30 protein-coding genes, 4 tRNA genes and 2 pseudogenes are annotated in these 47,568 nt (G+C 41.3%); 18 read left to right on the top strand and 18 right to left on the bottom strand.

Translation table 11 applies throughout. The features are described 5' to 3' along the window. Nucleotides 1-100: 100 nt before the first annotated feature. The 3 genes from AACW45_RS30575 (at nt 101) to AACW45_RS30565 (ending at nt 5,029) form a co-directional block, all read left to right on the top strand. The gene (locus tag AACW45_RS30575) at nt 101-424 is read left to right on the top strand and encodes a YnfA family protein (RefSeq protein ID WP_190636922.1); all 324 of its coding nucleotides are present in this window, start codon (nt 101-103) and stop codon (nt 422-424) included. A 512-nt stretch (nt 425-936) separates the two neighbouring features. After that, nucleotides 937-2,295, top strand: coding sequence for an ammonium transporter (locus AACW45_RS30570; protein WP_199331274.1), 1,359 nt, complete (start codon nt 937-939; stop codon nt 2,293-2,295). A 610-nt stretch (nt 2,296-2,905) separates the two neighbouring features. Then, nucleotides 2,906-5,029: a hybrid sensor histidine kinase/response regulator gene (locus AACW45_RS30565; protein WP_190636919.1), complete on the top strand. Its 2,124-nt coding sequence runs from the start codon at nt 2,906-2,908 to the stop codon at nt 5,027-5,029. A gap of 57 nt (nt 5,030-5,086) precedes the next feature. Here AACW45_RS30565 and AACW45_RS30560 read toward each other — a convergent pair whose 3' ends face one another. Together AACW45_RS30560 and AACW45_RS30555 are read right to left on the bottom strand one after the other, a co-directional pair. Next, nucleotides 5,087-5,548, bottom strand: a complete 462-nt coding sequence (locus AACW45_RS30560; protein ID WP_190636917.1) for a response regulator — start codon at nt 5,546-5,548, stop codon at nt 5,087-5,089. Between the two features lie 578 nt (nt 5,549-6,126). Further along, nucleotides 6,127-6,963, bottom strand: a pseudogene (locus AACW45_RS30555) (TROVE domain-containing protein); the annotation flags it as partial. A gap of 207 nt (nt 6,964-7,170) precedes the next feature. On the opposite strand from AACW45_RS30555, the gene AACW45_RS30550 reads away from it, so the two are divergent. Further along, complete coding sequence (locus AACW45_RS30550) at nt 7,171-7,767, top strand: hypothetical protein (RefSeq protein WP_190636915.1); 597 nt, start codon at nt 7,171-7,173, stop codon at nt 7,765-7,767. Nucleotides 7,768-7,826: 59 nt separating this feature from the next. On the opposite strand, the pseudogene AACW45_RS30545 reads toward AACW45_RS30550, so the two are convergent. From AACW45_RS30545 to AACW45_RS30530, 4 genes and pseudogenes are all read right to left on the bottom strand, one after another. Continuing rightward, a pseudogene (locus tag AACW45_RS30545) lies at nt 7,827-8,576 on the bottom strand (TROVE domain-containing protein); the annotation flags it as partial. A 36-nt stretch (nt 8,577-8,612) separates the two neighbouring features. Further along, a tRNA-OTHER gene (locus tag AACW45_RS30540) sits at nt 8,613-8,736 on the bottom strand. A 261-nt stretch (nt 8,737-8,997) separates the two neighbouring features. Then, nucleotides 8,998-9,138 (bottom strand) — tRNA-OTHER (locus tag AACW45_RS30535). 27 nt (nt 9,139-9,165) lie between these two features. Next, nucleotides 9,166-9,285 (bottom strand) — tRNA-OTHER (locus AACW45_RS30530). Between the two features lie 794 nt (nt 9,286-10,079). Between AACW45_RS30530 and AACW45_RS30525 the strand changes: the two genes are divergently transcribed. Continuing rightward, nucleotides 10,080-10,853, top strand: coding sequence for a hypothetical protein (locus AACW45_RS30525; protein WP_190636913.1), 774 nt, complete (start codon nt 10,080-10,082; stop codon nt 10,851-10,853). A 317-nt stretch (nt 10,854-11,170) separates the two neighbouring features. Here the strand turns inward: AACW45_RS30525 and AACW45_RS30520 are convergent, their stop codons facing one another. Continuing rightward, a complete protein-coding gene (locus AACW45_RS30520; RefSeq protein WP_190636926.1) occupies nt 11,171-12,313 on the bottom strand; it encodes a quinone-dependent dihydroorotate dehydrogenase in 1,143 nt (380 codons plus the stop codon). A gap of 181 nt (nt 12,314-12,494) precedes the next feature. On the opposite strand from AACW45_RS30520, the gene AACW45_RS30515 reads away from it, so the two are divergent. From AACW45_RS30515 to AACW45_RS30505, 3 genes are all read left to right on the top strand, one after another. Then, nucleotides 12,495-15,383: a sensor histidine kinase gene (locus AACW45_RS30515; protein ID WP_242045797.1), complete on the top strand. Its 2,889-nt coding sequence runs from the start codon at nt 12,495-12,497 to the stop codon at nt 15,381-15,383. Between the two features lie 412 nt (nt 15,384-15,795). Further along, nucleotides 15,796-15,966 carry a DUF2256 domain-containing protein gene (locus tag AACW45_RS30510; RefSeq protein ID WP_096645391.1) on the top strand — a complete coding sequence of 57 codons (171 nt, stop codon included), beginning with the start codon at nt 15,796-15,798 and terminating at the stop codon, nt 15,964-15,966. A 32-nt stretch (nt 15,967-15,998) separates the two neighbouring features. Then, a complete protein-coding gene (locus AACW45_RS30505; protein ID WP_190543048.1) occupies nt 15,999-16,964 on the top strand; it encodes an isoaspartyl peptidase/L-asparaginase in 966 nt (321 codons plus the stop codon). A 731-nt stretch (nt 16,965-17,695) separates the two neighbouring features. Here AACW45_RS30505 and AACW45_RS30500 read toward each other — a convergent pair. The 5 genes from AACW45_RS30500 to glcD form a co-directional block, all read right to left on the bottom strand. Beyond that, nucleotides 17,696-17,767: transfer RNA gene (locus AACW45_RS30500), tRNA-Lys, on the bottom strand. Nucleotides 17,768-17,805: 38 nt separating this feature from the next. Beyond that, nucleotides 17,806-20,079 carry a sensor histidine kinase gene (locus AACW45_RS30495; protein WP_190636912.1) on the bottom strand — a complete coding sequence of 758 codons (2,274 nt, stop codon included), beginning with the start codon at nt 20,077-20,079 and terminating at the stop codon, nt 17,806-17,808. A gap of 372 nt (nt 20,080-20,451) precedes the next feature. Further along, nucleotides 20,452-21,027: a hypothetical protein gene (locus tag AACW45_RS30490; RefSeq protein WP_190636910.1), complete on the bottom strand. Its 576-nt coding sequence runs from the start codon at nt 21,025-21,027 to the stop codon at nt 20,452-20,454. Then, nucleotides 21,027-22,271 carry a glycoside hydrolase family 10 protein gene (locus AACW45_RS30485; RefSeq protein WP_190636908.1) on the bottom strand — a complete coding sequence of 415 codons (1,245 nt, stop codon included), beginning with the start codon at nt 22,269-22,271 and terminating at the stop codon, nt 21,027-21,029. Before AACW45_RS30485 ends, AACW45_RS30490 begins: the two co-directional genes overlap by 1 nt. Nucleotides 22,272-22,616: 345 nt before the next feature. Then, a complete protein-coding gene (gene glcD, locus AACW45_RS30480) occupies nt 22,617-24,080 on the bottom strand; it encodes a glycolate oxidase subunit GlcD (protein WP_190636906.1) in 1,464 nt (487 codons plus the stop codon). Nucleotides 24,081-24,246: 166 nt separating this feature from the next. Here glcD and AACW45_RS30475 point away from each other — a divergent pair, with 166 nt between their 5' ends. Beyond that, entirely contained in the window at nt 24,247-24,975 is a 729-nt protein-coding gene (locus AACW45_RS30475) for a Uma2 family endonuclease (RefSeq protein ID WP_190636904.1), read from the top strand. Between the two features lie 296 nt (nt 24,976-25,271). Here AACW45_RS30475 and miaA read toward each other — a convergent pair whose 3' ends face one another. Continuing rightward, a complete protein-coding gene (gene miaA, locus AACW45_RS30470) occupies nt 25,272-26,168 on the bottom strand; it encodes a tRNA (adenosine(37)-N6)-dimethylallyltransferase MiaA (protein ID WP_190636902.1) in 897 nt (298 codons plus the stop codon). Nucleotides 26,169-26,525: 357 nt separating this feature from the next. Between miaA and gyrB the strand changes: the two genes are divergently transcribed. Then, nucleotides 26,526-28,469, top strand: a complete 1,944-nt coding sequence (gene gyrB / locus AACW45_RS30465; protein ID WP_190636900.1) for a DNA topoisomerase (ATP-hydrolyzing) subunit B — start codon at nt 26,526-26,528, stop codon at nt 28,467-28,469. Between the two features lie 129 nt (nt 28,470-28,598). On the opposite strand, the gene AACW45_RS30460 is transcribed toward gyrB, so the two are convergent. After that, complete coding sequence (locus AACW45_RS30460; RefSeq protein ID WP_339385106.1) at nt 28,599-28,775, bottom strand: hypothetical protein; 177 nt, start codon at nt 28,773-28,775, stop codon at nt 28,599-28,601. 1,259 nt (nt 28,776-30,034) lie between these two features. On the opposite strand from AACW45_RS30460, the gene rpoD reads away from it, so the two are divergent. Next, nucleotides 30,035-31,213 (top strand): RNA polymerase sigma factor RpoD, encoded by a 1,179-nt coding sequence (rpoD, locus tag AACW45_RS30455; RefSeq protein WP_096645380.1) that lies wholly within the window; start codon nt 30,035-30,037, stop codon nt 31,211-31,213. 472 nt (nt 31,214-31,685) lie between these two features. Here rpoD and AACW45_RS30450 read toward each other — a convergent pair whose 3' ends face one another. Next, the gene (locus AACW45_RS30450) at nt 31,686-31,868 is read right to left on the bottom strand and encodes a chlorophyll a/b-binding protein (protein ID WP_190636896.1); all 183 of its coding nucleotides are present in this window, start codon (nt 31,866-31,868) and stop codon (nt 31,686-31,688) included. Between the two features lie 549 nt (nt 31,869-32,417). Next, nucleotides 32,418-34,919, bottom strand: a complete 2,502-nt coding sequence (gyrA, locus tag AACW45_RS30445) for a DNA gyrase subunit A (protein ID WP_190636893.1) — start codon at nt 34,917-34,919, stop codon at nt 32,418-32,420. 228 nt (nt 34,920-35,147) lie between these two features. Between gyrA and AACW45_RS30440 the strand changes: the two genes are divergently transcribed. Next, nucleotides 35,148-35,546, top strand: coding sequence for a response regulator (locus tag AACW45_RS30440; RefSeq protein ID WP_096645377.1), 399 nt, complete (start codon nt 35,148-35,150; stop codon nt 35,544-35,546). Between the two features lie 147 nt (nt 35,547-35,693). Here AACW45_RS30440 and AACW45_RS30435 read toward each other — a convergent pair whose 3' ends face one another. After that, a complete protein-coding gene (locus AACW45_RS30435) occupies nt 35,694-36,578 on the bottom strand; it encodes a tetratricopeptide repeat protein (protein WP_190636891.1) in 885 nt (294 codons plus the stop codon). 950 nt (nt 36,579-37,528) lie between these two features. Here AACW45_RS30435 and AACW45_RS30430 point away from each other — a divergent pair. The 6 genes from AACW45_RS30430 (at nt 37,529) to AACW45_RS30405 (ending at nt 46,649) form a co-directional block, all read left to right on the top strand. Further along, nucleotides 37,529-39,085, top strand: coding sequence for an efflux RND transporter periplasmic adaptor subunit (locus AACW45_RS30430; protein ID WP_190636889.1), 1,557 nt, complete (start codon nt 37,529-37,531; stop codon nt 39,083-39,085). A gap of 222 nt (nt 39,086-39,307) precedes the next feature. Next, on the top strand, nt 39,308-40,585 hold the full coding sequence (locus AACW45_RS30425; RefSeq protein WP_190550431.1) for an ABC transporter permease: 1,278 nt from the start codon (nt 39,308-39,310) through the stop codon (nt 40,583-40,585). A gap of 65 nt (nt 40,586-40,650) precedes the next feature. Then, nucleotides 40,651-41,322, top strand: a complete 672-nt coding sequence (locus AACW45_RS30420; protein WP_277877866.1) for an ABC transporter ATP-binding protein — start codon at nt 40,651-40,653, stop codon at nt 41,320-41,322. A gap of 254 nt (nt 41,323-41,576) precedes the next feature. Beyond that, nucleotides 41,577-42,998, top strand: a complete 1,422-nt coding sequence (locus AACW45_RS30415) for a TolC family protein (protein WP_190636887.1) — start codon at nt 41,577-41,579, stop codon at nt 42,996-42,998. A gap of 929 nt (nt 42,999-43,927) precedes the next feature. Beyond that, the gene (locus AACW45_RS30410) at nt 43,928-45,379 is read left to right on the top strand and encodes an efflux RND transporter periplasmic adaptor subunit (RefSeq protein WP_190636885.1); all 1,452 of its coding nucleotides are present in this window, start codon (nt 43,928-43,930) and stop codon (nt 45,377-45,379) included. Nucleotides 45,380-45,431: 52 nt separating this feature from the next. Further along, nucleotides 45,432-46,649 (top strand): ABC transporter permease, encoded by a 1,218-nt coding sequence (locus tag AACW45_RS30405; protein ID WP_190636883.1) that lies wholly within the window; start codon nt 45,432-45,434, stop codon nt 46,647-46,649. Between the two features lie 445 nt (nt 46,650-47,094). Here AACW45_RS30405 and AACW45_RS30400 read toward each other — a convergent pair whose 3' ends face one another. Continuing rightward, nucleotides 47,095-47,316, bottom strand: coding sequence for a hypothetical protein (locus AACW45_RS30400; protein WP_190636881.1), 222 nt, complete (start codon nt 47,314-47,316; stop codon nt 47,095-47,097). Between the last annotated feature and the right edge of the window lie 252 nt (nt 47,317-47,568).

Below are 47,568 nucleotides of genomic sequence, written 5' to 3'. Positions count from 1 at the left end.
ACCACAATCTACTTAATTCGTTGATTTTTCCATTTTTGGGTGTAAAGCTTGTCACTCAGTTATCCTGAGTTACTTTGTCATGTGTTTAGTCTAAACTCCAGTGATTAAGTCTCTAGTTTATTTTTTCTGGGCTGGTTTATTTGAAATAGCAGGTGGTTACTTAATTTGGTTATGGTTGCGGGAAGGTAAACCTATTTGGTGGGGAATATGTGGTGGAATAGCTTTAGCTATTTATGGAATTATCGCCACCCTTCAACCTGCAAATTTTGGCAGAGTTTATGCTGCTTATGGTGGTGTATTTATAGTGATGGCAATGCTTTGGGGATGGAAAGTAGACGCTGTAGCTCCAGATATATATGATTTAATAGGAGCATTTTTTAGCTTGATTAGTGTCTTTGTAATTATGTATGGACGCAGCATATAGAAATCCGATGCTGACTGATTTGGACATTATTGTAGAGACTGGTATTGAGATATGAACAATTAATTATTTTCAGAGTTATTGAGTATAGCTATGGCAGTATTTATAGGTAAGAGCAATCAAAATTACTACCCAAATAATTGATTTTGCTGTTAAGACTAATGAGAATATTTCTGATTTATTACTGATTAGTAGTAACTGCTCTGTGAAGAGGTAATGTACCATACCATAAAAAACTAAAAAAAATTGAGAAAATAAATTACATTTATCGAATATAAAAATGTAATTATTGTATCTTTATACGATTATTCAATATTTATCATAGGCAATTAGTATTATATTTCTATTAACCTTTCTAAATAACTAAAGTTGATAGCCCAAAGAAATATAGAGTATAAAAAAGTACTCTCATTTGGAGAAGGAAATCAACTATCTAGGCGATCGGGGACAAAAAAGTGTTGAAGAAAGTTGTCATGATTGGGGTGATAACCCTATTACTGCTGGGAGTCCCGCTCATGGGCGATGCTTTAGCCCAAGCGGCAGCTACTCCTCCACCGACAGCTGATACTGGAGATACAGCATTTATGCTGATTTCAGCAGCACTAGTGCTGTTGATGACACCAGGATTAGCATTTTTCTATGGTGGATTTGTGCGATCGCGCAATATCCTCAACACATTGATGATGAGCTTTGTGTTAATGGCCATTGTTGGAGTTACCTGGATTCTTTGGGGCTATAGCCTTTCCTTTGCCCCAGGAACGCCATTTATTGGTGGATTGCAGTGGCTAGGTTTGAATGGCGTTGGCTTGGATGTGACTGGTTATCTCCAAGGCTCCAACCCGCCTGAGGTTGTTTCCTATGCAGGGACAATACCGCACCAAGCATTCATGATTTATCAAGCCATGTTTGCCATTATCACCCCAGCCTTAATTTCTGGAGCGATCGCCGAGCGCATGAGCTTTAAAGCTTATGCTTTGTTTGTGCTGCTATGGTCAACCTTTATTTATACTCCCTTAGCCCACATGGTTTGGGCTAAAGGTGGATTTTTAGGCTTGTATGGTGGTTTGGGTGCGCTTGACTTTGCTGGTGGAACAGTAGTTCACATTAGTTCGGGCGTTTCTGCTCTCGTCGCCGCGATCGTTCTTGGCCCTCGTAAAAGCCATCCCGATCGTCTCAGCCCACCGCACAACGTTCCTTTTATCTTGTTGGGTGCGGGCTTGCTGTGGTTTGGTTGGTTCGGCTTTAATGCTGGTAGTGCCTTATCTATTGCTAGTGGAACTTCTGGAAACTTCGTCACCAATGCAGCCACAACAGCTTTTGTCGCCACCAATACCTCAGCCGCAGCAGGCGCTTTAATGTGGTTGATTTTGGAAGCAGCTTTACGCGGTAAGCCTACCGCCGTAGGCGCAGCTACCGGAGCCGTCGCTGGGTTAGTCGGTATTACCCCAGCCGCCGGATTTGTTACACCTTTATCAGCGATTTTAATTGGCTTCATTACTGCTTTTGTTTGTTTCTATGCTGTCAGCTTCAAACACAAATTAAAAGTTGACGATGCTTTAGATACCTACCCAGTGCATGGTGTTGGCGGTACAGTTGGTGCAATTTTAACCGCAATCTTCGCCACTGCAGAAGTCAACTCATCTGGTAAAAATGGTGTACTCAAGGGCAATTTTAGCGAACTAGGAGTTGAACTAGTAGCTATTATTATTGCCTATGTAATTGCGGCGGTAGGTACTTGGATCATTTTGAAGATTATTGAAGCCACAGTTGGTTTGCGCGTCAAAGAAGAAGCCGAATACCAAGGTTTGGATATTAACGAACATGGAGAAGAAGGTTACAACTCCGAGTTTAGCGATCGCATTAATGTTTCATAGCCAATAGGTAACTTTACTATTAATCTTCTCTGCAAGTCCGATAGACTATCAAGCGTAATAAACTGTATCTCAGTAATTCTCAACCCTCTGAATTTTTGCCTGATATACTAGGTAATTTTCAGAGGGTTATTTGTTAATTTTTATGGCTAAGTTTTTATCGAGTTCAGAGAATTCTCAATCAAAAATATCCTATTGTTATGTAAACAGAAACAGCAGAAGCAACAGCCTCTAATTATCGGCTGCGCTCTGAAAATTGCCTAATTTCTGCCATTTCCCCAGTTAAATAATAGTCAATTAGCCATCGCTGTCATTAAATTAGCTGCTAAATTATCAACATCCTAGTAAATGAAAATAAATTCCTTCTAGTCAATCTCAAGCAATATACAATAATCACCACAACGTTTCTTAGCAGATAGTGTGTATGCGCTTTCATGCTCCATTGAAATGTTATCTAGATATGATGTAGCAGTTAGCTGCTTTTTCCATAGCAGCATTTAAACCTTAAGATATTTTTGATAGTTCTTACGGGAATAGATGACAATAATATCAGTGCTAGCTGTGAGAATTCAGCGATGACAGAGCTTTCAAGGGTAAGGGAGTCCACGCTTGTATGTCAGAATTATGGAATATCTTGTTTAGTTCCGAAACTTTTATCCCGCATGGGCACTGCTATCTGTGGAAAACGGATTTAGTTTGGCTACACATCCTATCTGATGCAGTTATTGCGATCGCTTATTACTCAATTCCCTCAACACTTTTTTACTTCGTTAACAAGCGTCAGGATCTTCCCTTCCATTGGGTATTTCTGCTTTTTAGTGGATTTATTGTAGCTTGTGGCACTACTCACCTCATGGAAATTTGGACGCTTTGGCATCCAACTTACTGGCTATCAGGATTAATTAAAGCCTTAACGGCAACTATATCTTTATTTACAGCCTTACAACTTGTTCCTTTAGTTCCCCAAGCTTTAGCACTTCCTAGTCCGGCTCAATTAGAACAAGCTAACCAACAACTGCAAACACAAATAACTGAGCGCTTAAAAATCGAAGCCGAACTGAGAAAATACCAAAATCATTTAGAAGAGTTAGTCAATATTCGTACTAACGAGATTGTTCAAACTAACCAAAAACTCCAGCAAGAAGTCACAGAACGCCAACGCATTTTAGAAGCTTTGCGTCAAAGCGAAGAACGCTATCGTTATTTAGCTGAGGCTATTCCTCAACTTGTATGGACAGCTGATGCTAACGGTGAATGTGATTATTTTAATCAAAATTGGTGTAATTATACTGGGCTAACAATAGAACAATCTTTAGGTTCTGGTTGGGTAGCTGCCTTGCATCCCGATGACGTACAAATTACTTCTGAAACTTGGTTAAATGCTATCAGCAATAGCAGTTTATATGAAACAGAATACCGCTTTAAACGGGCATTTGATAATACCTATCGTTGGCAATTAGCACGAGGTTTACCCTTAAAAGATAACCAAGGTTATGTAGTTAAGTGGTTTGGCACTTCTACAGATATTCATGAACAAAAAGAGATCCAACAAGAGCGCGCTGAATTACTAGAATTAGAACAAGCAGCCAGAGCTAAAGCAGAAACAGCGAATCGAATTAAAGATGAATTTCTCGCAGTACTTTCTCACGAACTACGCACGCCAATGAATGCAATTTTGGGCTGGTCAAAGTTGTTACAAACTAGCAACTTAGAACCAGAAAAAAAATTGCAAGCTCTAGCAACAATAGAACGTAATGCGAAATTACAGCTGCAACTCATTGAGGACTTGCTGGATATCTCCAGAATTTTACAAGGTAAATTAACACTAAATGTTACCAATATTTACTTAGAATCTATCATTTGGGCTGCAATAGAAACAATGTCTGTAGCTGCACAAACCAAGTCAATTCAGGTGAGTACAGTATTTACAGCCGATGTGGGGCCAGTATTAGGTGATGCAACTCGCTTGCAACAAGTAGTTTGGAATTTACTTTCTAACGCTGTTAAGTTTACTCCCAACGGCGGTAGGATAGAAGTACGCTTGAGCAAGGCTGATGGCTATGCTCAAATTATCGTCAGCGATACAGGTAAAGGAATTAGCTCTGAATTTTTACCTTATGCATTCGATTACTTCCGTCAAGCAGATAGCAGTTCTACGAGAAGATTTGGCGGCTTAGGTTTAGGTTTAGCAATTGTTCGGAATATAGTAGAAATGCATGGCGGTACAGTGACAGCACTGAGTCAAGGCGAAAATCAAGGTGCAACTTTTACTGTAAATTTACCGCTAGCGAAAACCGAAAATCAAGATTTAATCGCAGCACAAGATTCTTCCTCAGACTTAAAATCTAAGTTTTTGTCCCTAGCTGGGGTGCAAATTTTACTCGTTGACGATGATGCAGATTCCCTAGATTTTGTGGCGTTTGTCTTAGAAGAAGATGGCGCACAGGTGAGAACAGCATCTTCTGCATTAGCAGCATTACAAGCCATAGAACAGGAAAAGCCAGATATATTAGTCACCGATATTAGTATGCCTGATATGGATGGCTATACCTTACTGCGCCAACTGAGAACTTGGAGTTCAGAACAAGGGGGACAAATTCCCGCGATCGCACTGACTGCTTTTGCGCGACAATACGATCGCCAACAAGCAATGCAAGCAGGCTTTCAGGTTCATTTACCTAAACCTGTAAACCCTGAAGAATTAGTTGCAGCTATTGTGAAACTTGTTAGCTCATGAATGCTAATTTGAGAATAGGGGCAGTCGTTTAATGTAGGCGATCGCTCTGAATATTTTTTATTGATGTGATTGATGAATAATTTTATTTGTACTCATCAATCGTTTAATTTCTACTAATAAAACTGTCGGTTCTACAGGCTTATTCACATAACCTTGAAACCCAGCAGCTAAAGCTATGCTGCGACTTTCATCAGAACTAAGAGCAGTTAAAGCAATAGCTATTATATCCTTTTGTTCAGAAATGCTACCTGCTCTAATTTGGCGAATTAAAGAATAACCATCCATTTCTGGCATGGCAATATCAGAAATTAAAATATCAAATTTTGATTGCTTAATTGTTTCCAAAGCTTGAGATACAGACATTGCTGTTTGTACTTTCAAGCCAGCGTTTTCTAAGATAAACGTAGTTAAAATCAAACTATCTTCATTATCATCTACTAATAAAACTCGCAAGCCATCTAGAGATTGAAAGCCTTTTGTATCTTCTTGGAGATGCGAATCGTCAGCGTTACTTGTCATTTTGAAAATGCGCCTCCTTAGTTGCCTGCATCAATTACGGAGGAACTCCCAAGAGACAGCTATAATCTAACTGCCTCTTGGGAATCTAACAACAAGCTACCACAACATTAGACATCTACCCGGTGAAATATTTTTTTGCTCAATGCAACATGTAGATATGTTTCAATACTGCTCGGTTAAGCTCAAAAACCTTAACCCGCGTAGGTTGGGGAGCCACTGCGTTGGACGGGTTTCCCGGCTTGTTCGCCGGAGGCGTTCCCGCAGGGTAGCAAGTGGCGTTTGAGGAACGAAACCCAACATTTGGGTAGCTCTGTTGGGTTTCGCAGAGCCTTAACCGAGCAGTATTGAGATCTGTTTTGTATTGTCTAAACGTTTAAAGGCGGGTGCGGGAATTGAACCCGCTATCCCCACAATGGTGGAGATAAAACCGATAACCCTATGTTCTTCGTCCTAAAAGGCAAGTTGCGAACCAGGATAACCCGCCATGTATAAATTCTCAAAATTTAAGGGGAACACAGGAGCAGAGGAAGCACAGGGAGCAAAAGAGTTAATCAATGCCCCATGCCCCATGCCCCATTTTAAAGTTCACCAGTAGCTAGCATCTGGATGATGCGAGGCGTTCCTGGATCGAACCCTGCTAAATCCCAAGATAGGGGATCTTTTGGATCTACTAAGGTAATGTTGTAAGGTGCTAGTGTGACATACACTGCCTTAGCATTGGGATTCACCTTCTCACGGTACTGCGCCAAGGCTTGACTGGGATGCTTATAACCAGCCCATGACTCGTTATCTGTCCAAAAGCAAACGACATCGGCTTTGAACTTATTTTGAATCATCCAGTCGTAAGCTACAGAAGCATCTGTACCACCAAAGTTTTGATTGCTAGCTTTTTTTAGTGCAGAACTAAAAGTATCTTTCGCAGTGATACCTAATTCTCTAAATTCTGTTGCAAAGCCACGAATCATGTAGTTTTTCTCGGCTTTGGCTGTGACTAGCGCCATTGTCGTCGCAATTTCACAACAGCTTAAGCCAACTGAATCAACCACACCCCAAGACATAGAGCCAGATACATCCACAGCGTGCATGAAAACTTTACCTGTGGGCTGTACAACATCAAAAGATAGTTCTAGCGCCTTCTCTAAAATGTCTACAATCCGAGGTACTGGTTCCCATGTTTTCTGGCTGCGTCCTAATTTCCCACCAGATTGATAAGTTTTCAAAGCTTTTAAAACATCAATCGGATGTATACGACCTTTACGCAGATGTTCTTGCTTGTTGAGAACGCTTTCTACTCGCAAAATATTAGCACTTTCATCAGCGCGTAATACACCCAATTCTGTCAAAGAACCAAGGTTACGCAGCATTGCGCCAATGGGCATTTCTTGGAAGAGTAACTGCCAAGCAGATTTGTCTAAAAAATCATTTATTGTGTATTTTCTGCGCTCAGAATTTGCTAACATATTCCTTTTAAAAAAATGTGATGTCTGATATTTTAAACCATACAATAATGCTGCTTGTTTGTTAATGCTCTTATCTCATTAACATCAGCATATTTGCTATGATTTGATTTTTATGAGAGAATTGGCTTCCATAAACAATCAGTATTTATTTTTTAATAAAAAGTGACATCTCCATCTAAAAAAAGTGCAAAACGCCTATCTGATAGGAATTTTGATAAGCTGGGAATGCATAAGTCTTCGGCACAAAGAAAATTAGTTAAAATGCTCTTATTTGAATATGTCCAAAAGACAGGTGAAAACATTTGTTGGCAATGTGGTGAAGAAATAACTGAATCTGATGAATTCAGTATTGAGCATAAAAAACCTTGGTCTTGTGCTGAAGACCCAAAAGAAGCATATTTTAACTTAGATAATGTGACCTTCAGTCATATAGCTTGTAATGTCCAGAAGATTAGAAACAGTCCTCATAAAAGAAAAGCAACAGTATTTGACATGGATATTGCAAAGGATCGTCTAGTCAGAAATCCAACTGGATTTCGTTATGTAAGACTTTATCAGCACAAAGGCATTGTAAAATATATGGCTCGTGTTCCACATTGGCAAAATGGGAGAAGAATCAAGGACTACTTTGGAAAAGCTAGAGAAAATCCTCATGATGCAGCCTATGATGCTGATAAAATCATGACTGAATTATATGGAGAAAATGCGATAACAAATCAAAAACTAGGTTTAATTCCTCCTAAAAATGAATGGATATAAGAATCTTTTTAGTTTTCACTATTTAATTTTGCAACTGCTACATCTAAAGCACTCTTAACCATTTCGTGAGTTAGCCGTCCTTGTGCGATCGCTGTATGAGTTTCGCTAGGATTACGCTTGAGCCATTCATACCACCAAATCTGCGCCAACGCTTCTGAAGGGATATCGGCTGGTAAATCTTCCCAACCTTTGACAACCCACTCATATAATTGGCGGTGATTTTCTGTAGGTGGTTTGACATGGAATAATCGCAATGCATCTCGATGAGAGAAGCCTTGACGCTGTTGATATTTCAATAATTGATAAGCCAAACCTTTAACATCTTCCCGCGATAGCCAAGTTTTCCCAGCTTCGCGCACCACCTTACCAAATCCGCGCAGAGATTTGGTGTAGTTCAGCCATTCGTAGAAGTGGCTACCTGTACGTACAACTTGCCCAAATATCTCACCAAACGCTTTTTTAGCTTCTGGTGTTTCACCCATCGATAGCAGCACTAATGCTAATATTGGCGCACTGTTGTTGATGGCGCGTCCATCGCTAGCATAGAGAATTTCCTCAGCAACCCGCCCTGGATTTTCCGCCACAGCTTGTTTGATAACAGCAACAAAATCTTCTGTTAATTCCTGCTTTCCGGCGTAGTAAGTGCTTTTAGCTGTACCAATCAACAGACAACGGCGCAGCATTTTCCAAATACCCGCATCAAACATATAGCCGCCGGAACGTCCTTGAATCATCTCTGCTTCCCGTCCGGGGATAGGCTGAGTTTGCGGTGTATTAGTTTTCTTTTTAGTAAAAAAATTATAATTCATAACTTCATCTCCCGGCCCTTGCGGGCAAAATGAAAGGTGGCAGGGCAGGACTCGAACCTGCTACATCCCGCTTGGAAGGCGATAACCCTCATTCTTCGGCCTTTGCAGGCAAGGGGTGAACAAGGATGTTTTAGGCGCTCTACCACTGAGCTACCTGCCACATACAGAATTTTGGATTTTAGATTTTAGATTTTAGATTTTGGTGGATGAGGTAGGATTTGTAGACGCGAAGCGGCTTCCCGGAGGGTACCTACAACTTTTGAAGTTATGATAACCCTCGAATCGTCGGCCTTTTCAGGCAAGGTTGTGAACCAAGGACTATGGGTGTTAACCCATCCAACGCTCTACCAAATTGAGCTACCCATCCACATAAAAATTCAGAACTTGTACTAAGTTTTTCGGATGATTCAAAATTAGATTTTGGCGGATGGGGCAGGAATTGAACCTGCAACTTTTGAATTGACGATAACCCTCAACTCGTCGGCCTTTTCAGGCAAGGTTGTGAACCAAGGACTATGGGTGTTAACCCATTCAACGCTCTACCCGATTGAGCTACCCATCCATGTAAGAATTCAAAATTAGATTGTTGGTGGTGGGGCAGGAGTCGAACCTGCGATCGCTCGAACCTAAATCGATAACCCTCAATTCGTCGGCCTTTGCAGGCAAAAGGTGAATAAGGATAAGCGCCTTACCACTTGGCTACCCACCACATAAAAATTCAAAATTAAAAATTAGGTTTGATTGTAGCGGAGCAGGATTTTCACCTACACCTCCAGAACTTATAATCAAGGATTTTTGTTGTTAAGTAATTTGCGATAACCCTCGATATGTCGGCCCTGACGGGCAAGGTGGGCGCTCTGGTATTTGAGCTATCCGCTACGGTTAACAGTTAAAAGCTTACTCCTTTGGGAATGTCGCCTTGTATTATTAATGTAATATATGTAGTATAAAGTGTCAAGTATCTCGGACGCTAATTTTGTAATTGATTGCCTACACAAATAAGCAAGTTACAACTACAGCCTTTTTCATCCCATTTCTCGAAATCCCAGCTAAAGATAATAGGATTTACGCACCGAACACAAAAACCCTCACAAGGGTGGTCAAAAGTCAAAAGTCAATGGTCAAAATTCGGCTTTTTGGACTATGGACTATTGACCATTGACAAAAAGCATGAAAAATATATGACATTGCGTAAGTCCTAGATAATTTTCTCTCTAGGATTGCTTTTATCCAGCGAAGTATAGATAAACACTGTAGTATATGTTTTTGCCAATAATTGCTAACGGCAAAAACTGCTTTTTTTGGCAAAAAGCCTGATTTAACGTCACTATAGCCTGGATATTTTGTCAATTATTCAGTCTGGTTACAGTGTATAAAAATTATTGATGTTATATTTTTCCAACAAATTTGCCGTGACTTTGCCAAAATATACAAAAAAATGTCACAATTTTTGCCAAGATAATAGTTATTTCTTTTTTTACAATTCACTTGTCAGCAATGAGCATGAGTGAAAAGACATTAGAAGGCGGCGGGAAGGCTTTTCTCGTTCTGCTTTTGCCCATCTCGTTTTTGATTATTTTCCTGGTAACTACTTGGAAATTTCTGCTAGCTTTGATTTTCTTGCTAACCGGCTTTAATCTTTGGCAATGGCGTCAATGGCAAAACTGGTGTGCGCAAGTTAATCCAATTTTCAATCGCCTAGTTCTGGACAATCAAGGTAAAGTCACGCCAATGGACTTGGCAATTAAGGGTAATTTTTCGGGAACAGTCGCCAAACGTTACCTAGATACAAAAGCCAGCGAATTTGGTGCGAGTATTCAGAATTTGGAAGATGGCAATCTGGTTTATTACTTTATCAATGCAACCATTTTGGGAAGCATACTCGAAAGTAGCGAACCAGTTAAAGAACTTCCGGCTAAATCTTTTGTCCCAACTGAGCCTGTATTATTAGCACCCACGCTACCACAGACGCAGCCTGAAGCCGAAGCAGCGGAAGTAGAAGTAGAAGAACTAGCAGTAGAAACTGAAGCTGAATTGTTACCCCCGGTAACTCATGCAGCGGTTACAGTACCTTTGGAAAAACAGTTAGTTTTTGGCTCTCTGATTCAATCAGAACTGGCTAAGAGATTAAATGTTTATTCCAGTACGGTATATAAACGGCGTAACGATCCTGATTTTCCTGAATGGAGTCGTAGCCGCGATCCTGATGGTATTGCTTGGTCATTTTCCCGGAGAAATAAAGAGTTTTTTCCTTTGGACGAAGAAGATAAAAGTTAAACTTAAGTAAGTTGGCGTAATTGAAGACCAATGGCTAGGACTGTCATTAGTCATTAGTCATTAGTCATTGGTAAGGGTTTCAAATATGTTTACGTAAAGTACATAGTTTGGTTTATTCCCGCCCACTTATTTAGCTACTTAATTTTGTCTTGCTTTTGCCAAGGGAAAAATATCATTCATCAGTCAACAATCAGTCAACAGTTAACAGTGAGGAACTTTTCAGATGGGATATATTAGCCCATTTCTGGAATGCGTAAGTTTGAGTTGGAATATAAATCACAACTCAAACTTACAAAAATCATTACTGCTAAATCTTGTCAATTTTTAGCTTTTGCTGCTATACCAACAGCAGCATTAATAGAAGTTAATCCGCTTTCTTCTAACTTAGAAAGTAAACCTGTGAGAATGCGGCGTACCATCATCGGGCCTTCGTAAATCCAGCCTGTGTAAACTTGAATTAGGCTTGCACCAGCAGTAATTTTTTCCCAAGCATCTTCTGGGGAAAAGATACCACCAACGCCAATAATGGGCAATTGCCCTTGGGTTTGCTGCCAAATAAAACGAATTACTTCGGTTGAGCGATCGCGTAATGGTGCGCCGCTAATTCCACCAGCTTCTGCTTGTACAGGGTTACCAGTCTTGGCAATGACTTGGGTTTTCAGCAAATCTCGGCGAATAGTGGTGTTAGTGGCAATTAAACCCGCAATTTGATATGTATGAGCCAGAGTAATAATATCCGCGATCGCTTCCCATTCTAAATCAGGTGCTATCTTGACAAAAATCGGCTTTTGTGTTTTATTGTCTTGTTGCAATAAATCTAAGATAGAGCCGAGCATGGCTGCATCTTGGAGCGATCGCAACCCTGGCGTATTCGGAGAAGAAACATTAACAACAAAATAGTCTCCCCAATTTTGCAGTAAACGAAAACTATTCAGGTAATCATTTGCTGCATCTTCCAGGGGGGTAACCTTAGATTTACCTAAATTGATACCTATAGGTATGCGCTGGTTTAATTCTTGTTTCCCTGATGTCAATCTTGCCGCCATTGCAGCCGCACCGCTATTATTAAAGCCCATGCGGTTGAGGACAGCTTGGTCTAAAGGCAAGCGAAACAACCGGGGACGAGGATTGCCTGGTTGGGGAACAAATGTTACCGTTCCCAATTCAGTAAAACCAAAACCAAAGCTTGACCAAAGCTGGGTAGCAAGACCATCCTTGTCAAACCCAGCTGCTAAACCTAAGGGGTTGGGAAAGTTTAACCCAAAGAGATTTTGTTCTAAACGGGGGTCATATAAACATAATGACTGCTCAAGGAAGTGTTTCACCCAGCTAGCAGGGGGGCGATCGCTTGTTTGGGAAAGCCAGCTAAGAGTATTAATTGTTTTGTGGTGTAACCACTCTGGATCTGTTTTGAGCAGATTAAACAAAACAGGTCTAATTGCTAATTGATAAATATCCATATCCATTGGGGTGGGGGGATGGGGCGTTGGTTGCTTGTCAACAGTCAACGGTCAACAGTCAACAGTCAACAGTTAACATTATTTTCCAAAAAAATTCTTTATCTCCCCTAATTTTTCAATGCTATTTTTAAACGCCAGTTAGTATCATGGTGCGTTTCTGGGCATCTTATATATTACAAGTATGTTGCATAATAAACAGATGGGGCCGCCAGAAAAATCGATAGCTGCTGAAAAACAGATACATTCCTTGGGGCGTGTCCTTCAACAACTCAGGGAAGAAGATAATGTTGAAGTTTTAATCGAAACCACTATTGCTTATATTAGGGAACACTTCGATTACCAGCTAATTTGGATTGCTCTTTACGATCGCCTGAATCATACATTATTCGGTAAAGGCGGAATTACGCCGACAAAAGAAAGTAATTTTTTATATCAGCGCCTAGTGCTTAGTCCTGGCGATTTATTAGAACAAGTCGTAATTGAACAACGCCCGTTGGGATTAGCAGATTTAAGAGTTGAACATCGGGCAGAAACATTAAAAGAAGTCGCAAAAAAATTTAAAATCCAAGGTACGGTAATTTTACCAGTTCGCTATCGAGACCGATGTTTGGGTTTAGTATTACTCGGTTCCCAAAATTGGGGCTTTTTACTGGGTGGAGATGCTAAGGCCAGATTATCGATAGTATTAGCTGAATTGGGGGCAGTACTTTATCAATACGAGATAGATTTACAACAAAAGCAAGCCAAGCGCATTGATGAGCCTTTGTTGCGATTGCTAGATAGTTTACGCTCTTTAACTAACTTTGAGGCAAAACTAGAAACAGTTGTGGAAGCTACCCATCAATTTGTTGCACCCTCAAGGACAAATATTTATTGGTTTCAACGCGAAGGACGCTCCTTTTGGTGTCGGACGAGCAATCAGCTGGTCAATCCTAGCCGCAATGCTGCTGCGCCAGGTCAACCACCACTAGGAATTTCTGCCCAAGATTTGACGGAATTTTATTATGCTTTAGCAGTCAATCAAATTGTCTGGATTGGTGAATCCCGTAGTTCTCTTAACACTCATGTTACCGGTAAACTACTACAACGGCTGCGAGTGCGATCGCTTTTAGCAGCTCCTATCATTTGTCAAAAAGACTTGCTGGGTTTTTTAGCAGTAGAAGGCCATCAACCGCGTATCTGGACTGATGCAGACAAGAATTTTATTCAAAGCGCTGCGGGATTCATCTCTTTAACAGCTCCCACGGAAAACATGGAAGCTACCATCAGCCAAATTCGCGCCGATGCTCAGTTAACTAGTCAAGTAGCTCAAGCTATTTATGGTGAGCATGACTTACAACAAGTACTACACATCTGCGCCCAGCGAGTTTTAGAGCGATTAGCTAGTACCCGCTTTTTATTGTTGCGCTACGATCCCGATCAAAATCATTATCAAATTCTCCACCAAAGCCAAGTTTCAAATCGCCGACCTTTGGCATATACTCTCAATGCACTCAAAGATTTAGATAGACAGCTACTGCAACGAGCTACAGAAGCCGTCGAAATTGAGAATTTAGACGACGATTTAAGATTTTTTAACTGGCGTCCCTTTTTCAGCGAAAATGGCGTGCATTCCTTGTTAATCTGCAACTGCGCTCAAGGTAGTTCGCCTACAGCCCTTGTCGTCGTTGCTCATGAAAAATATCGTTCATGGACGAATTTAGAAAAGGAACTGCTGTGGATTGTCAGTCAACAAGTTGGTGTGATTGTTCGTCAATGGCAACTACAAGGCAGTAACGAGCAGCAAAAAACTATTTTGCAAAGCTTTCAACAATGCTTGGATATTTTGGGACAAAATCAGAATCAAACAACGCAGACAGGAGAATATCTTTTAGAGCGCACTGCACTGCAACAAATTGCAGCTGTTGTCAATTGTCCCTTGGCAATTATGCTGTCTTGGTCGCCTGGTAACGATCGCGCCACAATCATTCCTGGATTAGTCTCCAATGAGGGATTTGAGGTGGTTGTTAATACATCAATTCCTATCCACACTGAAGCGCTAATTCAGTGGACAATCAGCCAAGAAAGTTACTTAAGCCTAACTATAGATGATTTACCGCCACCAACGAGAAATTGGTTGTCTGGTTATGATATTGGTCAAATTTTATTAATAGGGTTACGTACTTACACATATAGTCAACCTACCAGCGTAGTCATTTTAGCCGATCATCGACAACGTTATTGGTCAGAACAAAGCCTGAGTGCGGCGGAAACTCTGGTGTTTCAACTGGCTTGGTTACAGCGTCAACAGGACATTACGCAACTTCTAGCGGCGACAACCAAGGATTTACGACAACTCAATTGGTATAAGCACCGCAGTTTGGAAGAAATTTACAAAGCAACTACACCATTAATCGCCCAATTCAACGATTTGGGGATGAATGCACCAGAAATTAAAGATAAACGCACCCAGCCAATCCTGCGACAATTAGAGCAGACAACAGCTGCGATCGCTCACCTGCTTCAACATGAGCAATGGGAATTACAAGTAAAATGGGAAACTGTACCCATAGCCAGTTTATTGAAAAGAGCGATCGCTAGATTAGATAATTTACTCAAACAAAATAAGCTGTGGATTGGTGTACATGGTTTAGGATCGTCAGACGCCAATCAAGACGCGAACAAAACTGCTACAGATTTGCAGAATACTCAAACCTTAGCCGATCGATCCGCAATGGCGATCGCTGGCGACATGGTAAAAGTCGAACTACTGTTGCATGAATTATTGCTGACAGCCTGTCACCGTTCTCCATCTGGCGGTAGAGTTGATATTTGGTGTCGCCGTTTACAAGAAGGTATGGTAGATATTTCGATTACCGATAACGGCGAAATCGCACCACAGATCCTAGCAGAACTCAATCAAACTCAACCTCAAGATGTCTTAGCTGTATCTAGCCTCGATAAACCTCCGGGTTTGCACTTACTCATCTGCAAAAATTTTAGCCGCCAAATGAAAGGCGAATTAAATTTCTATCAATTAGAAGATGGTCGCATAGTCAGCCGTTTATTGTTGCCTTTAGCAAATTCTTGAACTCAAAACATAGCTCCCCGACTTCTTCAAGAAGTCGGGGAGCTATTTACGTAGATACACTTTATTTTTAAGTTATTAAAACAACATTATATTTTAACTTGATTTGTGAGGGGTATAACCCACAAATTTGCAGACTTTTTACTACCAGCAAATCCTGACATTGACTGAGATTTTTCTCGATGTAAATCGCGGGAATACCACTAAAATCTCTCTAAATCAGGGCTTTGACAATTGATAGAGAGTCTCAAATACCCCAAATCTGCCGCAATCTTTCGGCAGAATGAGGGGAAATCACCCTCTAGGGGGAGTCACCCCACATTTATTTGGCAAAAGTATCCTCCGTTTGTAACAATTTAGTTATAATGTTGTTCCATCGCTCTCGCATTTTTTCTTTTATCTGCACAGTATTCACATGGGGCGTACAAGTTCTAAATCTGACTTGCCTAGCAAAATTTGTCCGGTATGCGAACGTCCCTTTACTTGGCGCAAGAAATGGCAAGATTGCTGGGACGAAGTTAAATACTGCTCAGAACGTTGCCGCCGTCGGCGTTCTGAAGTTAAAAATAAAACCAACTCAAACTAACACCACCGAGACGCAAATAGCGCAAACAATATATGAAGTTACAGGTGCAGCCAAAATTAATTATTCATGGAGGGGCTGGGAGTTCACTACACGGAAAAGGTGGAGTGGAGGCGGTGCGCCAAGCGCTTTATCAAGTGGTAGAGGAAGTGTATTCTCTGCTAGCTTCGGGAGCAAATGCTTCTGAGGCTGTGGTGCTAGGCTGCCAATTATTAGAAGATAATCCCCGCTTTAATGCTGGTACTGGTTCGGTACTGCAATCTGATGGGCAAATCCGCATGAGTGCTTCCTTAATGGATGGAACATTACGACGCTTTAGTGGTGTCATTAATGTCTCGCGAGTAAAAAATCCGATCCAGTTGGCACAATTTTTACAAACATCTCCAGACAGGGTACTGTCAGATTACGGTTCAGCAGAATTGGCAAGAGAGTTACAAATTCCTAGCTATAATGCTTTGACTGATTTGCGGTTGCAAGAATGGATACAGGAACGGCAGGATAATTTTAAAAGTACAATGGCTGGAGTGGTTGCCGAGCCAGAACTTGTGGAAAGCAGTAATGCCGGACGCGGCACTATCGGTGTAGTAGCTTTAGATACTTATGGTAGATTAGCTGCTGGTACTTCTACTGGTGGTAAAGGCTTTGAGCGCATTGGTAGAGTGAGCGATTCGGCTATGCCTGCGGGTAATTATGCCACAACTAAAGCTGCGGTCAGCTGTACAGGAATTGGGGAAGATATTATTGATGAATGTCTAGCCGCCAAAATAGTTGTGCGTGTAACTGATGGAATGTCGTTGCAAGAGGCGATGCAACGCTCATTTGCCGAAGCCGATGACAATCAACGGGATTTTGGCGCGATCGCACTGGATGCAACTGGCGCGATCGCTTGGGGTAAAACCAGCCAAGTTTTACTCGCTGCCTACCATGATGGTTACAAGCTGGGCGATACGTTAGAATTGCCAGTAGCGACAAATGTCGGTTCTATCGTTAATCCTGATTGAATTATTTGAAATTCAGTAATTATCACTAACAGTACAAGAGCCAAGATATTCATGAATCTTGGCTCTTTAATATTTGATGGTTAACTAGCTGAAAAAGAACTAGCAAAACAGTTGCGGTGCCACAAGATACCCGACTTTTTAAACAATTTGGGTATCTGACTCCTGATAACTAATCAAAACTTTGAGGATAAAACTGATTAATCAGTCTTTGATACTAGTTAACGAGTCTTTGATACTGGTTAACGAGTCTTTGATACTGGTTAATGAGTCTTTGATACTGGTTAATGAGTCTTTGAGGCTGATTAACCAGTCTTTGATACTGATTAATGAGTCTTTGATACTGGTTAATGAGTCTTTGAGGCTGATTAATGAGTCTTTGATACTGGTTAATGAGTCTTTGAGGCTGGTTAACGAGTCTTTGATACTGGTTAATGAGTCTTTGAGGCTGGTTAACGAGTCTTTGATACTGGTTAATTACAAAAAATAGCACCAATTAGATTATCGACGCAGTCAGGGCACAGTACCAAACGTCTGGCTTTGAAATAGATATATCTTGAATAACTTGTCCCTACAGATACAGCAGATTTCAGGGCATGGCAGTGCCAGTGCCCCTACAATCAACGATATAATCTGTACTTCACCAACTAGCAATCTGCTGTATTGCTGGAAATGAGAATAGCTATAGGAGAAAGTGCGATCGCTATTTAACTAGTGAAAAAACTTACAGGTGATGGGTGACCTGAGATTCGAACTCAGAACCAGCGGATTAAGAGTCCGATGCTCTACCGTTGAGCTAGTCACCCATACAACAGGTGATTATAGCAAATGGCTGGCGGCTTTGCTAGTCCTCAAATCGAAGCAATTTTTCGGCTGTCGGGAATTTCACGATAAAGCTAGTTCCTCCAGCTACAGTTTCTACTTGAATTGCACCGCCTAAATGTTTCACCATTTTCTCGACTAATGCTAGTTCTAGCCCAGTTCCGCTATGTTTCCAAGAATCGTTTTTGCTCAGGTAATAAAACGGCTGAAAAATTTTTGCTTGTTGTTTGGCAGATATTTCTAACCCGGAATTGTGGAAGCTAATCTGCATCATATCTGCTATCAAGTATGCAGATACGGTAATTGTCTCGCCTGCTGGTGTGTATTTGCAGACATGGCTCAAAAGTTCGGTGACGATGCGCTCTAATTCGGTGATATCTGTTTCTAAGGGTGGGAGTGCTGTTTGAATATCCAGTTTTAAATGCTGACGCTGACAGGCTGTAACTTCGCGAAAGGATTCGATAATTGGATGTAGCCAGGTTTGTAAATCGATGGGGATGAGGGTATGGCGATCGAGTGGGGTTTGGGTTTGGGTAAGTGTCAGTAAGTCTTTGATTAATTTGCTACTTCTGCCACATTCGCTATGGAGAATCTGCAATAATTGGGAAACTATGTCTTTATCGGCTAATTTCTCGGTTGTGAGGACACTTTCTAGGGTTTGGGCTGCGAGGCTAATGCTGGTGGTGGGTGTACGCAATTCTTGGGCGAGGGTGCGGAGAAATTCGCTTTTGTGGCGATCGCTTTTATTTAATTCTTGCGCTTGGGTTTGGATAGTTTCATTCAACCGCGATTGACGTAGAGCGATCGCACATTCATTGGCGATTTGCGCCACTATTTCCTGTTCCCATTCATCAAATGGTTGTTGTGTGGCGCGAATCACCCAAAGATTACCAATCGTTCCTTGAGCATCCAATATTGGGTAAGCTATCTGCGTAATTAACCGGATTTGGGGTTGCCATCCCGGTAAAATTTCTACAGAATGCAGATGTTGTTTTTGCAATAATTTTTGATAAATTTCGGGGAAGTCTGCAACTGATTTTGTTAATCCTGCACAAAAGGGTGGGCTATTGCTGTACTCATAGACGATGGTTGCTGTGGTGCAATTACTATCGTAAAGTTCAAGATGACAGCGATCGCTTTGTAATAATTGAGCTAATTCTGCAACTACTGTTTCTAATATCTGGTTAATATCTACATTGTCGCGAAGTTGTGCTGTAATCCATCGCGTCAGCTGTTGAAATGCTTGGATTTTCTGCAACTGGGCTGTATAGTTATGCCTTTGTAACTCCATTTCAGCTTTAAGTTGCTGTACTTGCTGCTGAAGTTCTATTTGCTGGGTGGCAATACCAATTTGATTTGCCAGATGCTTAAGTAAGTCTATTTCTGAATCTTGCCATTGATGGGGTTGATGGCAATGTTGAGCAATTAACAATCCCCATAATTGTTGCTGGGAGAGAATGGGGACGACTAAATTCGCTCTGACTTGCAAAGAGGCGAGAAAGTCAATTTGACAGGGATGTAACCCAGCTGCGTAGATATCTTCAATGACTTGAATCCCACCTCGTTGATAGCGATCGCGATTTTTACTACTAAAGCAAGGATCGGTGATATTTTGATTTAATAAGGGGCCGCTAGCAGCTATAGTAGCTTCAGCAACGATCGCATCATCCCCATCAGCTATGAACCGGTAAATCAAAACGCGATCGCTATCTAATAAATTCCGCGCTTCTTTAACTATTTGTGAGAGAATCGTCTCTAAATCTTCAGCTTGACCTATTCTTTGCGCGATCGCTTCTACTAATTTCGCTCTTTGTTGCAGCAAGCGATCGCTGCGTTCTATTGGTTTGCTTGGTGTAATATTACTACTAGTGCCAATTAAGCGATAAATCCTTGAGTTAGAATCTCGCAAGGGCGTTAAAGTCGTACTCCACCAAGTTTTCACGCCTTGAAATTGCAAGCATTGTTCGTAGGAAATAGTTTTACCAAACCGCACGCAATCGCTGTAATGCTGACGTACCTTAACCGCATCCCCAGGTGAGAGAATATCCTCAGGCTTTTTTCCTTTGAGTTCATCCGAGCGAATTCCAATCCAGCGTTCGTGAGTCGGGTTTAACGCCACATAGCGAAAATCCCCATCTTCAAGAACATCCACCACAAAAATCGATGCTTGCCCAGAATCGTATATGCTGAGTAGAAATTGCTCGCTACTACTTTGATCCGCATTTGTTCCGAACAGAAAATAAGGCGGTGATAGTGGTTTCATCTCTACAATAGATTCGGATTGATTAATATTCATGCGAGAGTCCCTGTATGGTGTTACTGACTCATCTAGGCGCTCTCGTAATTTTTCTGATAGTAAAAATCCCCCTTAGCGCCTACAGCAAAGGATTGTCAGCCTTTATTTGTGGGTATTTTGTTTCTTTTTCTATTGACAATCAAAAATCTCGAAAAGCCTATAAAAGTAAGCTTAAATTTTTCCTCTTCATGAAAAACTGAAATGCATGAACAGGTTAGTGAAAAGAGAATCGAGTTTTGATTGTTAACAATTCCTTAAGATTTTTGCACATATTGTATGTATAATCAAGCCCGATCGTCAATATTTGCAATAATTCTTTATGATAATTGTAGAGACGCGATTAATCTTGTACAGACGCGATTAATCGCGTCTCTACTGACTACTAACCAATATATACATATTCATTCCGGTGAGGATAGCAACTGCTAACCAAGCGATCGCTAAACCGATGACTTCGCCTAAAAATATTTCGCTGATTTGGTGTAAAATCATACCGATAGCCGAACCTATAGATAAAGCGATCGCCCAACTTACCCCACTCATAAATATCCAGCGCCAAGCGTAAGGGATATATTGATAAATCGCTAACCATTGGGCGATACCTAAAACTAAACCGCCCAATACGCCGTAAAATGCACTATCAAGGATTCTTGAGGGGAAAAATTGCGTAGTGGGGACATACCAACCTAATACACCCACACCCATAAGCGGAATCGCCATCCAAGCGCTAACGGTGAAAAAGAACCAGCGTACAGCAAAGCCAGTGTGTTTGAGGATGAGCATTTGCGCTGAGGCGATCGCTAAAGAACCAATAAAAGCTTGTAAAATCCCTACATCTGGCTTTTCGCCAATTTCAATGAAGAGTAAACTCAGCACAAAACCGCTAAAAGTAGCGATCGCCCATTGTAATGTAAAGCTAAATTGAGTTTTTGCAGGTGCAAATAGCATCAAATTCTCTTTGGTAGTAGGATTGGTCTTGTTGCTTTGGCTGTAAATATTTCTTGAAAAGCTCTACGCCTATGTTGTGGCGCTTCTGGGGAGATATAACCCCATAAACTTTCCCAGTAGAAAAATGAAATACCAGAAAATTTGCGATCGCGCGTTACTTGTACCTGTTCTTTAATTTGCGCGATATCTACAGAATTTTTTAAAGTTCCCGTCGTAATTCCAATTGCTACCGGAATTTGACTCCGCGCAAATTCCACCGCCGGCTGTTCTAATTCCCGAATAAAACTATTTTTATCATCGCGATAAACCTGCAAAATCAACTCATCAACCAAACCCTTTTTAATCCAATCTTCCCAATTTTGTAAATAATATTTATAAGCAAAAGCTTGTGAATTAGGAGATAAAGAAATTTTAGCGTATGGTTTAATCGCCTTCACAGCTTGATAAATTGCTGCCATAAAATCAGTAATTTTATCGGCTCGCCAACGCATCCATTCTGGGTTAAAAGGATTATTTGGCGGACTTTTACCATCATGTTCTTGTTGATAAAGCTCAACAGTAAAAGCATCGTAACCAAACTGTACAGGCATTCCAAAATGATCGTCAAGTTGAATTCCATCTACATCATAATTAGTCACAACTTCTACAATTAACTCTTGAATAAATTCCTGTACTTGCGGATGTAGAGGATTTAGCCAAGCTTGCTTAGTAGTATGATTATTGCCAATTTCTTCTAGGGGAACTTCATTAACAGATTTGATTCCTGCTTGCCCAATTGTTAACCAATCTGTATATCTTCTCGCTAATTCTGAATTAGGTGGCGTCATCAACCCATATTCAAACCAAGGAATAATACTTAAACCTTTAGGTTTAGCCAGTTTAATAAACTTAGCTAAAACATCATCTCCCCCATGCATGAATTTCAGGAAAGGTTGAGTATTTACTCCTATAAATTTCTGAGCTACTGCACTATCATAAAAAGTATGTCCGCGATTCCAGACTACAGGATAAATCGTATTAAAGTTAAGTGCTGTAAGTTGATTAATAGCACGATTAATCCCCCAAGGTATAAATAACACCCCACTAGCAACATTAGTTAGCCAAACCCCACGAATTTCTGTTGTAGTTGGACGACTGGATTTTGGTTCATTAGCTGATTGAGAAGGAAGCGAAAATATTACTATAAATAATAGTAATCCCCAACACAGCCAGTAACAAAAATAACGGCGGGCAAACCGATTCATTTGTAGGTTTGACTTACTTTTCAAAAGATATCGGGAATATATATAACTACAAAATAAAATTCAATAATCCGGATTATTTATGTATATCTAAAATAATTTGTGATTACATAAAGTCAATAGCTGCGTAGGTTGGGGAGCCACTGCGTTGGACGGGTTTCCCGGCTTGAAGCAAGTGGCGTTTGAGGAACGAAACCCAACACCAAGGCAGCTTTGTTGGGTTTCGCTACAATTATCCTTAACTGAACCGTATTGAATTAGAAATTACCAAATTTAAATATGGTGAGTATTACCCACCATACAGTTATGGCTATGAGTAAACACAAATGACAAATGACAAATGATTTCTTAAAACCTTTCTACACCATCAAATTGCTTGATATTTGCTATATTTGCAGCTTCACCGCAAGTGCGAGGTGTGGGAAATATCTTTTCTGGATTAGCTAAACCTCGCGGATTAAATACTTGTCTCACCCATTGCATTGTTTCTAAATCAGCTTGACTAAACATATCAGGCATATAACATTTTTTATCTGCACCGATACCATGTTCGCCAGAAATACTACCGCCAACTCTCACGCACAGTTTAAGAATTTCACCACCTAATTCTTCAACTTTTTCTAAAGCCCCAGAGATAGCATTATCATAAAGAATTAGTGGATGTAAGTTCCCATCACCTGCATGAAAAACATTGGCAACCCGGTAACCAAATTTCTGACTTAATGCCTCAATTTCTTGTAACACATAAGGTAATTGTGTCCGAGGAATTACCCCATCTTGCACATAATAATCAGGGCTTAAATGTCCTGCAGCCGCAAACGCAGCTTTACGTCCTTTCCAAAGTTTTAAGCGCGTTTCTGGATCGCTAGCAGAAGTCACATTTCTAGCGCCATTTTGTTTACAAATATCAATGACTCGCTGTTTATTTCCGGCAACTTCTACTTCCAAACCGTCAATTTCTATGAGTAAAATTGCTGTTGCATCACGGGGATAACAATTTGTAGCTACAACATCTTCTACAGCATTAATACTAAAGTTATCCATCATTTCCATACCACCAGGAATAATCCCCGCACTGATGATATCGGAAACCGCAGCCCCAGCAGCTTCTACACTGGTAAAATCTGCTAACAATACACAAATTGATTCAGCGCTTTTGAGAATTTTTAAGGTAATTTCTGTAGCAATTCCCAAAGTACCTTCGGAACCAACAAATATACCTGTTAAATCATAACCAGGCATTTCCGGAATTTGTCCACCAACATCGACAATTTCCCCATCGGGAAGCACGAGTTTTAAACCTAAAACATGGTTAGTAGTCACACCATATTTAAGACAATGTACTCCACCAGAATTTTCGGCAATGTTACCGCCAATTGAGCAGATAATTTGGCTGGAAGGATCTGGTGCATAGTAAAAACCAGCACCACTAACAGCTTGAGTTACCCAACTATTAATTACGCCTGGTTGAACCACAGCCCGTTGATTATCTAAATCAATGCTGAGTATTTGCCGCATTAAAGAAGTGACAATTAAAACTGAATTTTCTAGCGGTAACGCACCACCAGATAAACCAGTTCCCGAACCCCGCGCAATGAAGGGAAGGGAATATTGGTTACATATCTTAACAGCAGCTGCAACTTGTTCTGTAGTTCTGGGTAGTACAACAATAGCCGGACGTTGACGATAGCCGGTTAAACCATCACACTCATAAGTGATGAGTTCTTCGCGCCGTTGTACCACGCCATTTTTACCAAGAACAGCCTCAAAAGCGTTAATGATTGGTTTCCAGTTACGTTGTTGGGTAAGCATAAGTGTTGTGTAATGGGGATGCACTGGTAATGCTAAATAATATTGTGACAGGAGTTACAGGAGAGCGATCGCATTTTTAGCATTGTTTTCCTGAGTGCGATCGTCTTGGGAGCATCTATCTCATCAACTAAACTATAAATAATGCCCTCAAATAGTGGATAAAATCATGGTTGAGCAACTTCTAATCAATAATGATGATTACTATGTGCCAGATGCCAACCAGTTAGTTACTGAAGATGATACACCTGTGGACAATTTCGCATCTGCCAAACAACAACGCCTTTTAGTTACCTCTGTTTACACTTCCCTACAGCAGCAGACTTTTTTAGCTGAAGCTAATGTAGGTATTTACCATACAGATGGTCAACCTGCAATTGTCCCTGATATTTTTCTCAGTTTAGATGTACAAGTACCTGACAATTGGTGGGCAAAACAAAATCGCTGCTATATGCTTTGGCGTTTTGGTAAACCACCAGAAGTAGTAATTGAAATTGTCTCTAATCAAGAAGGTGATGAATTAGGTAAGAAGCTGAATATTTATGAACAAATGCGCGCTAGTTACTATATTGTATACGATCCTACCCAACAGTTAGGAGAAAAAATATTGCGCATTTATGAATTAAGAGGCAGACGCTACTTTGAAACTTCAGAAACTTGGTTAGAACAAGTTGGTTTAGGTGTAACTCTCTGGGAAGGTAAATTTGAAAATAGACAAGATATGTGGTTACGTTGGTGCGATCGCAATGGTGCTGTTTTAGCAACTGGTGATGAGCTTGCTGAACAAGAAAAACAACGTGCTGAACAAGAAAAACAACGTGCTGAACAAGCAGAAAATCGCGCTCAATTATTAGCAGAAAGGCTGAGATCTATGGGTATAGATCCTGAAAATATTTAGAGATAAGCTATTGTGCTTTTAAGTTGCACAATCCATCATGAGGGCTGTTAACCGTTGACAGTAGGGGCGGGTTTGTTTAGATCATTGTTAATCAGTAAGGATATCTATAAACCCGCCCGTACAGATTTCATGGGAGCATCCCAAATGTGCAAAAACGCCCTCACCCTATAAGGGTGGGGCTAGAAATACGAAGCCTGCCTGAGCAGGCTATCAAACTTTTAGCCTGCGAAGGCAGGCTTTGTTGGTATAGCAATACCCTTCTAGGGTATTGCGTCAAAATTGGGATGCTCCCGATTTCAGTTGTCCATAAACTGCTTGACACGCTGCAAAACTTTTATAAATAAATCGGGATCGTTAGCATTAAACCATTCAATTTGCGGATATGCTTTAAACCAAGTGCGTTGTCGCTTGGCAAATTGTCGCGTATGTAAAACTATTAATTCTTGCGCTGTTGCTAAAGAAATTTCCCCAGTCAAATACTGTTTAATTTCTTGATATCCTAAAGTATTTAATAACGGTAAATCAAAACCATATTTCTCACAAAGTCCATCGACTTCAGCCACTAATCCATCAGCGATCATTTGTTCGGTACGCTGGTGAATACGTAGCTGTATAGCTTCCGAATCGCAATCTAAACCAATTTGCAAAATCGGGTAATCTGGCGGGTTCTCCCCCTGTTGGGCGGAAATAGGTATTCCCGTAACATAATACACTTCTAAAGCTCTTAAAGTCCTGACTGTATCGCGAGAATGAATTTTTTGTGTAGCAATAGGATCAACTTGCTGCAACATAGCGTAAAGTTGATTTTGATCGATTTGTGAAAGTTGCGATCGCAATTCTAATTGCGGTGCTACCCTGGGAATTTTCATTCCTTGGACAATAGAACGTATGTATAAACCTGTACCCCCAACCAGCAATAAAGGAGAACTAGAAATAGAAGCAATTAAATCTTGCGCTTTTTCTTGATAATCTGCTACCGTCATCGTGTCTGTTGGCGTGCAGATATCTATTAAATAGTGCGGCACTAATTTTTGTTCTGCCAAAGTCGGCTTGGCTGTGCCAATATTAAACTCGCAATAAACTTGGCGAGAATCCGCACTGAGGATCGCAGTCCCCAACTCCCTCGCCAAAGCCAAAGCCAAACCCGATTTACCTGTAGCCGTTGCGCCACAAATCACAACTAATTTAGTCATTTGTCAATAGTCAATAGTCAATAGTCAATAGTCAATAGTCAACAGTCAACAGTCAACAGTCAACAGTCAATAGTCAACAGTCAATAGTCAACAGTCAATAGTCAACAGTCAACAGTCAACAGTCAACAGTCAACAGTCAACAGTCAACAGTCAACAGTCAACAGTCAACAGTCATTTGTCCTCCTTCCCTAGCCCCTAGCCCCTATCCCCTATCCCCTACCAGGGATGCAATCCCTGTATAAACCTCCCACAAAAATGCCCTACAGACGCCAGCAAGGCTTTTGTGTTAAAATTTTGGAGTGATTTGACTTTTTTACTTTTTCAGCGATTTTAACCCCAAGCATCAGGAGAATTTTCATGACGAGCAGTTACAGTGCCGATCAGATTCAAGTTCTGGAAGGTCTGGAAGCCGTCCGCAAACGACCAGGTATGTACATCGGTTCTACTGGTCCGAAGGGACTCCACCATTTAGTTTACGAGGTCGTAGATAATTCTATTGATGAAGCTTTAGCTGGTTACTGTACCCATGTGGAGGTAGATATCAACGCCGATGGTTCTGTAACTGTAACAGATGATGGTCGTGGGATTCCTACTGATATTCACCCAAAAACCGGTAAGTCAGCGTTGGAAACGGTTTTGACTATATTGCACGCCGGTGGTAAATTTGGTGGCGGTGGCTACAAAGTTTCTGGAGGATTACACGGGGTAGGGATTTCTGTTGTTAACGCCTTATCAGAATTTGTAGAAGTTACAGTGTGGCGAGATAAAAAGGTTCATCTCCAGCGTTACGAACGGGGTATTCCAGTTAGCGACCTACAGGTGAAGCCTAATAAAGAAAAAGAAGCTAGAACCGGAACTTCTGTCACATTTCTCCCTGATACACAAATTTTTACCACAGGTACTGAATTTGATTATATTACTTTAGCGGGTCGCCTGCGGGAATTGGCTTATCTGAATGCAGGTGTCAAAATTACATTTACTGATAACCGCCCAGAACTGCTGAAAAGCGATACCCCCAAGATAGAAACTTACGAGTATGGGGGCGGGATCAAAGAGTATATTGCTTACATGAACCGCGAAAAGCAGCCTCTACATGAAGAAATTATTTATGTGCAGGGAGAACGCAGCAATGTTCAAGTAGAAGTAGCTTTGCAGTGGTGTACTGATGCTTATACAGATAATGTTCTCGGATTTGCCAATAATATTCGCACAGTTGATGGTGGTACCCATTTAGAAGGTTTGAAGGCAGTTTTGACAAGGACGTTAAATGCGATCGCCCGCAAGCGTAACAAAATCAAAGAAAATGAACCTAACCTCAGTGGCGAACATGTCCGCGAAGGCTTAACAGCAATTATTTCCGTCAAAGTTCCCGATCCGGAATTTGAAGGACAAACTAAAACCAAACTTGGTAACACGGAAGTCCGGGGAATCGTTGATTCTTTAGTTGGTGAAGTTCTCACCGAATACTTAGAATTTCACCCCAGCGTCGCTGATGCGGTTTTAGATAAAGCCATCCAAGCATTTAAAGCGGCTGAAGCAGCGCGTCATGCACGGGAATTAGTACGCCGCAAGTCCGTACTGGAATCATCACCCTTACCTGGAAAGCTGGCTGATTGTAGTACTCGCGATCCCAGCGAATCGGAAATCTATATTGTCGAAGGCGATTCAGCAGGCGGAAGTGCCAAACAAGGACGCGATCGCCGTACCCAAGCTATCCTGCCTCTGCGCGGTAAAATCCTCAATATTGAGAAAACTGACGATTCCAAAATTTATAAAAATAATGAAATCCAAGCCTTAATTACAGCACTAGGTTTAGGTGTTAAAGGTGAAGAATTCGACGCTTCCCAACTGCGCTATCACCGGATAGTAATTATGACCGACGCTGACGTAGATGGCGCGCACATCAGGACTCTGTTATTAACATTTTTCTATCGGTATCAACGAGCGTTAATTGAACAGGGTTTCATTTATATTGCTTGTCCGCCACTCTATAAATTAGAACGGGGACGCAATCACGAGTATTGTTATAGCGATCGCGAATTACAACAAAAAATTGCCGCCTTTCCTAGCAATGCTAATTACACCATCCAACGTTTTAAAGGTTTGGGGGAAATGATGCCAGAACAACTCTGGACAACGACAATGAACCCAGAAACTCGCAAAATGAAGCAAGTAGAAATTGAAGATGCTGCCGAAGCCGATCGCATTTTTACAATTTTAATGGGCGATCGCGTCGCACCCCGAAGAGAATTTATCGAAACCTACGGCTCTAAACTGAACTTAACCGATTTAGACATCTAAATTCTGCTAATAGTTAACTTTTTTGTAGGTTTATTGCATTAAATTACAGGGCGCGGCGATCGCGCCCTATTTATTTAGTAATTTGCAACCTTTCACCATGAGTTGCTGTCTTCAGACTTTCAGTAGCCCTTATGAACCACATACACCAGAAAACATCAAAATCTCTCTTTCCCATGCCCAATGCCCAATGCCCAATGCCCAATGCCCAATGCCCAATGCCCAATGCCCAACAATGATACTTGATTGATACAATAGATAAACATAAATTACAAAGCTTGTAAAATTCATTGCAATTCCTGAATACATATAAATTATTTTTTGTCAACCTATGGTTTTCACGTGCAAGGATATAGCATAGGCAAGTTTCCTGACTCATCTCTATTAGATGAGAAATAAAAAACACTTCATGGATATCCGTATATTTTTCCCATCAACAGGAAAAGTATTTGTTATCCTGAAAGAGCAAAGCTTAAACTCATATAATTCAAAAGCATTTGCTATGTAGCTTTAAGATTAATCAATCAACCTCAGTCCGATGGAATAATGAAAAAAAAGTATTAAACTTTACAAGTATTTTACTAATGAGAGATTGTCAACTAAGTATCCAACCCACAATCTAGATTTTCAATTATTTAAAGAACAAATAATCGATCGTCTACGATGTCAAATCCTTAATGAATTGATTAAAATATCGTTGGATACAATAGGAAAAGTTTGTCAAGTTTCATAGGGCTGAAATCACATTAGTGCGCTAACGTGTGAATAAGACCAAATTAGTTGCATCTTCATCGATCTGCTATCAGGCTGATTCCACCGTTACCTAAACTCCTTAGTTGCGGTAACTAGTACACATAATCTAGTCCAGTCCAAGGCAAACATTGTCTTAGTTGCTGTATCTACCTAGCGGGATATTTCACTTTAGCTTCAAGAACTGAGTACTTTATGAAGGAAATGTAAAAATACCTGCGCTATTGCTTCTCACTTGAGTTAATATAAAATGCGCTGTTTCTCAGTAATTCATGTTGTGCATTCTACTTAGAAACTAGCATCAACAGGTTTACTTACCTTTTAAAGTAATGACAATGCCACTGCAATTCCAAAAAGTTTCGGAAAAGATTGAAAGGTATGACTACCATTTTGAAGTTCTTTTTGATAATAGTGGCTTTACCTCTGTTAGTGGCTAAAAGATTAATACACAAAAAGAGTGCAATTTCTGTGAAACAGGCTACAATCGGAACAGTCTTTACGGAAAAAATCTGCCCACAGTTATGTTTATTTAACTGCAGTGGTAAATTTTTTTATCAAGACATGTCTTTTTCGAGACAAGTCAGTTAAAGGTAGTATGCGGTGAAAATACGCATAACCTTTACTAAGGTGAGTAAGTCAGCTACAAGCGATTTACATACTTAGTAAAAAACTCTTCCCAAAGAGAGAGAAAATTCCCGAAAATATATCTGGCAACTCAGCCAAAAAAAGATTTTCGGTAATAAATTTGCTCAATTAATAAGAGCAGTAAACACAACATCTTGAGTAATTGATTCTGCAAGGAGCATGAGGAACGCGGCATGAACCAGGCTAACAACGTACTCGAAAGCATTTATCAGCCTGACCTAGAAATGATAAATCAGCCCGATCTCGAGTTAGATCCATTGTTAATCGACGACGAAGTCGATGAGGACTTATTACTCAGCGATGAAGGCGAAATTGATGAGTTTTTAGAGCCTCAGTCTGATGAGGACGACGCAAAGTCTGGAAAAGCCGCTAAGTCGCGTCGTCGGGCACAAAGCAAGAAAAAGCACTACACAGAAGATTCGATTCGGCTTTACTTGCAAGAAATTGGTCGAATTCGTTTGTTGCGGGCAGACGAAGAAATCGAATTGGCGCGTAAAATCGCCGAATTATTGGAATTAGAGCGGATTAGAGAAAGGCTTTCCGAACAGTTGGATCGCGATCCTAAGGATAGCGAATGGGCAGAAGCTGTGCAATTGCCATTGTCAGCGTTTCGCTACAAGCTGCATATTGGTCGCCGGGCAAAAGATAAAATGGTGCAATCCAACCTGCGCCTTGTAGTTTCAATTGCCAAGAAATATATGAATCGGGGCTTATCCTTCCAAGATTTAATTCAAGAAGGAAGTCTTGGTTTGATTCGGGCTGCTGAAAAGTTTGACCATGAGAAAGGTTATAAGTTTTCTACCTACGCTACATGGTGGATTCGCCAAGCAATAACCAGAGCAATTGCCGATCAATCGCGGACAATTCGTCTTCCTGTTCATCTTTACGAAACCATTTCTCGGATTAAGAAAACTACCAAGTTGCTTTCTCAAGAAATGGGACGTAAACCCACTGAAGAGGAAATTGCTACCCGCATGGAAATGACAATTGAGAAATTACGCTTTATAGCTAAATCGGCTCAATTGCCAATTTCTTTAGAAACACCAATTGGTAAAGAAGAAGATTCTCGCTTAGGTGATTTTATTGAATCTGATGGCGAGACACCAGAAGACCAAGTTTCTAAAAACCTATTGCGCGAAGACTTAGAAAAAGTCCTCGACAGTCTTAGCCCTCGCGAAAGAGATGTGTTGAGATTGCGCTACGGTTTAGATGATGGTCGGATGAAGACTTTAGAAGAAATTGGTCAGATTTTTAACGTTACTCGCGAACGCATTCGTCAAATTGAAGCGAAAGCACTCCGCAAGTTACGTCATCCAAATCGCAATAGTGTTCTCAAGGAATATATTCGCTAATTATTAGTCGTTGGTTATTAGTCATTTATCTTGGCTAATGACTATAACCAAACACAAATTAGCAACAATAAAGAACTTCATCCGCTTGGGGGTGAAGTTTTTTTATTTGGTCATTGGTCATTGGTCATTTGTCATTGGGCTTACGTTGTGTAAACCCAACAATTATAAAACTTTGATGTTTTGGGTTCCGTCCCTCAATCCAACCTACATTCGTATCATATTTGTGTGAGTTGGTATGACTACTGACTACTGACTACTGACCACTGACCACTAACAATTGACAAACCTGCAATAAAGAACCTGGAGATGTTTTTATCCCCAGGTTTTTCATTTGTAGTTAATTTTGTATTTTAATGCTTGAACAACAGTCTGACGGCAAAAGTTTTGAATCCAAAACTATTTAGCTTGACAACTGTTAGCTACTGACTTGTCCTAAAAGTAATTTGAGAATCTCAAATCCAAAAAAATGGGATTAGAGAATACCCCAGAAATGTAGGAAGCCTTGACCAGAAAGTAGCTCAATTAAAGCCGCAGCTAAAAAGCCGATCATGGCTAAACGACCGTTCCAAATTTCTGCTTGGGGAGTAAAACCCCAACGCCAAGCATTACGATCTTCAACTACAGGAGCGGTAATTGTTTTGGTGGCATTAGTCATGGTGGATACTCCAAAGGGTATGTAATAAGATTTATTGGGTTATGTAAACTAATATAACAACTATCCTCATAATTGCAAGGATATGTTTGTAGTTTTGTTGCTGAAACTTGACCTAAGAAACAGTAACTGATAGCTATGAGCCTAAATATCTATCTCTAGATGTAGGAAGAGGTTGATCTGCGAAAGAAAATATTGAGTAATTATACTCAGAAAAATCAATAAATTCTGCCCAAATTTAAGCTGGGGGCTGAATTGACATTGCTTGATATTGAACAATGCAATTTTTATTGAAATTCTTTTGCAACTATTTTACCTAATCTGGGAAGATTTGCTCAATTGCTAACAATCGTAACGACACAAAAGTCTGTTGTAGAGACATGAAATATCAAGTCTTTACACAGTATTTGCGCCATTTTTTCGCAAAAAAATCTGGCTTTTATTCTCAGAAATATCAATATTTGTTTACAAATTTGATTACGGAATATTGCCACAGCGATCGCTAAATCAAGGGCGGGGGAACCCCGCCCCTACAGTGGATAATTTCATCGCCTAACGCACTTCGACAACGGTGATGATTTTTTCATCGCGGTTGAGTTGGAGAATGCTTTCTCCCTTGGCGTCTCTATTTAATAGGGGTACAGTTTCTACTGGTATGCGCAATACTCGTTCTTTATTTGTGACTAAGGCGATTTCCCCAGAAGCGATCGCTCCTACCATGCCGGCTAAGTTGTCGGTTTTGCTGGCGAATTTGAGGTATTGAGTCCCTAAATCACCGCGATTGGCAGATCTGAGTTGACTGACGGGAAAACGCTTTGCATATCCTTCTTCGGTAATTAGCAGTAAGTCTTCTTGTTCGTTTACCGTGACACAGCCTACCATTTGCTGATGTTTCAGCATTCGTAGGGCTTGCAATCCCATCGCCGTGCGTCCCATAATGGGTAATTGTTCGTCATTTACGGGGAATTTCAATAAACGTCCGTTGGAACTGGCGACAATTAGATGTTTGCCTGTGGTGGTGAATTGACTTAATAATAATTCATCATCGTCTTTGAGTTTGACTATTGTTACACCACGCCGGGTGAGGTTAGCTAATTCTTCTAAGGCTAGACGTTTAATTCTTCCTTGTTTTGTTAACAGAATAATTTGCGTAGTGTCAGCATTTTCTGGTATCACAAAACGATTAATCACCGCTTCTTGAGTACCTTGGGCTGTACTACTGAGCATAGTGATTAGCGGTTTACCCTTGGGCGAACGTGAGGTAATAACAGGGATATCTCCTACCCTGACTGGGTAAACTTTACCGCCACTGGTAAGGACTAATAAATCTTGGTGGGTGTCGGTTGACTGAGTTTGAATAATAAAATCATGATCGGTTAAACCGTTGTCAGCTTTGGGTTTTTTACCGTTGGGCTGAATTCGGCGCACATATCCCCGTTGGGTAAATTCTAAAATCGCTGCTTCGGCTGGTTGGGAAGATTGAGGACTGTCTTCATCTTCTGCGGCTGATTGGCGAGTTTTTCCTTTCTCTTCTGGCTTCTTAATTTCTGCCGTAAAAGGTACGAGTTTGGTACGACGCGGATCGCTGTATTTGCGCTTGAGCGATCGCAAATCTTTTTTCAGTGCTTTGAGTAATTCTTTGCGATCGCTGAGTAATCGCCGTAATAAATCAATTTGCTCTGATAGTTGTGCAAACTCCTGCTGTAAATTCTGCTGTTCTAAGCTGGTTAAACGGCGCAAGGGCATAGCTAATATCGCATCTGCTTGCACTTGGGTTAAATCTAACCGACTACAAAGGCTAATTTTCGCCGTGCTACCATCAGCAGCTTGGCGCAAAATTTCAATGACGGTATCAACGTGAGCTAAGGCTGAGAGTAAACCTTCTACTAAATGCAGACGACTTTCGGCTTTACCTAACTCGTAACTGTAGCGCCGAGATAGAGTTTGCTCGCGGAAACTTAAAAACTCCTGCAACAGTTGGCGCAAGCTTAACTGACGGGGTTGTCCATCTACTAAGGCTAAGAGAATCGCGCCAAAGTTAGTTTGTAAAGCGGTTTGATGATATAAATGCTGGAGAATTTCTTGGGGGTTAGTATCGCGTTTGAGTTCGATAACTACGCGCATTCCTTCGCGATCGCTTTCGTCGCGAATATCAGAAATTCCTAACAAACGACCTTGATTAACTAATTCTGCAACCTTCTCAATCCAGCCTGCTTTATTTACTTGATAAGGTAATTCTGTAATAATAATTGCTGTGCGGCGTTTGCTACCACGAGTAGGTGCTATCTCTTCTAATGTGGCGACTCCCCGTAACACAATCCCACCTTTCCCTGTGGTGTATGCTTCCTTGATTCCCGCATCACCAATTATTTCTCCGCCTGTGGGAAAATCCGGGCCGGGAATTAATTCAAATAATTTTTCATCAGATAAATCTGGTTGATCGATTAAGGCGATTAAACCATCAACAACTTCCCCTAAATTATGGGGGGGAATATTTGTCGCCATACCTACAGCAATACCAGCACAGCCATTAAGTAATAAAAATGGTAACTGTGCTGGTAAAACTGTTGGTTCTTGCTGGGAATTATCGAAGTTACCGATAAATTCTACAGTTTCTTCGCCAATTTCTGTCAGCATTCCCTCATGACCAATGGCAGCGAGGCGAGTTTCTGTATAACGCATCGCGGCGGGTGGATCGTTGTCCACGCTACCGAAGTTACCATGTCCTGCTAATAAGGGGTAGCGGCTAGAAAATTCCTGTACCAGCCTAACTAAGGCGTCATAAACCGCTTGATCGCCGTGGGGATGGTATTTACCTAGCACATCCCCTACCACACGGGCGCATTTACGATAGGGTCTATCTGGTGTCAAACCCAGTTCGTGCATTGCATATAAAATCCGCCGATGCACTGGTTTTAAGCCATCGCGCACATCTGGCAACGCTCGCCCTACAATTACGCTCATGGCATATTCTAGGTAAGACCGTTGCATCTCAGTGTGCAGGGCTGTGGTGATTACCTGTCCCGTTGAGAGAAGGTTTAACTGTTTTGCCATGAGCTTGTTCCCTGAAATTTAACTACACAAAAGTCGTTTTAAATAAACGCTGCAACAACCACAGCATAACGGATGAAAGGCTATTTCTCACCAAATCTTGTTAGTCAGAGGATAAAAAGCAGTAGTATTATCCTTGATGACGGGGAGACACATTGAAGACTAAAAAGGAGGCAGACAACTGTTTTGTTCAGATGTTTATCCCCCCCCATTCTCATAAGTTAAATTCTCATGAAAACTGTTCTGATTGTAGAAGACGATTTAATCAATGCTCGCGTTTTTTCCAAGATTTTAACCAAGCGCGGGGGCTTAGATGTTAAGCATACAGAAAATGTGGACGAAGTCATCACAATTGCTCAAGCTGGTGATGCAGACCTGATTTTGATGGATGTTTCTTTGTCTCGAAGTGTCTACCAAGGTAAGTCTGTTGATGGTATCAAAATTACACAAATGTTAAAAGCTGACCCGCAAACAGCACATTTACCTGTGATTTTGGTTACCGCTCACGCTATGGAAGGCGATCGCGAAAACTTCTTGAAACAAAGCGGTGCTGATGGCTACATCTCTAAGCCTGTCGTTGACCATCAACTTTTTGTTGACCAAATTCTGGCACTTCTACCCAAAGAATAAAAGCAAAGAACTGGTGGCTGACACTCAGCAATCCTCGACTTGCGATTACTTCAGTATATATGTACTATAAACACTGTGAGTTCGGCAAGTGGTAATGAGTGGTGGGTAAAAGCGGTTCCAATTACCAATTGCCAAATTACTGTTTAACTATTGAGCAGGTGGCTGGTTGGAATTTAAGGGGCTTCCCCCTTGCTGTAAAGCCGCTTGAATCCTGGGTAACTCCAGGAATTTTTTGGTATCTGATAGTAGCCGATCGCCCCAAAGATTTTGCTTGAGGAAATCCAAATCGCCATAGCGCTGATCGATGCGCAAAGCTTGTTCGCCCATTGCTAAACCCTGTTGGCGATCGCCTTTAGTGTATAAAGCCACTGCTAAGGCTAATAAAGGTTCGGCTGCTTGTTTGTCCAAAGATACAGCAGTTTGCCATTGCTTGATTGCGCTTTGGACATCACCCTGTTCGTATTGAATTAAGCCAGTGTTATTAATGGCTGGCCAAAATTTCGGATCGTTGGAGACAGCTTTGTTATATTGCGCGATCGCATCTGGTAAGCGACCAGTCATATAGTAAGCATTCCCCAAATCAAATAAACCTTCTGGATCGTTGGGTTTGATTTTCAAGCCAGCTTGGTAACTAGCAATAGCTGCTGGATATTTCTCCTGCTGAAAGTGAGCCGAACCCATTGCAAACAAAGCATCAGCATTTTTAGGATTGAGAGATTGAGCTTTTTTGAAAGCCGCGATCGCCTCATCAAACTTTTTGCTTTGGAGATGCAATCCACCCAATAGAAACCAAACTTTATCATTTTTTGGAGCCAGTTGACTAGCTAGCCTAGCTCTTGGCAATGCTAACTCAAACTGTTGAAACTGTCCTAGTTGCGCCGCCTCTTGTGCCAAGCTCAAGCCTTGTTTTTCCAATTTTCCTGCATCAAGTTGCAGTGTATGAGGTATTAAAGCCTGTGCTTGTGCTGCTTTTGGCATACTCCACAAACTACAGACAACGAGAAAAGAAATCAATCCTATTTTTTTAGGCACGCTACCTCCTCTTACCCACGAATCAAACAATCTTTCAGCTAGCTTAAACGATCTCCACTCTAGACGAAAAGCAAACTTTTCGTTAAGAGTCAAGAGTCAATCTTAGATGATTTTAAAAAGATTGGGCATGGGCATGGGGCATTGGGCATTGGGCATGGGGCATTGGGCATGGGGCATTGGGCATTGGGCGTGGGGCATTGGGCATGGGGCATTAGTTAAGCACCTGTTCATTACCTCTAATTTCTAGCTCCTAGCTCCTAGTCCCTATTTGCAAGTGATTTAAGTTAATTTAGACACCTGATTAAATCAATAGCGATCGCAGAAATTTTAGGTCTACTGACAGTAAGTAATCCTGCTGAATTAAATTGCAACTTGAGGAATAATAATCGGCAATAAAACTGACTACTAGAGTTACATAATTCCATTAAGTATAGAATAGGTAGCTAATTAATAAAATGATTTCCCAGTGTAAGTAAATCACTGTAAATAAAGCCAATTATTGTATGAGACATAAACAGGACTTAAAGCCCTTACCAATAACAAATATAGGGACGGGTTTATTTAAATCATCATTGTTCAGTGAGGATATTTGTGAACCCGCCCCTACAGACAAATGACTAATTACCAATGCCCAATGCCCAATGCCCAATGCCCCATGCCTCAGATAGTTGCAATTATTGGGCGCAAAGTATAAAAATTATTGATGTATGAAATACTTACTAGCCACAGCCAGAATAGTTTTTTTGCTGGCTGAATTGCGATTTAAGTTAGATAAATTACATGCACTTTATTTCTGCATAACTGATGACTTTGGTCATATATCAGTGGGGCATTACTAGTTACTTTAGTCATGCACCAATTTTGCAGATTTTGTAAGATAATTACTAGCATGAATTTATACAATAAAATTGTGGTTAAGTCATGTTTACCAATAATAAAAAAGAGTAGCTATGACAATTGATGCCTCAAACCCTGTAAATTCACCACCTTTGGTTACTGATGTCAAAAGAAGCAAAGGCAAGATTAAATGGCTACCTTGGCTAGTTACTCTGATGTTGTTGGGGGGAATTGGCTATGTAATTTATTACCAAGTAGCTGTGGCTCCGGCGCAGCAAGCGAGACGGCGAGTTTTGACCCAGCCTGTAGAAAGACAAACTTTAGCGATCGCAGTTTCTGCCAATGGTACGGTAAAACCTGAGCGGTCAATTAACCTCAGCCCGAAAAATTCCGGGATTCTCAAAAGACTCTTAGCCAAAGAAGGCGATATCGTCAAACAAGGGCAGATTGTCGCTTATATGGATGATTCCAATCTGCGGGGACAGCTCACCTCTGCCCAAGGACAATTAGCACAAGCTGAGGCAAATCTGCAAAAAGCCCAAGCTGGTAATCGCCCCCAAGATATTGCTCAAGCACAGGCGCAACTAGACGAAGCCGAAGCGAATTTGCAAAAGGTACAAGCAGGTAATCGTCCGCAAGAGATTGCCCAAGCACAAGCACGTTTACAAAGTGCCCAAGCCACTCTCGCAAAAGCAGACGACGATTATCGCCGCAATTTGCAACTTTACAATTCCGGTGGTATTTCTCTACAGACAGTTAATCAAAAACGTGCAGATCGGGATAGCGCTCAAGCGGCGGTAAATGAAGCCCAGCAAGCAGTAAATTTACAAAAATCCGGTTCCCGTCCAGAAGACATTGAGCAAGCCAGAGCGACAGTTAACCAAAGAAAACAAGCTTTAGCACTTCTCCAAGCCGGAACGCGCCAAGAAGATATCAGCGTCGCCCGCGCTCAGGTAACATCTGCGCGTGGTTCTTTGCAAAATATCCAAGCCCAAATTAACGACACAATTATTCGCGCCCCTTTTGATGGTGTTGTCACCAAGAAATACGCCGATCCAGGAGCCTTTGTTACCCCAACAACGGCAAGTAGTGACGTATCTTCCGCGACATCTTCCTCTATTTTGGCGCTCGCTTCTACCAATGAAGTAGTCGCCAATTTAGCGGAAACCAATATTTCCAAAATCCGCATTGGTCAAAAAGTTACAGTTAAGGCAGATGCTTATCCCGGCAAAATCTTTGAAGGTAGAGTCAGACAAATTGCGGCTCAATCTGTCGTTTCACAAAACGTAACTAGTTTTGAAGTTAGAGTTACCCTGACAGATCCGCAAAGATTACTCCGTTCGGGGATGAACGTAACTACAGATTTCCAAGTCGGTCAGTTAGAAAATGCACTCGTAGTCCCCACAGCCGCAGTAGTTCGTCGGGAAAATGCCACAGGTGTATATGTAGCAGGGAAAGATAACCAACCTGTATTTACTCCCATTGAAACTGGGGTCACCGTCAACAAATTTACGGAAGTTAAATCGGGATTGACAGGAACAGAAAAAGTATTGCTCAGTTTCCCCCCAGGTTCCAGACCCCAATCCACACCGCGAGGCGGAGTCCTCCCCGGCGTCAGTGGTGGCGGTGGTGGTGGCGGTCGTCGTTCTCAAGGTGGTGGTTCGCTTTAATTGTCATTGCTCAGAGACTTAGAGACGCGATTCATCGCGTCTGTACAATTGTTATACCATTTTGAAAAAAGAATGTGACAGATGGGTAGGGGCACGGCACCAGTAAGATAATTTGAGATACCGAAAGATTGTGGATGCCGTGCCCCTACAAAGAATTTATTTGTCGCAAATATTATTTGAATTAGTATTATTTTTCCCTCTGCCCCCTAGCCTTTAGTCCCTATGTTCAAATTCCTGGGTTTTTACAAAAAAAATAATACCCGTACTGTGCCGTTGTGGGAAATTTTATCAATGGCAGCAGAGACGTTATGGAGTAATAAATTACGCACAGGATTGACGATGCTGGGCGTAATTATTGGTATTTCTTCGGTGATTGCGATTACTTCTGTAGGTCAAGGGGTACAAAAGGGAGTTGAGCAGCAGATACAAGGATTGGGTACGAATGTGCTGCAAATTTTAGCAGGTGCGGCGAGAAGCGGGAATATCAGCCAAGGGTTGGGTTCAAGTAGCACTTTAACCTGGGAAGATGCAAAAGCGATCGCAACTCAAGCACCATCAGCGCAAATTGTTTCTGCCTATTTGCAGCGAAATGCCCAAGTTGTTTATGAAGGACAAAACACATCAACCACAATTTACGGTACAGATTTAAACTACCCAGAAGCGAGAAATACTTACCCGCAACAAGGGAGATATTTTACTCAAGATGAACTAGATACCTCTGCACAGGTGGCTGTACTGGGGCCGACAGTGCTGCGGACTCTGTTTGGACAAGGTGCTAACCCTATAGATGAAACTATCCGCATTCGGGGAGAAGCTTATAGAGTCATTGGCGTGATGGAACCTAAAGGTTCTCAGGGGCCTTTCGATCGCGATGACCAAATTTTCATCCCTCTAACGAGTATGTCAGCGAGACTAGTGGGTAATAATGCCCTAACAGGTATTTCCGTAAATGGGATTTTAGTCAAAGCTGCCAATCAAGAACAGTTAGAAGCAGCACAGTTTCAGGTGACTAATCTTTTACGCCTGCGTCACAATATCTATCCGCCGCAAGTAGATGATTTTCGCGTTACCAATCAAGCTGATATCGTGAGTACTTTAACCAATGTCGTGGGTTTATTTACAATCATGGTAGTAGCGATCGCGGGAATTTCTCTAGTAGTTGGCGGTATTGGGATTGCCAATATTATGCTAGTTTCTGTAGTCGAGCGTACCAGAGAAATTGGTATCCGCAAAGCCGTAGGCGCGACGAATTCAGCCATATTAAATCAATTTTTAGCCGAAGCGATCGTGATTTCCATTGTCGGTGGAATCATTGGCATGGTGAGTGGTGTTGCGATCGCATTTGGTGCAGCCAGTATTTTTAAATTTCCCTTTGTAATTTCTTTAATCTCAGTAATTGTTGGTTTTGGACTTTCGTTAACCGTTGGCTTAATTGCTGGCGTTATTCCCGCGAGAAATGCCGCCAAATTAGATCCAATTACCGCCTTAAGGAGCGACTAATCAATTCAAAATTCAAAATTCAAAATCTAAAATCTAAAATCTAAAATCTAAAATCTAAAATTGATATGCCCACAATGATTTGGATGGAATCTATTACTAAAACCTACCATTTAGGAGAAATTGATGTTCCCATACTTAAGGGAATTCAACTTTCAATAGAGGAAGGTGAATATGTGGCAATTATGGGTGCATCAGGTTCGGGTAAATCTACCTTGATGAATATTTTAGGTTGTTTGGATCGTCCAACGGCAGGACATTATATTTTTGAAGGCAGAAATTTAACTACTTTTAATGATGATGAATTAGCTTATATTCGCAATCAAAGAATTGGGTTTGTGTTTCAACAATTTAATCTTTTGGCAAGAGCAACGGCGTTAGATAATGTCATGCTACCGATGGTTTATGCCAATATTCCCAAGGCTAAACGTCAGCAAAGAGCATTAGAAGCTTTAGAGAGAGTAGGACTTAAAGAACGTGTAGCTAACCGTCCTAGTCAACTTTCTGGGGGACAACAACAACGAGTTGCGATCGCGCGTGCTTTAGTCAACCGTCCTGCATTAGTTTTAGCTGATGAACCGACAGGTGCGTTAGACACAGAAACTTCTTACGAAGTTATGAATTTATTAACAGAATTAAATGAGCAAGGAATTACTATTGTTATCGTTACCCATGAGCCAGATATTGCTGCACAAACTCACAGAACTATCCGCGTACAGGATGGGTTAATTGTTGGTTGATTGTAAATTTAATTTATTCAGGACTTACGCAAAATACCTTTGAAACTCTTATTTCTTCGTGTCCTACCCTTCGGGAACGGCTTCGCCGAACGTGTCTTCTCTGCGAGACGCTACGCGAACGCGGTTCGATTCTTCCGTAGTTTGTGCGTAAGTCCTATTATTTAACCGCCAAGACGCCAAGACGCCAAGAATTCATAGAATATGCGTAAGTTTTAATTAAGAATTACGAATTACGAATTATTTTTGTATTAACAATGAACTCGATATTATTCCGCGTGCATTTTACCTGGGTTGCTGTTTTAGTTTCTCTTTTAATCCCAACATTTACTAAAAGCGCAGATGCACAAACGCTGCAATCTCCAAATCAGACGAATAATTCAACCTCAGTTCTCGATAATCTCACACCGAATCCTAATCCTTTACAATTTCCTACTAACCCGGAAGAAGTCAGGATTCAGGGAACTGTACCTATTAGTTTAAATCAAGCTTTAGAATTAGCAAAACGCAATAATCGAGATTTACAAGCAGCACAATTTCAATTAGAACGCAGTCAAAGTGCGCTGAGGGAAGCTCAGGCGGCTTTACTGCCTAATGCTAGTATTAATGGAAATTTAACTAATAATGGTGATGGTTTTTTTGGTGGTTCATCGCCATCAACGACATCTTTTAGCGGTCAAGCACAAATCAATTATGACCTATATACATCTGGAAATCGCCAAGCTAGTATTCGTTCTGCTGAAGAACAGGTAAGAATTGATGAATTAAATTTTGAAAATCAATCTGCGGTAGTTGGTTTAAATGTTGCTACTCAATATTACAATTTACAACAAGCAGATCAACAAGTCAGAATTAATCGCTCTGCGGTAGAAAATGCTCAGGCGAGTTTACGCGATACTCAAGCTCGACTAGAAGCGGGAGTAGGTACGCAATTTGATGTATTGCAAGCGCAGGTTAATTTAGCCGATGCTCAACAGCAACTGACTAATGCAATATCTCAACAAAGAATAGCTCGGCGTCAGTTTGCTACTCTTTTAAGTTTGCCACAATCAGTAGATATTACTGCCGCCGATCCGGTGAGATTAGCAGGTTTATGGCAGTTAACACTCGAACAAACCATCATCCAAGCTTATCAAAATCGCCCAGAATTACCGCAATTTTTAGCACAACGCAATCAAGCTGAACAACAACGCCGACAAGCACTTTCGCAATTAGGGCCGCAATTGGGTTTAAATGGGATTTACAGTTTGCAGGATAGGTATAACGATGCAATTAGCGTTGCTGATGGCTATTCTGTAGGATTACAAGCTAATTTAACTTTATTTGATGGTGGTGCAGCTAGAGCTAGAGCAGCGCAGTCACGTGCTAATATTGCGATCGCAGAAACTCAATTTGCTAACCAGCGCGATCTCATCCGCTTTGATGTGGAACAATATTATTTTCAGTTGCAGTCTAATTTAGATAACGTGCAAACTTCGACTTTAGCTTTAACCCAAGCTAGAGAAGCTTTGCAAATAGCTAGATTGCGTTTACAAGCTGGTGTGGGTACGCAAACTGAGGTGATTTCTGCAGAAAACGATTTAACTAGGGCTGAAGGTAATCGAGTGACAGCGATTTTAGATTACAATCGCGCTTTGGCTAATTTACAGCGTTCCGTCACTTCGAGAACTGCGCGTTAGTGGTTTAGCACAGGAATTATCAAAATCAAATCTTTCTGGAGTCAAAAATTTAGTCTGATTTTTTCAACTATGAAATGCTAACTATAGCTCAATTTATAGTCCAATACGGTTCAGTTAAGGATAAATGTAGGTTGGGTTGAACGAAGTGAAACCCAACAAATCGCCGAAAATGTTGGGTTTCGTTCCTCAACCCAACCTACGTGGTTTAAGGTTTTTGACGCTAACTGAACGGTATTGATTTATAGTCAGCATTTTAGTGCTATTTTTGCATTTACTGGTTTTTTATATGAATTAGTTTCCTTGATAGATACCATTCATCTAACTATATTATTCAACCTCAGGAATGGTTATTTTAAGATGCTTAATGGGTAAAATATATACAATTATGTCTATGAGGATAGGCATCAGGTAATAACATTTTGAAAAAAGAATGCGACAGATGGGTAGGGGCACGGCATCCACAATCTTTCGGTATATCAAATTATCTTACTGGTGCCGTGCCCCTACAAAGAATTTATTTGTCACCAACATTATGTGAATTAGTATAAGACCAAGTTAAATAATGTTGGCGAAACATCAATATATTCTAGGAGGGCATGGCAATGCCATGCCCCTACAGTCTGTCGCATTGTTTTTTTTAAATAGGGATAAGGCTTAAACTCTCTTCGTTTCTATCAGCTAAATTTATGCTCTAGATGGGAATAAGGACTGAGTCTTTACTGCTGATTGTAACTCACCCATTCAGGTGAAGTTAGGCAAAACAGGTAATAGCTAAAATTAAAGGAAATTAAGCTATAACTGAGCAAGAGAATATTGAGTCCGTTAATAAATAACTAGGCTTTATTCTAAACTTGATTCTCTGAAAAACTGCCCTCATAGCCCATTAACTAACAGCTATTTCCGCAAAACAATCCTTATCGGCTGGTATCATGAATACGTATGTAGAAATCCCCGTGATTGGCAAAAAAATTAAGTATCCGATGCGCTGGCTGATAGGACTAGTAACAGCAGGTGCATTGGTTGTAGGTAGTACTACTACCTATAATTTAGTGAATCAGGGAAATAACAAACAAGATATTTCGGAATTAACGGTTCCAGTAGAAACCCAAAGCGTTACCTTGCGGATTGCTGCTAGTGGGAAGGTAGTACCAGTTCAGAGTGTAAATATCAGTCCTAAAAATCCGGGGGTGTTGGGTGAATTATATGTTGAACAAGGCGATCGCGTTAAACAAGGACAAGTAATTGCACGGATGGATGTGGGGGAAATTCAAGCGCAAATTCTCCAATATCAAGCCAATATCGCCCAAGCCCAAGCCCAACTCGATGAAGCCAAAGCCGGCAGTCGTCCCCAAGAAATCGCCCAAGCCAAAGCGCGTTTAGCCCAAGTAGAGGCGCAGTTAGCCTCAGCCCGTGCGGGTAATCGCGCCCAAGAAATTGGACAAGCGCAAGCGCAGGTAGAATCAGCCCAAGCCCAAGTTAACTTGACGCAAGCCAGAGTCGAGAGATATCGGGAATTAACCAGACAAGGCGCAACTTCTCAAGATCAGCTCGATCAATATATCAGTGAAAATAGCCGCGCCAAAGCTAGTTTACAAGAAGCGCAAAAACGCCTATCTCTGTTGCAAAGTGGAACTCGCAGCGAAGAAATCGACGCCAGAGAAGCCGCCGTTACCGAAGCCCGCGCCGCGCTTGTACTGTTACAAAATGGTAGCCGTCCTGAGGAAATTGCCCAACGTCAAGCATCTGTAAAAGCAGCCCAAGCCCAGTTAAAAGCAGCCCAGGTAAGGCTTGCAGACACAGTAATTCGCGCCCCTTTTGACGGGATTGTTACCCAGAAGTACGCTAACGTTGGCTCATTTGTCACACCAACTACTTCCGCATCTAGTAGCGCCTCAGCAACATCTAGTTCCATTGTCGCCGTAGCGCGGGGTTTAGAAGTCTTAGCCCAAGTTCCCGAAGCAGACATTGGCAGAATTAAGCCAGGACAACAGGTAGAAATCGTTGCTGATGCTTACCCCGACCAAATATTTAAAGGTAACGTGCGCCTAATAGCACCAGAAGCAGTAGTAGAACAGGGCGTGACATCGTTCCAAGTGCGGGTGGCATTAGATACAGGTTTAGATAAACTGCGTTCAGGCTTGAATGTAGACTTAACCTTTGTTGGCGATCGCGTCAATAATGCCTTAGTATTACCCACCGTCGCCATCGTCACCGAAAAAGGCCAAACCGGCGTACTCGTCCCCGACGAAAACAATAAACCCCAATTTCGCCAAGTCACCGTCGGCGCACAAATCAAAGACCAAATCCAGGTTTTAGAAGGCGTTAAAAGTGGCGATCGCATTTTCCTCAATCCACCCAAGGATTACAAGATAGAAAAGTGACAGTTGACAGTTGACTGTTGACAAATGACAAATGACAAATGACAAATGACAAATGAACTTCTTAGAAAGCATCCAAATGGCGGGGAAAACCCTGCTGTCGAATAAGTTACGCAGTGCGCTTACCATGCTGGGGATTGTCATTGGTAACGCTTCGGTGATTGCGATGATTGGGATTGGCGAAGGCGGACAAAGGTATGTTTCTCAGCAGCTTGAGTCTTTGGGGCCGAATACATTATTTGTGCTTCCCGGTAACCAAGAAACCGAACGTATCACCAGAGATTTACCAAAAACTCTGGTTTTGGAAGATGCAGAAGCGATCGCATCTCAAGTACCTACAGTAGCTAATGTGACGGCAGAATTAAATAGCCGTCAAGTTGTGACTTACCGCAATCGCAACACCGATGTGAATATCATTGGTACAACTCCCAGTTTTTTGGTAGTTAGGGATTTTGAAACCGCTAAAGGGCGATTTTTCACCGATATTGATATGAAACGCAGCCACCAAGTTGCTGTATTAGGTGCAGATTTAGCGGAAAGATTATTTGGTAGTAGTAATCCTGTTGGACAGCAGTTAAGAATTAAAAATACTAGCTTTCAAGTGATTGGCGTTCTCGCTGCTAAAGGTTCTAACTTAGGCGTGAATTATGACGACGCAGTATTAGTACCAATTATTACTACAGCTAATCGCCTAATTGGGCGGACTTCTCCCTATGGTTTAGAGTTAAGCTATATTGTTGCTTCTGCCAAAAACGCCGATAGTGTCGATGCAGCAGAATTTCAGATTACAAATTTACTGCGCCAACGACACAAAATTAACGGCGAAGATGATTTTACCATTCGTTCCCAAAAAGATGCTTTGCAAACAGTCGGGCAGATTACAGGTGCATTAACAATCATGCTAGCTGCGATCGCGGGTATCTCGTTATTCGTCGGCGGTATTGGCATTATGAATATTATGCTAGTATCCGTCACCGAACGCACCCAGGAAATCGGATTGCGCAAAGCCATCGGTGCAACCGAGCAAGATATTTTGTTACAGTTCATCATTGAAGCCGTAATTGTTTCCGCCATTGGTGGTGTTGTCGGTACTGCGGTTGGTGTTGGTGGAATTTTCTTAGTCGCCGCCTTAACACCTTTAGAAGCTGGCATTTCTTTTGTAGCAATTACAATGGCTGTTGGTATCTCCGGCGGAATCGGTTTATTCTTTGGCGTCGTACCTGCAAGACGCGCCGCCAAACTTGACCCAATTGTCGCCTTAAGAAGCGCGTGATAATTGGTCAATGGTCATTTGTCAGAGACGCGATGAATCGCGTCTGTACAATTGTCATTGGTCAATGGTCATTTGTCATTGGTCATTCGTAAAATCATACCGTAGGGGCATCGGCAATGCCGTGCCCTCCCCCAACCGATTCAACATCTCAACGATCAACTATTCGTCATTCGTAAAATCATACCGTAGGGGCATCGGCAATGCCGTGCCCTCCCCCAACCGATTCAACAACTCAACGATCAACTATTTGTCATTCATAAAATCATACCGTAGGGGCATCGGCAATGCCGTGCCCTCCTCCAACCGATTTAAGTAAGTCGGCGGGAATAAACCAAGTTATATTACGAAACGTAAACAGGCTTAAAACCCTTACCAATGACCAATGACAAAGGACAAATGACAGCCCCCGGCAGTTAGGTTTAATTGCGCCGACCTACTTAACATCTCAACGAATCACAATATTATTTTTCCCGGTGCAGATTAAATTTGCATCATGCCAATTTTTTGCGAGAAAATTACCAAAAAAATTCTCGCCAGTGATGAAAAATACTCTGAGGGCGTAAAATTTTTGTGCCCCGATGAAAGATATTTGTGGTAGCTTGAGTTTGCAAGCTGCTGAAAAGAAGATATTTAGGAAAATATTCGCCTTTTTTTCACCATCATTCACCCTTGGATCTCGGATGTTGCACTTCTGAACAGAAAATTCCGAGTTCAGAACATGAAGTTTCGAGTTTTGAACATGAAATTCCGAGTTCGGAACATAAAGTTTCGAGTTCGGAACATAAAGTTTCGAGTTTTGAACATGAAATTCCGAGTTCCTGGAGTTTAGACTAAACACATGACAAAGTAACTCAGGATAACTGAGTGACAAGCTTTACACCCAAAAATGGAAAAATCAACGAATTAAGTAGATTGTGGT

This window comes from Calothrix sp. FACHB-168, from assembly GCF_963889195.1.
GTDB lineage: Bacteria > Cyanobacteriota > Cyanobacteriia > Cyanobacteriales > Nostocaceae > Aulosira > Aulosira anomala_A.
Note: the sequence above shows the minus strand (reverse complement) of the source record. Positions and strands in the feature narration are given on the sequence as shown.

Bases quoted from the DNA above. Each gene is read 5' to 3' on its own strand.
- AACW45_RS30410 (WP_190636885.1), top strand. From the start codon at position 43,928: ATGAATACGTATGTAGAAATCCCCGTGATTGGCAAAAAAATTAAGTAT.
- AACW45_RS30560 (WP_190636917.1), bottom strand. From the start codon at position 5,548: ATGACAAGTAACGCTGACGATTCGCATCTCCAAGAAGATACAAAAGGC.
- glcD (WP_190636906.1), bottom strand. From the start codon at position 24,080: ATGCTTACCCAACAACGTAACTGGAAACCAATCATTAACGCTTTTGAG.
- gyrB (WP_190636900.1), top strand. From the start codon at position 26,526: ATGACGAGCAGTTACAGTGCCGATCAGATTCAAGTTCTGGAAGGTCTG.
- AACW45_RS30565 (WP_190636919.1), top strand. From the start codon at position 2,906: ATGTCAGAATTATGGAATATCTTGTTTAGTTCCGAAACTTTTATCCCG.
- AACW45_RS30415 (WP_190636887.1), top strand. From the start codon at position 41,577: ATGAACTCGATATTATTCCGCGTGCATTTTACCTGGGTTGCTGTTTTA.
- AACW45_RS30460 (WP_339385106.1), bottom strand. From the start codon at position 28,775: ATGTATTCAGGAATTGCAATGAATTTTACAAGCTTTGTAATTTATGTT.
- AACW45_RS30430 (WP_190636889.1), top strand. From the start codon at position 37,529: ATGACAATTGATGCCTCAAACCCTGTAAATTCACCACCTTTGGTTACT.
- rpoD (WP_096645380.1), top strand. From the start codon at position 30,035: ATGAACCAGGCTAACAACGTACTCGAAAGCATTTATCAGCCTGACCTA.
- miaA (WP_190636902.1), bottom strand. From the start codon at position 26,168: ATGACTAAATTAGTTGTGATTTGTGGCGCAACGGCTACAGGTAAATCG.
- AACW45_RS30420 (WP_277877866.1), top strand. From the start codon at position 40,651: ATGCCCACAATGATTTGGATGGAATCTATTACTAAAACCTACCATTTA.
- AACW45_RS30510 (WP_096645391.1), top strand. From the start codon at position 15,796: ATGGGGCGTACAAGTTCTAAATCTGACTTGCCTAGCAAAATTTGTCCG.
- AACW45_RS30495 (WP_190636912.1), bottom strand. From the start codon at position 20,079: ATGAATATTAATCAATCCGAATCTATTGTAGAGATGAAACCACTATCA.
- AACW45_RS30405 (WP_190636883.1), top strand. From the start codon at position 45,432: ATGAACTTCTTAGAAAGCATCCAAATGGCGGGGAAAACCCTGCTGTCG.
- AACW45_RS30570 (WP_199331274.1), top strand. From the start codon at position 937: ATGGGCGATGCTTTAGCCCAAGCGGCAGCTACTCCTCCACCGACAGCT.
- AACW45_RS30520 (WP_190636926.1), bottom strand. From the start codon at position 12,313: ATGGATATTTATCAATTAGCAATTAGACCTGTTTTGTTTAATCTGCTC.
- AACW45_RS30515 (WP_242045797.1), top strand. From the start codon at position 12,495: ATGTTGCATAATAAACAGATGGGGCCGCCAGAAAAATCGATAGCTGCT.
- AACW45_RS30525 (WP_190636913.1), top strand. From the start codon at position 10,080: ATGAGTGAAAAGACATTAGAAGGCGGCGGGAAGGCTTTTCTCGTTCTG.
- AACW45_RS30440 (WP_096645377.1), top strand. From the start codon at position 35,148: ATGAAAACTGTTCTGATTGTAGAAGACGATTTAATCAATGCTCGCGTT.
- AACW45_RS30450 (WP_190636896.1), bottom strand. From the start codon at position 31,868: ATGACTAATGCCACCAAAACAATTACCGCTCCTGTAGTTGAAGATCGT.
- AACW45_RS30505 (WP_190543048.1), top strand. From the start codon at position 15,999: ATGAAGTTACAGGTGCAGCCAAAATTAATTATTCATGGAGGGGCTGGG.
- AACW45_RS30490 (WP_190636910.1), bottom strand. From the start codon at position 21,027: ATGCTATTTGCACCTGCAAAAACTCAATTTAGCTTTACATTACAATGG.
- AACW45_RS30425 (WP_190550431.1), top strand. From the start codon at position 39,308: ATGTTCAAATTCCTGGGTTTTTACAAAAAAAATAATACCCGTACTGTG.
- AACW45_RS30475 (WP_190636904.1), top strand. From the start codon at position 24,247: ATGGTTGAGCAACTTCTAATCAATAATGATGATTACTATGTGCCAGAT.
- AACW45_RS30485 (WP_190636908.1), bottom strand. From the start codon at position 22,271: ATGAATCGGTTTGCCCGCCGTTATTTTTGTTACTGGCTGTGTTGGGGA.
- gyrA (WP_190636893.1), bottom strand. From the start codon at position 34,919: ATGGCAAAACAGTTAAACCTTCTCTCAACGGGACAGGTAATCACCACA.